The 55,590-nt window shown below is 41.7% G+C and carries 64 protein-coding genes, 2 tRNA genes and 1 riboswitch (1 of these 67 only partly in view); of the genes, 40 read left to right on the plus strand and 26 right to left on the minus strand.

Annotation, left to right across the window (positions count from 1 at the left end):
* Positions 1-51: 51 nt before the first annotated feature.
* Positions 52-972 (minus strand): triacylglycerol lipase, encoded by a 921-nt coding sequence (locus AN213_RS16375; protein WP_055199177.1) that lies wholly within the window; start codon positions 970-972, stop codon positions 52-54.
* A 423-nt stretch (positions 973-1,395) separates the two neighbouring features.
* Here AN213_RS16375 and AN213_RS16380 point away from each other — a divergent pair, with 423 nt between their 5' ends.
* Entirely contained in the window at positions 1,396-1,983 is a 588-nt protein-coding gene (locus AN213_RS16380) for a YceI family protein (protein ID WP_054561156.1), read from the plus strand.
* Positions 1,983-2,501, plus strand: coding sequence for a DUF1285 domain-containing protein (locus tag AN213_RS16385; RefSeq protein ID WP_054561155.1), 519 nt, complete (start codon positions 1,983-1,985; stop codon positions 2,499-2,501). Before AN213_RS16380 ends, AN213_RS16385 begins: the two co-directional genes overlap by 1 nt.
* 4 nt (positions 2,502-2,505) lie before the next feature.
* On the opposite strand, the gene yihA is transcribed toward AN213_RS16385, so the two are convergent.
* Positions 2,506-3,153 carry a ribosome biogenesis GTP-binding protein YihA/YsxC gene (gene yihA, locus AN213_RS16390; protein WP_055021879.1) on the minus strand — a complete coding sequence of 216 codons (648 nt, stop codon included), beginning with the start codon at positions 3,151-3,153 and terminating at the stop codon, positions 2,506-2,508.
* Positions 3,154-3,436: 283 nt separating this feature from the next.
* Here yihA and AN213_RS16395 point away from each other — a divergent pair, with 283 nt between their 5' ends.
* The 3 genes from AN213_RS16395 (at position 3,437) to AN213_RS16405 (ending at position 5,932) form a co-directional block, all read left to right on the plus strand.
* Positions 3,437-4,069 carry a cytochrome c gene (locus tag AN213_RS16395; protein ID WP_054561153.1) on the plus strand — a complete coding sequence of 211 codons (633 nt, stop codon included), beginning with the start codon at positions 3,437-3,439 and terminating at the stop codon, positions 4,067-4,069.
* Positions 4,070-4,820: 751 nt separating this feature from the next.
* The gene (gene yihI / locus AN213_RS16400; protein ID WP_054552854.1) at positions 4,821-5,420 is read left to right on the plus strand and encodes a Der GTPase-activating protein YihI; all 600 of its coding nucleotides are present in this window, start codon (positions 4,821-4,823) and stop codon (positions 5,418-5,420) included.
* Entirely contained in the window at positions 5,417-5,932 is a 516-nt protein-coding gene (locus AN213_RS16405; protein ID WP_054561152.1) for a DUF2489 domain-containing protein, read from the plus strand. Before yihI ends, AN213_RS16405 begins: the two co-directional genes overlap by 4 nt.
* Before the next feature lie 62 nt (positions 5,933-5,994).
* Here the strand turns inward: AN213_RS16405 and hemN are convergent, their stop codons facing one another.
* Entirely contained in the window at positions 5,995-7,368 is a 1,374-nt protein-coding gene (gene hemN, locus AN213_RS16410; RefSeq protein WP_054561151.1) for an oxygen-independent coproporphyrinogen III oxidase, read from the minus strand.
* Between the two features lie 274 nt (positions 7,369-7,642).
* On the opposite strand from hemN, the gene AN213_RS16415 reads away from it, so the two are divergent.
* The 4 genes from AN213_RS16415 to AN213_RS16430 all read left to right on the plus strand — a co-directional run bounded on the left by AN213_RS16415 (position 7,643) and on the right by AN213_RS16430 (position 9,783).
* Positions 7,643-7,719: transfer RNA gene (locus AN213_RS16415), tRNA-Ile, on the plus strand.
* 256 nt (positions 7,720-7,975) lie between these two features.
* Positions 7,976-8,683, plus strand: a complete 708-nt coding sequence (locus AN213_RS16420) for a hypothetical protein (protein ID WP_055022205.1) — start codon at positions 7,976-7,978, stop codon at positions 8,681-8,683.
* Between the two features lie 21 nt (positions 8,684-8,704).
* Entirely contained in the window at positions 8,705-9,208 is a 504-nt protein-coding gene (locus tag AN213_RS16425) for an RNA polymerase sigma factor (protein WP_055199178.1), read from the plus strand.
* Positions 9,209-9,213: 5 nt separating this feature from the next.
* Complete coding sequence (locus AN213_RS16430; RefSeq protein ID WP_055199179.1) at positions 9,214-9,783, plus strand: hypothetical protein; 570 nt, start codon at positions 9,214-9,216, stop codon at positions 9,781-9,783.
* A 241-nt stretch (positions 9,784-10,024) separates the two neighbouring features.
* On the opposite strand, the gene galE is transcribed toward AN213_RS16430, so the two are convergent.
* Entirely contained in the window at positions 10,025-11,038 is a 1,014-nt protein-coding gene (galE, locus tag AN213_RS16435) for a UDP-glucose 4-epimerase GalE (protein ID WP_054552825.1), read from the minus strand.
* Positions 11,039-11,268: 230 nt separating this feature from the next.
* Between galE and AN213_RS16440 the strand changes: the two genes are divergently transcribed.
* The gene (locus tag AN213_RS16440; protein ID WP_055199180.1) at positions 11,269-11,772 is read left to right on the plus strand and encodes a DUF3016 domain-containing protein; all 504 of its coding nucleotides are present in this window, start codon (positions 11,269-11,271) and stop codon (positions 11,770-11,772) included.
* A 293-nt stretch (positions 11,773-12,065) separates the two neighbouring features.
* Positions 12,066-12,581, plus strand: coding sequence for a DUF3016 domain-containing protein (locus AN213_RS16445; protein WP_055199181.1), 516 nt, complete (start codon positions 12,066-12,068; stop codon positions 12,579-12,581).
* A 161-nt stretch (positions 12,582-12,742) separates the two neighbouring features.
* On the opposite strand, the gene AN213_RS16450 is transcribed toward AN213_RS16445, so the two are convergent.
* Entirely contained in the window at positions 12,743-13,033 is a 291-nt protein-coding gene (locus AN213_RS16450; protein WP_054554123.1) for a hypothetical protein, read from the minus strand.
* A gap of 72 nt (positions 13,034-13,105) precedes the next feature.
* Here AN213_RS16450 and AN213_RS16455 point away from each other — a divergent pair, with 72 nt between their 5' ends.
* Positions 13,106-13,318 (plus strand): hypothetical protein, encoded by a 213-nt coding sequence (locus tag AN213_RS16455; protein ID WP_054554124.1) that lies wholly within the window; start codon positions 13,106-13,108, stop codon positions 13,316-13,318.
* Here AN213_RS16455 and epmB read toward each other — a convergent pair.
* Complete coding sequence (gene epmB / locus AN213_RS16460; RefSeq protein ID WP_055199182.1) at positions 13,315-14,328, minus strand: EF-P beta-lysylation protein EpmB; 1,014 nt, start codon at positions 14,326-14,328, stop codon at positions 13,315-13,317. The genes AN213_RS16455 and epmB overlap by 4 nt on opposite strands.
* A gap of 41 nt (positions 14,329-14,369) precedes the next feature.
* Here epmB and efp point away from each other — a divergent pair, with 41 nt between their 5' ends.
* Positions 14,370-14,936, plus strand: coding sequence for an elongation factor P (efp, locus tag AN213_RS16465; RefSeq protein ID WP_054554126.1), 567 nt, complete (start codon positions 14,370-14,372; stop codon positions 14,934-14,936).
* Positions 14,937-15,003: 67 nt separating this feature from the next.
* Positions 15,004-15,978 (plus strand): elongation factor P--(R)-beta-lysine ligase, encoded by a 975-nt coding sequence (gene epmA / locus AN213_RS16470; RefSeq protein WP_055199183.1) that lies wholly within the window; start codon positions 15,004-15,006, stop codon positions 15,976-15,978.
* 89 nt (positions 15,979-16,067) lie between these two features.
* On the opposite strand, the gene AN213_RS16475 is transcribed toward epmA, so the two are convergent.
* On the minus strand, positions 16,068-18,167 hold the full coding sequence (locus AN213_RS16475) for a TonB-dependent receptor (RefSeq protein WP_055022209.1): 2,100 nt from the start codon (positions 18,165-18,167) through the stop codon (positions 16,068-16,070).
* Between the two features lie 123 nt (positions 18,168-18,290).
* Here AN213_RS16475 and AN213_RS16480 point away from each other — a divergent pair, with 123 nt between their 5' ends.
* From AN213_RS16480 to AN213_RS16515, 8 genes are all read left to right on the plus strand, one after another.
* Positions 18,291-18,680, plus strand: a complete 390-nt coding sequence (locus AN213_RS16480) for a thioesterase family protein (RefSeq protein WP_054561129.1) — start codon at positions 18,291-18,293, stop codon at positions 18,678-18,680.
* A 166-nt stretch (positions 18,681-18,846) separates the two neighbouring features.
* Complete coding sequence (locus AN213_RS16485) at positions 18,847-19,206, plus strand: META domain-containing protein (protein WP_330218873.1); 360 nt, start codon at positions 18,847-18,849, stop codon at positions 19,204-19,206.
* A 64-nt stretch (positions 19,207-19,270) separates the two neighbouring features.
* Positions 19,271-19,372, plus strand: a riboswitch (TPP riboswitch).
* 145 nt (positions 19,373-19,517) lie between these two features.
* Positions 19,518-21,470, plus strand: a complete 1,953-nt coding sequence (gene thiC / locus AN213_RS16490) for a phosphomethylpyrimidine synthase ThiC (protein WP_054561127.1) — start codon at positions 19,518-19,520, stop codon at positions 21,468-21,470.
* 72 nt (positions 21,471-21,542) lie between these two features.
* Complete coding sequence (locus tag AN213_RS16495) at positions 21,543-22,553, plus strand: FAD-dependent oxidoreductase (protein ID WP_055199185.1); 1,011 nt, start codon at positions 21,543-21,545, stop codon at positions 22,551-22,553.
* A gap of 2 nt (positions 22,554-22,555) precedes the next feature.
* Positions 22,556-22,753: a sulfur carrier protein ThiS gene (gene thiS / locus AN213_RS16500; protein ID WP_055199186.1), complete on the plus strand. Its 198-nt coding sequence runs from the start codon at positions 22,556-22,558 to the stop codon at positions 22,751-22,753.
* A gap of 1 nt (position 22,754) precedes the next feature.
* Positions 22,755-23,537, plus strand: a complete 783-nt coding sequence (locus AN213_RS16505) for a thiazole synthase (protein ID WP_054561124.1) — start codon at positions 22,755-22,757, stop codon at positions 23,535-23,537.
* Positions 23,538-23,552: 15 nt separating this feature from the next.
* Positions 23,553-25,076, plus strand: coding sequence for a thiamine phosphate synthase (thiE, locus tag AN213_RS16510; RefSeq protein WP_055199187.1), 1,524 nt, complete (start codon positions 23,553-23,555; stop codon positions 25,074-25,076).
* 1 nt (position 25,077) lies between these two features.
* Entirely contained in the window at positions 25,078-25,833 is a 756-nt protein-coding gene (locus AN213_RS16515) for a HesA/MoeB/ThiF family protein (RefSeq protein WP_055199188.1), read from the plus strand.
* 64 nt (positions 25,834-25,897) lie between these two features.
* On the opposite strand, the gene asd is transcribed toward AN213_RS16515, so the two are convergent.
* Together asd and rsgA are read right to left on the minus strand one after the other, a co-directional pair.
* Positions 25,898-26,764 (minus strand): archaetidylserine decarboxylase, encoded by an 867-nt coding sequence (gene asd, locus AN213_RS16520; RefSeq protein WP_173637080.1) that lies wholly within the window; start codon positions 26,762-26,764, stop codon positions 25,898-25,900.
* Positions 26,765-26,782: 18 nt separating this feature from the next.
* Positions 26,783-27,841, minus strand: a complete 1,059-nt coding sequence (gene rsgA, locus AN213_RS16525) for a small ribosomal subunit biogenesis GTPase RsgA (RefSeq protein WP_054561121.1) — start codon at positions 27,839-27,841, stop codon at positions 26,783-26,785.
* Positions 27,842-27,963: 122 nt separating this feature from the next.
* Here rsgA and orn point away from each other — a divergent pair, with 122 nt between their 5' ends.
* Both orn and AN213_RS16540 read left to right on the plus strand, forming a co-directional pair.
* Entirely contained in the window at positions 27,964-28,509 is a 546-nt protein-coding gene (gene orn, locus AN213_RS16530) for an oligoribonuclease (RefSeq protein ID WP_054554138.1), read from the plus strand.
* Positions 28,510-28,907: 398 nt separating this feature from the next.
* Positions 28,908-28,993 (plus strand) — tRNA-OTHER (locus tag AN213_RS16540).
* Between the two features lie 105 nt (positions 28,994-29,098).
* On the opposite strand, the gene AN213_RS16545 is transcribed toward AN213_RS16540, so the two are convergent.
* The 3 genes from AN213_RS16545 to AN213_RS16555 form a co-directional block, all read right to left on the minus strand.
* Positions 29,099-29,524, minus strand: a complete 426-nt coding sequence (locus AN213_RS16545; RefSeq protein WP_054561120.1) for a secondary thiamine-phosphate synthase enzyme YjbQ — start codon at positions 29,522-29,524, stop codon at positions 29,099-29,101.
* Positions 29,521-29,988 (minus strand): chemotaxis protein CheX, encoded by a 468-nt coding sequence (locus AN213_RS16550; RefSeq protein ID WP_054554140.1) that lies wholly within the window; start codon positions 29,986-29,988, stop codon positions 29,521-29,523. The genes AN213_RS16545 and AN213_RS16550 overlap by 4 nt, the downstream gene beginning before the upstream one ends.
* Positions 29,989-30,061: 73 nt before the next feature.
* Complete coding sequence (locus AN213_RS16555) at positions 30,062-30,496, minus strand: transcriptional repressor (RefSeq protein ID WP_054554141.1); 435 nt, start codon at positions 30,494-30,496, stop codon at positions 30,062-30,064.
* A 94-nt stretch (positions 30,497-30,590) separates the two neighbouring features.
* Here AN213_RS16555 and AN213_RS16560 point away from each other — a divergent pair, with 94 nt between their 5' ends.
* The 9 genes from AN213_RS16560 to AN213_RS16600 all read left to right on the plus strand — a co-directional run bounded on the left by AN213_RS16560 (position 30,591) and on the right by AN213_RS16600 (position 36,821).
* Positions 30,591-31,211: a MarC family protein gene (locus AN213_RS16560; RefSeq protein ID WP_055020798.1), complete on the plus strand. Its 621-nt coding sequence runs from the start codon at positions 30,591-30,593 to the stop codon at positions 31,209-31,211.
* A gap of 155 nt (positions 31,212-31,366) precedes the next feature.
* Entirely contained in the window at positions 31,367-31,789 is a 423-nt protein-coding gene (locus tag AN213_RS16565; RefSeq protein ID WP_130166181.1) for a hypothetical protein, read from the plus strand.
* A gap of 236 nt (positions 31,790-32,025) precedes the next feature.
* Positions 32,026-33,003, plus strand: a complete 978-nt coding sequence (gene dusA, locus AN213_RS16570; protein ID WP_082422939.1) for a tRNA dihydrouridine(20/20a) synthase DusA — start codon at positions 32,026-32,028, stop codon at positions 33,001-33,003.
* A 236-nt stretch (positions 33,004-33,239) separates the two neighbouring features.
* Positions 33,240-33,914, plus strand: a complete 675-nt coding sequence (locus tag AN213_RS16575; protein WP_055199189.1) for a PspA/IM30 family protein — start codon at positions 33,240-33,242, stop codon at positions 33,912-33,914.
* A 10-nt stretch (positions 33,915-33,924) separates the two neighbouring features.
* Positions 33,925-34,131, plus strand: coding sequence for a PspC domain-containing protein (locus AN213_RS16580; protein WP_054554145.1), 207 nt, complete (start codon positions 33,925-33,927; stop codon positions 34,129-34,131).
* A gap of 9 nt (positions 34,132-34,140) precedes the next feature.
* A complete protein-coding gene (locus AN213_RS16585) occupies positions 34,141-34,467 on the plus strand; it encodes a hypothetical protein (RefSeq protein WP_054554146.1) in 327 nt (108 codons plus the stop codon).
* A gap of 80 nt (positions 34,468-34,547) precedes the next feature.
* Positions 34,548-35,054 (plus strand): copper chaperone PCu(A)C, encoded by a 507-nt coding sequence (locus AN213_RS16590; protein ID WP_054561116.1) that lies wholly within the window; start codon positions 34,548-34,550, stop codon positions 35,052-35,054.
* Positions 35,055-35,062: 8 nt separating this feature from the next.
* Positions 35,063-36,049, plus strand: coding sequence for a DUF2333 family protein (locus tag AN213_RS16595; RefSeq protein WP_054561115.1), 987 nt, complete (start codon positions 35,063-35,065; stop codon positions 36,047-36,049).
* A gap of 4 nt (positions 36,050-36,053) precedes the next feature.
* On the plus strand, positions 36,054-36,821 hold the full coding sequence (locus AN213_RS16600) for a TIGR04219 family outer membrane beta-barrel protein (protein ID WP_054561114.1): 768 nt from the start codon (positions 36,054-36,056) through the stop codon (positions 36,819-36,821).
* 33 nt (positions 36,822-36,854) lie between these two features.
* On the opposite strand, the gene AN213_RS16605 is transcribed toward AN213_RS16600, so the two are convergent.
* The gene (locus AN213_RS16605) at positions 36,855-37,742 is read right to left on the minus strand and encodes a TIGR03899 family protein (protein WP_054561113.1); all 888 of its coding nucleotides are present in this window, start codon (positions 37,740-37,742) and stop codon (positions 36,855-36,857) included.
* Positions 37,711-38,217, minus strand: coding sequence for an SRPBCC family protein (locus AN213_RS16610; RefSeq protein WP_235575457.1), 507 nt, complete (start codon positions 38,215-38,217; stop codon positions 37,711-37,713). Before AN213_RS16610 ends, AN213_RS16605 begins: the two co-directional genes overlap by 32 nt.
* A gap of 259 nt (positions 38,218-38,476) precedes the next feature.
* Between AN213_RS16610 and AN213_RS16615 the strand changes: the two genes are divergently transcribed.
* Positions 38,477-40,672, plus strand: coding sequence for an EAL domain-containing protein (locus tag AN213_RS16615; protein WP_054561111.1), 2,196 nt, complete (start codon positions 38,477-38,479; stop codon positions 40,670-40,672).
* A 121-nt stretch (positions 40,673-40,793) separates the two neighbouring features.
* Complete coding sequence (locus AN213_RS16620; protein WP_054561110.1) at positions 40,794-42,971, plus strand: YgiQ family radical SAM protein; 2,178 nt, start codon at positions 40,794-40,796, stop codon at positions 42,969-42,971.
* A gap of 78 nt (positions 42,972-43,049) precedes the next feature.
* Here AN213_RS16620 and mgtE read toward each other — a convergent pair whose 3' ends face one another.
* The 12 genes from mgtE to AN213_RS16680 all read right to left on the minus strand — a co-directional run bounded on the left by mgtE (position 43,050) and on the right by AN213_RS16680 (position 52,409).
* Positions 43,050-44,408, minus strand: a complete 1,359-nt coding sequence (mgtE, locus tag AN213_RS16625; protein WP_054561109.1) for a magnesium transporter — start codon at positions 44,406-44,408, stop codon at positions 43,050-43,052.
* A gap of 211 nt (positions 44,409-44,619) precedes the next feature.
* Positions 44,620-44,892, minus strand: coding sequence for an HPr family phosphocarrier protein (locus AN213_RS16630; protein ID WP_054561108.1), 273 nt, complete (start codon positions 44,890-44,892; stop codon positions 44,620-44,622).
* 13 nt (positions 44,893-44,905) lie between these two features.
* A complete protein-coding gene (gene rapZ / locus AN213_RS16635; RefSeq protein WP_054561107.1) occupies positions 44,906-45,751 on the minus strand; it encodes an RNase adapter RapZ in 846 nt (281 codons plus the stop codon).
* The gene (ptsN, locus tag AN213_RS16640; protein WP_054561106.1) at positions 45,752-46,204 is read right to left on the minus strand and encodes a PTS IIA-like nitrogen regulatory protein PtsN; all 453 of its coding nucleotides are present in this window, start codon (positions 46,202-46,204) and stop codon (positions 45,752-45,754) included.
* A 3-nt stretch (positions 46,205-46,207) separates the two neighbouring features.
* Positions 46,208-46,495: a ribosome hibernation promoting factor gene (hpf, locus tag AN213_RS16645; protein ID WP_036971325.1), complete on the minus strand. Its 288-nt coding sequence runs from the start codon at positions 46,493-46,495 to the stop codon at positions 46,208-46,210.
* A gap of 27 nt (positions 46,496-46,522) precedes the next feature.
* On the minus strand, positions 46,523-48,019 hold the full coding sequence (locus tag AN213_RS16650; RefSeq protein ID WP_054561104.1) for an RNA polymerase factor sigma-54: 1,497 nt from the start codon (positions 48,017-48,019) through the stop codon (positions 46,523-46,525).
* Between the two features lie 107 nt (positions 48,020-48,126).
* A complete protein-coding gene (gene lptB, locus AN213_RS16655; RefSeq protein ID WP_054561103.1) occupies positions 48,127-48,852 on the minus strand; it encodes an LPS export ABC transporter ATP-binding protein in 726 nt (241 codons plus the stop codon).
* Entirely contained in the window at positions 48,849-49,370 is a 522-nt protein-coding gene (lptA, locus tag AN213_RS16660; protein WP_054561102.1) for a lipopolysaccharide transport periplasmic protein LptA, read from the minus strand. Before lptA ends, lptB begins: the two co-directional genes overlap by 4 nt.
* A complete protein-coding gene (gene lptC, locus AN213_RS16665) occupies positions 49,360-49,914 on the minus strand; it encodes an LPS export ABC transporter periplasmic protein LptC (protein ID WP_054561101.1) in 555 nt (184 codons plus the stop codon). Before lptC ends, lptA begins: the two co-directional genes overlap by 11 nt.
* Positions 49,911-50,462: a 3-deoxy-manno-octulosonate-8-phosphatase KdsC gene (gene kdsC / locus AN213_RS16670; RefSeq protein WP_054561100.1), complete on the minus strand. Its 552-nt coding sequence runs from the start codon at positions 50,460-50,462 to the stop codon at positions 49,911-49,913. Before kdsC ends, lptC begins: the two co-directional genes overlap by 4 nt.
* A 3-nt stretch (positions 50,463-50,465) precedes the next feature.
* Entirely contained in the window at positions 50,466-51,437 is a 972-nt protein-coding gene (locus AN213_RS16675; RefSeq protein ID WP_055199190.1) for a KpsF/GutQ family sugar-phosphate isomerase, read from the minus strand.
* Between the two features lie 3 nt (positions 51,438-51,440).
* Positions 51,441-52,409: a calcium/sodium antiporter gene (locus AN213_RS16680; RefSeq protein WP_055199191.1), complete on the minus strand. Its 969-nt coding sequence runs from the start codon at positions 52,407-52,409 to the stop codon at positions 51,441-51,443.
* Positions 52,410-52,657: 248 nt separating this feature from the next.
* On the opposite strand from AN213_RS16680, the gene AN213_RS16685 reads away from it, so the two are divergent.
* The 5 genes in view from AN213_RS16685 to AN213_RS16705 are tightly spaced (at most 13 nt apart) and all read left to right on the plus strand, a layout consistent with a single transcriptional unit that may run on beyond the window.
* Positions 52,658-53,476 carry an ATP-binding cassette domain-containing protein gene (locus AN213_RS16685; protein ID WP_082401555.1) on the plus strand — a complete coding sequence of 273 codons (819 nt, stop codon included), beginning with the start codon at positions 52,658-52,660 and terminating at the stop codon, positions 53,474-53,476.
* Positions 53,469-54,248, plus strand: coding sequence for a lipid asymmetry maintenance ABC transporter permease subunit MlaE (gene mlaE / locus AN213_RS16690; RefSeq protein ID WP_054554167.1), 780 nt, complete (start codon positions 53,469-53,471; stop codon positions 54,246-54,248). The genes AN213_RS16685 and mlaE overlap by 8 nt, the downstream gene beginning before the upstream one ends.
* 13 nt (positions 54,249-54,261) lie before the next feature.
* Positions 54,262-54,810, plus strand: a complete 549-nt coding sequence (gene mlaD / locus AN213_RS16695) for an outer membrane lipid asymmetry maintenance protein MlaD (RefSeq protein WP_054561096.1) — start codon at positions 54,262-54,264, stop codon at positions 54,808-54,810.
* 2 nt (positions 54,811-54,812) lie between these two features.
* Positions 54,813-55,490 (plus strand): phospholipid-binding protein MlaC, encoded by a 678-nt coding sequence (locus AN213_RS16700; RefSeq protein WP_055199192.1) that lies wholly within the window; start codon positions 54,813-54,815, stop codon positions 55,488-55,490.
* On the plus strand, positions 55,483-55,590 hold the beginning of the coding sequence (locus AN213_RS16705; protein ID WP_054561094.1) for a lipid asymmetry maintenance protein MlaB. The gene runs 186 nt beyond the window's last position; the window shows 108 of its 294 coding nt (coding positions 1-108); it begins with the start codon at positions 55,483-55,485; its stop codon lies beyond the right edge, outside the window. The genes AN213_RS16700 and AN213_RS16705 overlap by 8 nt, the downstream gene beginning before the upstream one ends.

The following is a 55,590-nucleotide window of genomic DNA, read 5'->3' on the forward strand; positions in this document are numbered from 1 at the left end:
TGCTAACTTGCTAACTTGCTAACTTGCTAACTTGCTAACTTGCTAACTTGTTTATAACCCCAACTCCTGTAACCGCTTTACGTGTTCGCGATAAAGCTCAATAGGGTCAACTTCCCGAAAATTGTGCAAACCAATAAACTGATTAATCTCATCTAAGTGGTTCATTTCATAATCATCTTTGATGACATGTCCTAAATGGCTGCTACAGCGCGATACTAGGCCGTCATCTTTGCCTAAAATAAGTAACGAACCAAGCAGCATGGGCAAGTCGGTTAGATCCAGTATATTGGTGAGTGCTGCTGTACCACTCCACGAAAAATAGTACACCCCATTTTCGGCAACTAGCTGACCTTGCTCGCATTCATTTAACGGTAATCCTTCCGGGTATTTTTGATTAAATGTATGAGCACCCTGTGTACTTAAACTATTTAATGCACCCAGTGTGTTTTGTGGTAAATCACTGTTACCTGATAGTAGTGAAATAACACCACCAAATGCATCAAATACTAATTGAGCAGCATGTTCAGCTTGAGAGTTTGCAGGTAGTTTTTGACTAATTAGATCAATAATGCCACTGCCATAGTTTGCACCGCCAATACTAGTCACTGAAGCAATTAAATCTGGCCTGACTGAAGCAACATAGCGCACTGTTTGCGCACCTTGGCTATGGCCAATCAAGTTTACTTTTTTGGCGCCAGTTAGTGCTAAAATTGCTTTTACGCGAGTGAGTAACTGTTCGCCCCGTACTTCAGAGCTATTAATAGCCGAGACCGCTGGCGTGAACACCAAGGTACCCTCTTGATTGAGACTTGTAGCAACATTATAAAAATAATCGAGGCCGAGTAGGTTATCGAACCCCATTAGCCCATGAACTAAAATTACCGGATATTGTGTCGTTGTTTTTTTTGCATGGCAGTAGGGGGACATTAAAAAAAGTAAGGTAGCAAATAAAATTAAGGGGATTTTTTTCATACCTTTTACTCTTCTACTGCAATTTTTATCACTAACAAGCCTTAAAAAAGCCTTGTTTTTGCGTGTCGATAATTCACTTTACCCTAAATTACGGCTTGCTGTAATGTTAATTTCAAGTAAACAAGAAAAGATGGTTTTAGTGTTTCGTTATATGTTTATCAATTTGTGTTGTTTCTGCGGTTATGCAATTTATTTTTAATCTGGTATTTGCTAAAGTCCGCGCCGTCCTCATCCTGTAGGACATCCTGTTGATGATGCATCTGAAAGGATGCAACGTATTGATAGCTTCTCCCCAGTTTGCTATAACGGCTCACTCCTTGTTGAGTGAGTCGCTTTTTCTTTCCTTATCATACAATTCATTGCACAAATTAACGCAAGTGATACCATCAAAGTGATTCTTATTTACTTTCGAAGGAATGCGTTATGTTTAAATCTATGGCAATTGCTGCCTTTTCATTATCGAGTATTTTAGTTGCCCCTTTAGCCAGCGCAAACTGGCAAGTTAATAATGAACAAAGCAATGTAAGCTTTGTGTCTATCAAAAAGAATTCAGTTGCAGAAGCGCATCATTTCAAAAAGGTGTCGGGTACACTAAACGAACAAGGTCAATTTAAGTTGATGATCGACCTGACATCGGTTGAAACTCTGATCCCTATCCGTAATGAGCGCATGACTAAGTTGTTATTTGAAACAGCTAAATTCCCTAATGCAGTGTTAACTGCTGATTTAAGCAAAGCGCTGTTGACGCTAAAACCAGGTCAACATGTGCTTAAAGGTTTGAAAGCTGAATTAGACTTCCATGGCAACAAGAAAGAGCTAACGATTGATGTGCTTGCCAATATGTCACCGAAAGGCGATGTTACTGTTTCATCGTTTACGCCGGTGATTATTAATGCAAGTGATTTCAAAGTAACAGAAGGTATTAGTGAGTTACAAAAACTTGCGGGTTTACCATCAATTGCGACAGCTGTACCTGTAACATTTTCTTTGACGCTAGATAAAGAAAAGTAATGCAATCACTTGCTGACTTAGAAGCTGCTCTTCAGGCACCCGATAAACCTTTTGATCAATGGCAGCCACAAAACTGTGGGCAAGTGCCTATATTGATTGATGCGCAAGGGCGGTGGTTTTATGCCGGCAGTGAAATAAAGCGCGAGGCAATGGTTAAACTCTTTGCCTCTGTGCTTTGCAAAGAAGCAGATAATTATTTTTTAAAAACACCCGTCGAGAAAATGGCCATCACAGTCGAAGATGTGCCTTTTATTATTGTTGATTGGCGTTTCGAAGAGACAGAGCAAGGCCTTGCGCTTTGTTGTGTCGATAATTTACAGCGCGCTTGGTTGGTATCAGCAAAGCAACCACTATTACTGAGAGAATTTGAAGGTGTCAGTGTGCCTTATCTTCAATTAGCACATGGCTTGGCTGCGAGGGTATCGAGAAATGTTTATTATCAGTGGGCAGAAATAGCCTGCTCAGATGAGCAGGGCTACTATATAGAATCATTAGCCAAGCGTTATTACTTGGCCTAAGCGATTAAGCTTCTGGTTGTTCGCCAGACTCAGGTGCTTGCGCTTCAATGGGTCCTAAGAACCACTCATCGAGCTTTTTAGCAACTTCAGGTAAGCCTGTGCCTTTTAGTGAAGAGAAGGCATGTACTGTAATATCACCATCTAAACTACTTAACTCACGACGAACTTGTAAAACTTGAGCTTTACGCGCGCCTTGTTTTAGCTTGTCGGCTTTAGTTAATAGTGCCAGCACTGGAATTTCGCTGCCCACCGCCCAGTCGATTAAGTCACGGTCTAAATCTTTTAACGGGTGGCGAATATCCATCAAAACAACGATACCTTTTAAGCTTTGACGTTTTTGTAAGTATTCACCTAGCGATTTTTGCCATTTCTTCTTCATTTCGATAGGAACTTTAGCAAAACCATAGCCCGGTAAGTCGATAAGGCGTTTATCGGCATCAAGTTCAAAGGTATTGATCAGCTGAGTACGGCCGGGTGTTTTAGAAGTACGTGCTAACTTTTGATCTGTTAACGTGTTTAAAGCACTTGATTTACCCGCATTAGAGCGACCAGCAAACGCGACTTCAATCCCCGTATCAGCAGGTAAGCGTGAGATATCAGGTGCGCTGGTAACAAAGGACGCAGTATTGTATTTGATACGAGATTTGAGCACAGGCTCTCCTAGTCTTTTATAAAAAATAACAAACAGTGGCTAATTTCCACTTAAGGCACGTATTTTATACTATTAAAGCAGCATTCAAAAGCGTATTTAAGCGTGCTAAATTGGCTTTAAATTAGGAAAATTACTAGGTATAAACTTAATCTAAGTCAAATCCCTATAAATTATGAGCTTAATGTGGGCAGAAAACGTGCCAGAGAATTTATTATCGTGTAGAATATAGAAATCACAACATCCATATTGTAGATGATACAGGGTCGGAAACAGAGAATTCACCATGAAAAAAATAGCACTATCTTTAACTATATTGCTTGGTACGTTGTCAGCAAGCAACGCAACAGCATTTGATGGCGATGTAAACGCAGGTAAAGAGAAATCGGCAACGTGTGCGGCTTGTCACGGCCCAGACGGTAATGCACCGGTTAATATCTACCCTAAAATTGCAGGCCAACACGCAGATTATATCTATAAACAATTACAAGAGTTTAAATTAGGTATGACATCTGGCGGCAAAGAAGGTCGTATGGATCCAGTAATGAGTGGTATGGCTATGCCGCTTAGCGATCAAGACATGAAAGACCTAGCAGCTTACTTCTCTTCTTTAAATATGTCTGAAGGTACAACACCTAAAGATGTAGTAGAAGTAGGTCAGCAGCTTTATAAAGCCGGTGATGCAGAGCGTGGTATTCCAGCATGTGCTGCGTGTCACGGTCCTCGTGGTAACGGTACATCACTAGCTAAATTCCCGAAAGTTTCGTTCCAACATCCAGAATACATCAAGTCACAACTTGAAAAATTCCGTGATGGTACGCGTAATAACGACTTAAACGGTATGATGCAAGACATCGCTAAAAAGCTAACAGACAAAGACATCGAAGTACTTTCAAAATACTTAGGTGGCTTACACTAAAGTCTGATTGCGGGTAGAAATACTCCGCAGTAATATGTGATTAGTGTGAAAAAAGCAGCGCAAGCTGCTTTTTTTGTATTTAAAGCATGTCGAAATCTCCCACGCCTTTGTGAGACATTGTCCATATCGAGCTGTAAGCTAAATCTTATTTTTATTTCAATTTTATACATAACTCTTTGTTATTAAATAAGTTGATCTTGTTGCAATATCTTATCTGTAAGAAAAATTATATAAATCAGTTGTAACAAAATTATTAATGAGTAAATTAACCACTGTCGCTGAGACAGCAAAAACAACATGGACAATGTAATAAGGAAAGTGACTGCGGCAAGTCTTTAGGGGTTGACACTGGTTAGGTGTCCTAAAGGAAATAACAAAAAAGTGTCAGGATTGACCGAGAATAATAAAAGCTCATGGAAGTTTAATAATAAAAACAAAATGGAATGCTACACGGAAGGTTAAAACAATAACAAAATGGATAAACAATAATAATAAAAATAATAAAGACTAAAAAGTCGAAGGGAGAAGTGTCCAGATAATTGGCGCTCAGATTAGTAGGCGGTAGAGATGTTTTCTCTACCGCCTTTTTATTTGTCCTGTTACAATAGCCACCGTTTGTACTAAAAGTATGAAAAGTGCGCAGTTCGTCAAGTTGACCAACCACATCCGCACATCGAATTCTTCTGGTTATGCCAGCATTACAATGCCACAAAGGCGTTGTGCACAACCTCTTAAGTGAGATGATCAAGATATGAGTAGAAAGAAAAAGTCGCGTAAAATTCCATCGAATGGTCCTGTACGTCTGAGCAAAGAAAAGCTTAGAGAGATGCGCGCGTTAAAAGAGCAGCGAGTTAAAAAGACCAAAGGTGCTAAACCTGGGTCTCGAAATGCACCTGATGCACAAAATGCAGAAAACACTGCTGCAAACAATCAACCGAAAGATAAGCGTGTTGGTAGTAAAAAGCCGGTTTCTTTAGTTGCGCCTAAGGCTGAGCCGAAAGTTGAAATGAAACGCAACTTAAAACCTATGGTTGAGCTTAAGAAAGTGACTGAGCCTGAGTTAACGCCAGAGCAAGAGTTAGAAGCGCTAGAGAATGACGAGCGTCTACTTAAGCTGGTTGAGCGTCATGAGCGCGGTGAGTTATTAACAGGTAAAGACGCTAAGTACTTTAATAGCCGTATTGCTCGCCACCAAGCACTGTGTGAGTTATTAGGCATTGAAGATGAAGACGAGTACGAAGATGACTTTGAAGATGATTCATACGATGAAGGTGAATCTGACTTCGATAAGTACTTATCTGATGACTTAGCCAATGAATGGTTTGATGACGAAGATGAGGATGAGCGATGAGCACAACCTTGATTATTGCCATCGTAATTGGTGCGGCAATTATCGCAGGGCTTGCGTTTTATGCAGGACAACTTCTGTATAAACTAAAAGAGCAAAATAAGCTTATCGCCAAGAAGCAAGCTGAGCATGAGCAAAAGCTTGCGGCATCAAAAGCAAAGCGTAATGCAAAGTTAGCCGATAGCATTCATTTAATTGCCCGTGCAATGAATGAAGAGCAATGTGAGTTCTCAGAAGGCTGCTTACGTATTTGGGTGCTGATCTCTCAATACAGCTTTGCAGAAGAGTTTGAGCTAAGTGAGCGCTACCCAGGCATATTTAAAATGTACGAAGTCGTAAAAGATATGCCAACGCACGATGCCCGTAAGAAATACTCTAAAAAAGAGATTTTTAAAATGGACACCGCTCGCTGGCGTGCTGAAGAGCAGCATAGCGATGAAATCAAAGCAGATTGCGCACGTATAATTGAAGAGTTTAAAGCCGCTCCAGGCAGCGAAAACGTAGTATTCAATTAAGTTGACGTATCGTTGAATTAAACAAAATAAAAAGCAGAGCCTAGGCTCTGCTTTTTGTTGGGCTAGATAACTCGTGAGAAACGAGTTTGCTTTATTTGTTGTTGTAGGTGCGCATCAAAGCACATACAAATAATACGAATAAATAAATTACCGCGAGCTGTTACTGTGATCTTATCTTGGCTCACAGATACCAAGCCATCAGCTAGTAATGGGTCGAGTGCCTGTAGTGCCTCGCAGAAGTAACTGGCAAAATTGATATTAAACTGCTTTTCGATTGCTGGAATATCCAGCTCAAACTGGCAAATCAATTGTTTGATAACCGCTGCACGTAACGTATCGTCATCAGTTAAAGCAACACCTTTACAGATTGCACTGCCATAGCCTTCTTGCACAGCTTTGTAATAGTGCTTTAACTCTTTTTCGTTTTGTAAAATGGCATTGCCTATTTGCGAAATAGATGACACACCCAAACCTAATAAGTCACATTGGCCATGCGTTGTGTAACCTTGGAAATTACGGTGTAACTGACCTGCGTTTTGTGCAATTGCCAATTCATTGTCTTTGCGGGCAAAGTGGTCCATACCAATAAACTGATAACCCGCCGCTAACATCTGCTCAAGGGTATTTTTGAACATAGTGAGCTTATCGCCCGCAGATGGTAAGTCAGCGTCTTTAATTTTACGCTGAGCAGCGAATCTATCTGGTAAGTGAGCATAGTTAAATACCGACACGCGATCAGGATTTAACTCTATCAGCTGTGCAATCGTCTCTTTAAAGCTCTCTGGTGTTTGCAGTGGCAAACCGTAAATCATATCGGCATTAATAGATTTAAAGCCAAGTTCACGAGCCTCACTAATTAAACCTTTTACAGATTGCACGCTTTGCGGGCGGTTAACTGCCAGTTGCACATCATCATTGAAATCTTGAATACCAAACGAAACACGATTGAAGCCAAGCTTACGTAGGTGAACTAGCATGCCATCAGCTAAAGAACGAGGGTCAATCTCAATACCGCGCTCGGCATCATCAGCAAAATTAAAATGCTGCTCAACCAACGCCATTAAGCGGCTCATTTGCTCTGCCGATAAGAACGTTGGCGTACCACCCCCTAAATGCAGTTGCTCAACGTTATAATCGGCAAAAAGCGTTGCTTGCTCAGCAATTTCAAGCGCTAAATTATCTAGGTATAAATCGGCTTTAGATTGATGACGAGTGATCACCTTATTACAACCACAGTAATAACAAAGCTGACTGCAAAAAGGGATATGGATATACAAGGATAAAGAACGGCTTTTCGATGCCGCAATTGCATTAATCATATCTTGTTGGTTATAACCATCAGCTAAAGACAATGCTGTTGGGTAAGATGTATATCGAGGCCCAGAAATATTGTACTTGTTGATCAGAGATTGATCCCAGCTTGGTAAATTTATCACAGTCAGCACTCCGCAATTGATTGAGCGGCTATTTTAACGAGTTTAGTGATTTAGCTATTTGATCTAGAACAATGTCGGAGGCTAGAAACTAATCGGCATGCTTTAAGGTCGTTGTAAAAACAAAGAGTTTACTATTTGAGCAGTTGATTTAGTGATTGTTAAAATAAAGGGTTTTGCTAGTGACAAGGTTACAAAAACTTTTTATACTGCATCCCGCTTTAGTCAGTTAAACCTGCTAAACGCATCAAAAAAATTTAGCTTTCGCTAATACAATGGCCCCTTAGCTCAGTTGGTTAGAGCACACGACTCATAATCGTTAGGTCCCCAGTTCAAGTCTGGGAGGGGCCACCATTTTCTTTCTGTAAAAATCCTAAAACCCAAAAATCAAAGCTTAAATCTATCTTAAGCAGCTGCGTTCCACTATTGTTCCACCTCTTTTTTATCTTTAAAATTCAACGAAATAAAATTATTTTTAATTTTTTAAAAATATTTTGTCAGGTTTTCTGTGTTTGTCTCGTCTATAGCTGCAAATGACACGAAGTTGTTCCTATTAGGGTTAGCGATAGGCAGTGTCTTATGTATCTATTTTTACGAAAAGGACAAACTCATGACGACTACAACATCAACTGTGAATACGCTAAAACTTGATTCAACAAATGCACCATTTAGTGATGCTGCTGTTTGGTTAAAAGAAGGGTGGGGGCTATTTAAAAAAGCACCGTTTAAACTTTTTTTACTTATGACGCTGTTCGCTATTGTGCCTGGTTTAGTGCAGCTATTACCTGCACCTACAGGTTTAACAGTATCAAAATGGTTAGCGCCTATGTTAATGGCAACGGTGTGGCCATTGTTGTTTAACCTGAATAATCAGCAAGGCTTTTCATTTAAACACAATGCAACATGGGCGAAGTGGGGGCGAGTTGCCGTGTGGTCAGTTGTTGGTATTTTATTGGCGCTGGTGCAATTTGCTGTTGGGAGTACTTTGATTGGTAGTGAGCAGTTATCGGCTTTATTGTCAGGTCAGTTTGTTGATGTTGAGCGCTGGCGCGTAGGGGTCATGTTTGTATCAATTGTTCCTGTAAATATGTTGCTTATGTTTGTGGTACCTCTGTTACTTTTAAACAATGCTTCGCTTAGTGCAGCTGTTAAAGAAGGCATTACAAAGGCACTAAAGGTGATTAAACCATTAAGCATGCTTTGTTTGATTAATATGCTCGTTACCTTTACTGCCCCTTATAGTCTTTTACCTATGTTGTTGGTAGGGCCGGTATTAGCATGTACCTACTTTTGTGCCTATAATCGTTTGTTCAAATAATAATAAAAACATGGAAGTACAGTGAAAGCTGATGTTCAAATAAACACATTGCTGAATGAATACGCGCCGCTGTTGGCGCGTGTTGCTGCAACTTACGAGATCAATCAAGCGCTACAAGATGAGCTAATTCAAGAGATGTCGTTGGCTGTTTGGCGCGCTTTTGAAAGTAATGACTCATCACCCGATGTTGCCTTTCGTGGCGATGCCAGCATAAAAACCTATATTGCCCGAATAGCTCACAATAAAGCGGTTGATCATGTGATAAAAGAGCAAAACCGCAAAGAGGTGGCAAGCTCTGAAAGTATTGATTACACCCAAGCCTTAAGTACGCATAAATCACCAGACGACAGTTTAGATTTAATGGCTGCCCTTCGTAAATTAACGCTGAAATATCGGCAGGTGCTTGCTTTACAGCTTGAAGGGTTTAATCAAAGTGAGATAGCTCAAACACTGGGGCTGTCTGAAGATGCGGTTGCTAAGCGTGCAAGTAGAGCAAGACAGCAACTTGCGAGCCTAATGGAGTAAATAACGTGGATAAATTCGAAGCAGATGATCAATTAGCTAAGTGGCAGCAGGCATTCGTGCAGGCAACGCCGAAAGTGGATAGTGCAGCGTTAATAGCGCAAACGCAAAAGTCGCGAACTAAGTTAAAGCTAAAAGGGTTAATCGACTCATTTTTAGGTGTTGTGGTAACCGTATTTTGTATTTACGCCATGTTGTTTGAGGCACAAGATACTTATGAAACCATTATGTTTGCGCTATTAGTGCCTATTCCTTTAGGTTTTGGAATTTGGTCATACCGTTTAAGACGAAAGCTTTGGCGAGCAGAAACGTTAGACGTTAATGCAATGCTTAATTTTAAAGAAAGCCAGCTGAAGCATCAAATTCATTACTGGCATGTGAGTTTTATTGGCTGCGTTGTTCTTTGGTGCGCTTTGTTAATCGTTGCCTTGTTTAATATGGTTATGTTTAAAACATACAGCCTATGGCTTATCCAGCTTGGTGTTAATGGCATTATCGTGCTGGCTGTTTATGTACGCTATAAAAAACTAAAAGCACAGCTAGCTGTAGCGCTTGAGAGTATTCAAGCGATGCGCTGATGTGCGACTTGACGAGCTATTCCTAAAACTTATATAACTTACAATTCAAATAATAATAAAGGATATAGAGATGGAAGTTTTATACAGTATTTTGTTTTGGGGATCGCCTGTCGGCTTAGGGTTGTTCTTTTTCTTATCGTGCACGGGGGCAGGGATACTTTTCTGGGGTATTGCGCAGCTTAAGAAAGCCTCATCAAATTAAAAAGCCGATGTGTGAACATCGGCCTTATAATGACTTTGACTATTTGTAACCGTTCGGGTTATTGCTTTGCCAGCGCCATGTATCCTGCATCATCTCATCGATACCACGCTCAGCTTGCCAGCCAAGCTCTTTTAACGCTTTTTCTGGAGCTGCGTAGCAAGCTGCAATATCGCCAGCTCGGCGCGGCGAAATTTGGTATGGAACGGCTTGACCACTGGCTTTCTCAAAAGCGGTAACCATTTGCAGTACTGAATAACCATTACCTGTGCCTAGGTTAAATACGTGCGCACCTGTATCACTTGCAATTCGGTTCAGCGCTTTTAAGTGACCTAATGCTAAATCGACGACATGGATATAGTCACGAACACCTGTACCATCTACAGTATCGTAGTCATCCCCAAATACACCTAGCTTTTCTAGCTTACCCACAGCGACTTGCGAAATATAAGGTAATAAGTTGTTAGGAATACCATTTGGGTCTTCACCAATAAGACCAGATTCATGTGCGCCGACAGGGTTAAAGTAACGTAAGATAACAAAGGCAAAGCGTTCATCTGATTTCGCGATATCTTGCAGCATCATTTCAACCATAAGCTTTGATGTGCCATAAGGGTTAGTCGTGCCACCAACTGGGAAGTCTTCGCGAATTGGCAAGCTTGCTGGGTCACCGTATACCGTTGCTGATGAGCTAAATACTAACTTAAATACGCCAGCATCACGCATTGCATCAACCAGAGTCAGTGTACCCTGTACGTTGTTTTGATAATACTCGATAGGTTTTACAACCGATTCACCAACCGCTTTTAAACCTGCGAAGTGAATAACACTATCAATCGTGTGTTCACTGAAGATCTTGTCTAAACAGGCTCTATCTAAAATATCACCTTGATAAAACGTGACGTCTTTGCCAGTAATTTGTTTTACCCGAGCCAGTGACTCATTTGATGAATTGCTTAAGTTATCGAGTACAACAACGTCAGTACCTTGTTGTAATAACTCTAATACGGTGTGAGAACCGATGTATCCGGCTCCGCCGGTGACTAAAATGGTCATAAAATATCCATGAACTATACCTGGTTGAATTAGCCTTATTTCATCACATTTCGGCCTAAATTACATGAATTAATTGTGATTTACGGCGATAAAGCAAAAACATGAATCGCTTGTTTTTGATTACATTTTGCACCATATTGGTTACACCTAAGTGTTTAGATATTAAGCTATAGTTAATTGTCAGCAGCTAAAATTTAATTATTAGCTATACCTGTTAAGTGGAGAAACAGATGAATACAGTAAAAAAAATTGCCTTAGCAATGGTCATTGCACTACCCGCTTTTGCTCACGCAGGAGAAGCAAAAGTTAAATGGCATGACTTCAACGATTACCGCGATGTTCGCCCCGGAAACAACTCACCAAAAGGTTCATTTCATAAGAACGTGGCGAAGAGTTTTGAAAAACACTTTAACAAACTTGCTGAAAAGTTACCTGAAGGCTACACCTTCAATGTTGAAGTGACAGAGCTAGACCTAGCGGGTGATGTGCGTTTTGGTACCATGAATGAATTGCGCATTATTAAACCAATTTATTTTCCGCGTATCGACCTAAATTATTCAGTTACGGATAAAGACGGTAAAGTGATAAGTGAAGCAAACGATGTAAAGCTTAAAGACATGGGTTTCATGGATCGCATAAAAATGGGGCGCGACGAAGCCTATTATTATGACAAGCGCTTAATCACTGATTGGTTTGAAGATGAGTTACTGCCGTCGTTAAATTTGGGTGAGTAAATTTAGTAATTATGTTGCTGTAGCTGTAAGTATATTTTACAAAGTAAATACATATTTAATCGCTGCTACAACTTTTAAATTTTATCTGATTTGGAATCTCCATATATAAATTTTTCTTTTAGCTTATTCATTTAACGTTCAATACCTAAGACAAAAAAGGAACTCTTAGTCTTGAAATTGGTTACATTTTGAACCATATTGTTATTCTATTACATGATTTTTATTTAGTAATCACATGTTACATTTTATAAATATTGATTATGTAATTGTTTGATATCTAACGGAGAAATGGAATGATTAAAATCAATAAAGTGTTACTTGTAACAGGTTTACTTTTACCTGCTTTTGCCTATTCAGGAGAAGCCGAAGTAAAATGGCATAATTTTGATGAATACAGTGATGTGCGTCCAGGGAGCAATTGGAAAAAAGAAAATTACTATAACAGCGTTAAGCGTAACCACGAAAAAACGTTTAGAAAATTAGCAAGTAAATTGCCTGATGGTTATGTTTTTTCTGTTGAGGTAACAGATTTGGATTTAGCTGGTGAAGTTCTGTTAGGCAATGGTAATGGTAATGGCACCGAGCCTCGTGTAATGACTTCGACATACTCACCTAAAATTACTTTAAATTACACCGTTAAGAGTAATGACGGGAAAGTTGTTAGTAAAGATAGCAATTTGAAACTTAAAGATATGAGCTATCTAGATGGTATCGTAATGCGTTACAAAGATTCATACTATTACGATAATAAACTGATAGCCGAGTGGTTTGAGGATAAAGTACTTCCGTCAATTGACTCAGCTGAATAAATACGTTTTTATGGCAGCAACTTTATATCGAATGTTTTTGCTTTTGTGTGCATAATTAACAAGATATAAAAGCGCTGCCAAAATTAACTATATGAGTTTTAACACTAAATATACCTTGTTGAACTCAAAGCTAAAGAGCCACTATAAATTTATTCGTTAATTTATTTAAACGTCGCTAACAGTTGTAGTAACTGTTGCAGTTTAATAACGGTTTTTTTCAGTTTTTCTTCGTCCATACCGTCGTTGCTTAAGCTTTCTACATCAGCAGCAACATCGAGAACGTAAGGTTTAAAGCGTTTCGCTTCAAAATCAAAGCCAGCATCTTTTGCAAATAAGGCTTTGAATTTGCCATGGCCTTGCTGCTGTAAATCATCTAATTTTTTATCAGCATCAAGTGCCTGACGATAAACGATTTTTAGGTTAGCATTGAGTTGTTCAATAATTGAATCCATTTTTTTCCTAAAGCTTTAGACTGCAATGCCGATATAGTACGTGGATTGTCATAAAAAGTCAGGTAATGAACTATGAATATATCAGGATCAAGCTTACCAGCGATGAGTGGCGGTGGTGAAAGCGCAGAGGTTTACAGCGCATCGCTTGCTAAAAAACAGCAAAAGGCTGATGGTGCTGCGGCACTTGCACTTATCGAAGGCGCAGCAATGAACACCAGTGCTGCACAAACACCTGCTAAGTCGGTAACTGCGACACTAGGTAACAACGTAAACGTATACGTTTAACTTAGATTGAGATCGATTGGCGTTTTACTTTTTTCGCCGCCGATCTCGCGCACAAGCTTAGGAACTAAGAACCCCGGCAATGCTGCCAGCATAGCCGTCACGATTTCCCGTGCCTGACTCTCAGCGATATCAAAATGGCTAGCACCCTCAACTTTATCTAGTAGATGTAAGTAGTAAGGAAGTATATCTGCCTCAAATAGCGCTTCACTTAATGCAACTTGCGACTCGACAGAATCATTCACATCTTTTAGTAACACCGCCTGATTTAATAACGTCACTCCCGCAGCTTTTAACTTTTGCATGGCCGCTTTAAAGTCATCATCAATTTCGTTAGCGTGATTGATATGATTTATAAACACCACCTTTAAGGGCGATGCAACAAAGCGTGCACATAGCTCATCGGTAATTCTTGCTGGGATCACAACAGGTAAGCGGCTGTGAATACGCATGCGTTTAATTTGCGGAAGCTGCTCTAACTCATCCATAAACCAACTAACAGCATCGTCTTTGGCCATCAATGGATCGCCACCACTTAAAATGACCTCGTTGATATTGCTGTCTGCTTTTATGTAAGCCAGTGCGTCAATCAAGCTGCGTTTGTTTAATTGGTTTTCTTGATAAGGAAAATGGCGTCTAAAACAATAACGGCAATTTACAGCACAGCCGGTTTTAAACATCACTAAAACCCGAGAGCGATACTTGTGTAACAAACCAGGTTGGTTGTTATCTTGCTCTTTTAGAGGATCTTTGTCGTAACCTGTTTTTGCTAAAAACTCTTGGTGTCTTGGCATCACTTGCAGCAAAAGAGGGTCGTTTATGTCGCCATAACGCATTTTTTTGATAAAAGGCAGTGGCACGCGGACAGGAAAAAGACTGCGTGCTTTGAGGTCTTTTTCGTCTACTTTGCTTGATAATCCTAGCATTTCTAGCAAGCGTTCAGGACAAGTGACAACATTTGCCAATTCTTTTTGCCAGTTTTTATGCAAATTTACTTCATTTCTTTGTATCATTGACACGTAGATTACTCGAAATTATTTAGACAGAGGAAACGATGGCGAATTATAGCACCAATGAGTTCAAGGGCGGCCTAAAAATTATGTTAGATGGCGAACCTTGCAGCATCTTAGAAAATGAAATGGTAAAACCAGGTAAAGGCCAGGCGTTTAACCGTGTTCGTATTCGTAAACTTATCACAGGTAAAGTACTAGAAAAAACATTCAAGTCAGGTGAATCAGTTGAAGGTGCAGACGTAATGGATACAGATTTAGCGTATCTATACACTGACGGTGAGTTCTGGCACTTCATGAACAACGAAACATTTGAGCAAATCGCTGCTGACGAAAAAGCGCTTGGCGACAATGCAAAATGGTTAGTTGAAAATGACGTTTGTACAATCACGCTTTGGAACGGTAGCCCAATCGCTGTGACTCCACCAAACTTCGTTGAATTAGAAATTACTGAAACAGATCCAGGTCTAAAAGGTGATACAGCGGGTACTGGCGGTAAACCAGCAACATTAAGCACAGGTGCTGTTGTTCGTGTTCCTCTATTCGTACAAATCGGCGAAGTGATCAAAGTTGATACACGTAGCGGTGAATACGTGAGCCGTGTTAAGTAACAGGCTTTGTTAAGCAATTTATTATAAAATCCCAGCTTCTGCTGGGATTTTTTTTGGGAAACACTTTATGTCTAATGTCCTTTGGCAACCAAGCGCCGATATTGAAACTTTACGCCACCGTGCCGCTATCATCCGCCGTATTCGCGAGTTCTTTTATGATCGTGATGTTATGGAGGTTGAAACGCCAAGCTTAAGTGCGGCCAGTGTAACCGATGTGCATTTAGCGACATTTAGTACCGAGTTTGTTGGTCCTGGTCATGCTGGTGGCTTACCACTTTATTTGCAAACATCACCTGAGTTTGCCATGAAGCGTTTACTTGCTGCAGGCTCTGGGGCTATTTTCCAGCTATGCAAAGCCTTTCGTAATGAAGAGGCGGGTAGTCATCATAATCCTGAATTTACAATGCTTGAGTGGTATCGTCCGGGTTTTGATGAATTTGCGCTTATGGATGAAATGGATGAGCTTATGCAATTGGTGCTTGGCGTAGAAAGCGCAGAGCGACTCACTTATCAGCAAGCCTTTATGAACGCCTTAGGTGTAGATCCTTTAACTGCTGATATCAGCACATTGCAGCAACTAGCAACAGAGCAGGGCTTTGTCGATATTGCCGCGAATGAAACACATCGCGATACCTTGTTACAGCTATTATTTTGTATGAAGGTTGAGCCAACGATTGGCCAAGAAAAGCCTTGTTTCGTTTATCATTTTCCTGCATCGCAAGCCGCTCTTGCGCAAATTTGTCAGCACGATGAGCGAGTAGCAGGGCGCTTTGAGTTATATTTTAAAAATATGGAACTGGCAAACGGCTTTAATGAGCTGACCAATGGCAAAGAGCAAGCAGCTCGTTTTAGTGAAGATAATCAATACCGTGAAGCGAATGGATTAAAACAAGTGCCAATGGATGAGCGTTTAATAGCTGCACTAGAGCATGGCTTACCACAATGTGCGGGTGTCGCACTGGGTATTGATCGACTCATTATGCTGGCAACGAATAAACAAAAGATTAAAGACGTACTCGCCTTTGATGTTGAAAGGGCTTAACTTATTTGGCTCTTGGCTCTTGGCTCTTGGCTCTTGGCTCTTGGCTCTAGGTGTTTGGGTGCTAGGTAAAAAACCTAGCACCAAATTGCTTATAGCTCGTAAATAAATGTCACACCGGCAACCATAGGTTCGCCAAGTTGTGTGTATGTATGAGTGGTGTAACCGTCTAATGGATCGTTACCAAACTCAAAACCACGAGTCGGTACGTCTTCGTCAAATAAGTTACGTGCCCATGCATTAATACTCCAATTATCACTTTCATAACCAAATGAAGCATTCACTAAGTTGCTGCTAGGTGCTTTTGAGTTATGGCTATCAGAGAAGTAGTAATCGTCTTTGCCTTCTACACCAATTGATGCATAAAGTGCTGGCGTAAAGTTATAACGCGCAGTGAATGCATATTGGTATTTAGGAGCTTGTGCTTGATCTCGACCATCTTGATCTAGGCCTGATTGTGCAACAAAGTCATTGATTTCTGTATGTAGATAACCTGCACTACCCGTTAGTAGTAAATTGTCAGTAGCTTGGAAGCTGCCTTCAATTTCTAAACCATAGTTTTCGCCAGAGCTTGCGTTATCGATATAGCCTGTGAATTTTTGGCCTTCAACTTGCCACGATTTTAGCTGCATATCTTCACGGTACATGTAGAAAGCGGCAAGACGTAACACAAACTTATCGTCCAAAGAGCTGCCTTTCACACCAAACTCACCGCTCCATAGATATTCAGGGGCAAATGATGTGTGATTAGCAAAGAAATCAGCATCTAGGTTTAAGCCTTCGTCTTTTGCTTTTGCTAAAGCTTCAGAGTTAATACCGCCAGCTTTATAGCCACGAGTAATGCTGGTGTAAATCATGGTGCGATCAATAACTTGGTATTCAAGTGCAAGCTTACCGCCCACCATGACATCATCGGTTTCTTCAATAAAACCGTTATTGTCAATGTAGTCGCCTTGATACTGCTCAACACGCAAACCTGTAATTAAGGTTGTTTTTGGGCCAATAGGTGTTGCTAATTGACCGTATGCAGCAATATTGCTGGTTTCATAATTTGAGGTAAATGGTTGCGCAAGCCAAGTGTATTGACGTTCTAAGTCAACTTCGCGGCCTTGATAGTAAATGCCTGCGACCCACTCACCAGATTTACCACTAAATTGCAGCTCAGCCGCTTGATCTTGGCGATCGCGAAAGTAAGCATCTGTTGAGCTATAACCCCAATCATGCAAGCCAGCAGCACATAACTCAGGTTGGGCTTCATCATTACACACCCAGTCTTCGTCATAGCTGTATAACAGCTCGCTGTCGATACCAGATAGGTTTAAGCTAACATCAAAAAAGTCAAAGCCGGTGTATATGTTTGCTAGGCCAACCGCAATGCTTTCTTGGTTGTCTTGGCCTGGCTCATCAGCAACACTGTAACGGCTGTTATCTAGTGTGAATGCGTCATAGCCGTTATTTATATCGATGTAATGTACATTCAGTTCAGTACGCAAATGCTCGGTCAATTGGCTGTGTAACTTAAAGCGAGAAACAAGCTCATCTTGTTGCTGGGTATCTTCACCTAAATAACGGTTTTCTACATACCCATCAGACTCACGTTGATAAATGCTGGCGCGTACTGCTGTGTCGTCGGTAATACCCGTACCTGCGGCAATACCTGCTTCATAGCTGTTGTAGTTGCCCGCACCTAATTGTATTTTCACACTTGGGTCAAGAGTGGGTGTTGCAGATTCCATTTGAATCATGCCAGCTAAGGCATCAGCACCAAAGCGAGTCCCTTGTGGGCCGCGATAAATTTCAACTTGGTCGATATCAAATAACAGTGAACTGCCGCCTAAACCAGAGTAGTTAATACCGTCGATCACTAAGCCAACCGAAGGATTAATAGGGTCAACAAACTGTGAGCGTAAACCAACACCACGAATTTGCACGAAACGACCACGAGATGCACCAGAGGTAAAGTTTACATTCGCTGCACTAGCAAGCATCTCATCTAAAAACTTTGCACCGCGTTGATTGATTTCATGATCTGAAAACAAGCTTGCGCTAGCACTAAGGGTTTGAATGCTTTCTCTTTTGAAATCACCGGTAACTTCAATCGTTTCTAGATCACCGTCTTCAGCGTAAGCAATCGAAGATGCTGCAAATAAAGGCAGGATGGCAGCAGATAATAATGATAAACGTCGTTTCATGCGGATTCTTAACTCCATTTTCGGGACTGCTATTCTAGCAACCTAGCTAGCCAAATGGCTATAAAATCAATTTTTATGGTATAAACGCAGGCAATTATACGTAAATTGATTAGGAATACGACTATGACCTTTAAAGTAGACTTTAAAGTGCGTGATTATGAGTGTGATTTACAAGGCATTGTTAATAACAGTGTTTATTTTAATTACCTAGAGCATGCTCGCCATGAGTTTTTACATGCTCAAGGTATCGACTTTGCAAAGCTAGCAAGAGAAAAAGTAAACCTTGTCGTGCTGCGAAGCGAAATGGATTACAAGGCATCACTAGTGCCGGGCGATGAGTTTTACGTTGCAGTTGAGCCTGAGCGTATCAGCCGTTTAAAGTTTGCTTTTAGGCAAACGGTGTATCGTAAACATGATGATAAAGTGATGCTGCAAGCTTTGGTGATTGGCACGTCGGTAAATGAAAAAGGTCGTCCTTTTTTACCAGAAGAAGTCGATAACTTATTCAAATAGTCTGCGTTGTTATTTAAAAAGCTAACTTAGAACAATTTTTTACAGATAAAACATGTTTTTTTAACGATCAATTGCGTTAAATGTTGTTATTATTACTACATTGAAATTTGAATCGTAAAAAAATATGAAGTTAGTAGCCTTGCCCCTCCTTTTAGTATTATTTTGCATGGGCTGCTCATCGACAGGGACAGTCACTAGTGAGCAATTAAAATATACACAGTGGCAATTATCAAAAGTGAATGGTTTAGCCATTCCTGTATCCCAAACAGCCTCGCTGCGTTTTATCGAAGCGATGCAGGTTAACGGCTTTGCTGGCTGTAATAAATTTTTTGGTGAAGGTGCGCTCAGCGAAGATACGCTAACAGTAAATAAGTTAGGTATGACACGTAAATCTTGTGGTGAGCAAGTTGATGCGCTTGAGCAGCAATTACTGTCAACGCTAAAAGAAGGTGCGGCCATTACTTTAACTGGTGAGCAACTGACCTTGCAAGGTGAGCACCACTTTACCTTCATTGCAAAAAACTAAAGTAGCTGAGCTTGCAGCAAATTTTTAACTGACGTACACTCAGGGCGTTTTAAAAGAAACGAATTTATACTTGTCGGAGTGCCTTTAATAAGGCTGAGATCGCGAAAGCGGGATCCGTGAACCTGATCAGGCTAACACCTGCGTAGGGAACAAGCTGCCTCACTGGGCGCTTGTGCGCCAAATTTTTGGGGCATAAGCGGTACAGGCTGCACTAGTAAGCACTTAGCTTATTGACGATCCAATGGCGTTTGCCACTCTCTATTGCATTTGCAATATCTGACAAGACAACCCTTAAAGCAATGAGGTAAGTCATGTCAAACACAACAACTAAACCATCTCGCCGCGAAGTCCGCGCGGCTGCATCAGATTATATTTATAACTTAACAGGGCAACCGTTTCCTAATTCTCATAAAGTTTATGTAGAAGGTACACAAGACAATGTACGAGTAGGGATGCGTGAAATCACTCTCAGCGATACTTTTATCGGTGGCACTGAAGAGAACCCTGTATTTGAGCCTAACGCGCCAATTCGTGTTTACGATACATCAGGTCCATATACTGACCCAGATTTTCAACTTGATGTGCGCAAGGGCCTTGAGAAATACCGTGAAAAGTGGATTGAAAGCCGCGGCGACACTGAAATTTTAGACTCAGTGACTTCGCAGTTTTCTCAACAGCGAATGGCAGATGAAGGGTTAGATCATATCCGCTTTGAACATCTACCAAAGATCCGCCGTGCAAAAGCGGGTAAAAACGTGACCCAAATGCATTATGCGCGACAAGGCATTGTGACGCCTGAAATGGAATATGTCGCAATTCGTGAAAACATGGGACGCGCTAAAATTCGTGAAGAGTTACTAGCAGCCCAGCACAAAGGCGAATCGTTTGGCGCTAGCATTCCTGATTTTATTACCCCTGAATTTGTGCGTGATGAAATTGCCCGTGGCCGCGCCGTGCTTCCTAACAACATCAACCATCCTGAAACTGAGCCGATGATCATTGGCCGAAACTTCTTAGTTAAGGTGAACGCGAATATTGGTAATTCGTCGGTCACATCATCAATCGAAGAAGAAGTAGAAAAAATGGTGTGGTCGACTCGTTGGGGCGCCGACACGGTGATGGACTTATCAACGGGTCGCTATATTCACGAAACCCGTGAATGGGTGGTACGTAATTCGCCAGTGCCAATTGGTACAGTACCAATCTATCAAGCGCTTGAAAAAGTAAATGGTGTGGCTGAAGACCTAACGTGGGAGATTTTCCGCGATACCTTGATTGAACAAGCAGAGCAAGGTGTTGATTACTTTACTATTCATGCTGGGGTATTGCTGCGTTACGTGCCGATGACGGCAAAGCGTGTTACCGGTATTGTTTCGCGAGGTGGCTCAATCATGGCGAAATGGTGTTTAGCGCACCATAAAGAAAACTTCTTATACACGCACTTTGAAGAAATCTGTGAAATTTTAAAACAGTATGATGTGTGTTTTTCATTAGGTGATGGTCTGCGCCCGGGCTCTATTGCCGATGCTAATGACGAAGCCCAATTCAGCGAATTACGTACTTTAGGTGAGTTGACAAAACTTGCTTGGAAACATGATGTGCAAGTGTTCATCGAAGGCCCTGGCCATGTGCCAATGCATATGATCAAAGAGAACATGGAAGAGCAGCTAAAACACTGTGAAGAAGCACCGTTTTACACGCTTGGTCCATTAACCACGGATATTGCACCGGGGTACGATCATTTCACATCAGGTATTGGCGCTGCGCAAATTGCTTGGTACGGCTGTGCCATGCTTTGTTATGTAACCCCTAAAGAGCATTTAGGCTTACCTAACAAAGAAGACGTTAAAGAAGGTTTAATCACTTACAAAATTGCTGCTCATGCTGCCGATTTGGCAAAAGGCCACCCGGGTGCGCAAGAGCGTGACAACGCATTATCAAAAGCGCGCTTTGAGTTCCGTTGGCACGACCAATTTAACCTAGGTTTAGACCCTGAACGCGCCCGCGAATATCACGACGAAACATTGCCACAAGAATCAGGCAAGATTGCACATTTCTGCTCTATGTGTGGCCCTAAGTTCTGCTCGATGAAGATCACTCAAGAAGTTCGTGATTACGCCAAAGATCTTGAAGCAAGAGGCATAGATCCGAATAACGTAGGTGATGCTATCGAAATCAAAATGGTCGATGTTGAAGCCGAAATGAAAGCGAAATCAGACGAGTTCAAAAAAACAGGCTCTGAGATTTACCACAAAGCAGTTTAATTGATGGAGCTAGGCATCAGCGATAGGCTCTGGGCATTTACCTAGGGCCTAGAGCTTAGGCCTAGAAAGTTTATGTCATTAAAGATAGCGATATTGGGCTTTGGTTTAACTGGCCGTTTAACTGCATTAGCACTTGCTAAAGAGCATCAGTTAAGTGTGTTTGAACAAGATGATGAACATGCTAGCAACAGTGCCGGTAGCGTTGCTGCAGCGATGTTAGCCCCCCTTGCAGAATCAGTCCTGTGTGAACAGGATTTAGCCATACAAGGGCTTAATAGCATCATTCGTTGGCAGCAAATTTTACGTGAGCTCGATGAAGCGGTGTATTTTCAACAAACAGGCAGTTTAGTGGTTGCTCATCAGCAAGATAAGGGCGATTTACAAAGTTTTGTGAGCCGCTTAAAACCACTTGAAAGCTATCAGGCACAGGCATTGGTTGGCACTCAAATCACTGATCTTGAGCCAGATCTAGCTGGGCGTTTCCATCAAGGTGTGTATTTACCTTGTGAAGGGCAGCTCGATAATCAGGCATTTTATTGCGCTAGTTTTAAAAAGCTTACCTCGCAAGGAGTGCAATTTAACTTTGGCTGTAAAGTTGAATTGAACGCCCATCAAGTGAATGGGCAAAGCTATGATTATGTATTTGATTGTCGCGGCTTGGGTGCTAAACAGGCTGAACCCTTACTGCGTGGAGTAAGAGGGGAGGTGGCGCGTTTATATGCACCAGAGGTGAACCTAACCAGACCGATACGACTGATGCATCCGCGTTACCCAATTTATATTGCTCCAAAGCCAAATCATCAATTTGTGATTGGTGCGACTGAAATCGAATCGCAAGACCGCGGTAAAGTCACCGTGCGCTCGGCGCTGGAGTTATTGTCTGCTGCTTATACGGTGCATAGCGGCTTTGCTGAAGGGCGTATCGAGAGCTTGCAATCAGGGCTTCGTCCAGCGTTTGCAGACAACCGCCCGAAAGTCACAAAGCAAGGTCGAGTGATCAGTATTAATGGCTTGTACCGTCATGGCTATTTACTCGCGCCTCAGGTGGTTGATGACGCAGTGAGCTTAATTGCTAAAGGATAAAAATGAATATTTTAATTAATGGTCAGTCAGTTACAGTGAACGAAAATACATCGCTCACTCAGGCGTTGAGCCAGTTTGGCGCAAGACCGCCATTTGCCGTTGCCGTTAATGGTGACTTTGTACCGCGCAGTCAATGCGATGCTAAAACCCTCAACGAAGGCGACAGCATTGAGTTATTGTCGCCAATTCAAGGAGGCTAAGATGGATAGTTTTTCGGTTTATGGTGAGCAGTTTACGAGTCGGTTACTGATAGGCTCAGCATTGTATCCTTCACCTAGTGTTATGCAGGATTCGATAGTGGCCTCACAGGCTGAGATTGTCACGGTTTCATTAAGACGTCAGCAAAGCGTTGCTGCGGGTGATGATTTTTGGCAATTGATAAAAAACACCGGGTTAAAGGTGCTGCCTAATACGGCGGGTTGTCATAGTGTGAAAGAAGCGGTGACCTTGGCACAAATGTGCCGCGAAGTGTTTGCCACTGATTGGATCAAGTTAGAGTTGATTGGTGATGAATATAATTTACAGCCCGATCCAATCGCACTGCTCGAAGCCACTAAAATTTTATTGGCCGATGGCTTTAAAGTTTTACCTTATTGCACAGATGATTTAGTGCTGTGTCAGCGCCTCGCTGATTTAGGCTGCGAAGTACTTATGCCTTGGGGGGCACCGATTGGCACGGGTAAAGGCTTACTGAATCCTTACAACTTAAAAATGATCCGTGAGCGCTTGCCAAACCATACTTTAATTGTTGATGCGGGCTTAGGTTTACCATCTCATGCCTGTCAAGCGCTTGAATTAGGGTATGATGCCGTATTATTAAATTCGGCGATTGCAGGTGCAGGTTGCCCAGTAACGATGAGTAAAGCGTTTAAGAGTGCGGTTGAAGCGGGGCGATATAGCTATTTGGCTAAAGCGATGCCAGAAAAAGACGTAGCAAGCCCATCAACGCCGACGCTCGGAATGCCATTTTGGCATCAAGAATAAAATGTGAGGAATAACATGAATCAGGTTGTATGGACCATAGCTGGCTCAGATTCGGGCGGCGGTGCAGGAATTCAAGCCGACATCAAGTCAATGCAAAGTTTTAATGTACATGGCTGTACGGTTATTACTGCTTTAACGGCACAAAATAGTTTAGGTGTAGAAGCACTTAACCCGATTTCAACAGAAGTGATTGAGTCGCAACTATTAGCCTTAGCCAGTGATATGCCTGCCAGTGTGATTAAAATTGGCATGCTTGCCAATGTGCAGCAAATACAGCTTATTAGTGAGCATTTAAAACATTACAAAGCAACTTGGGCAGAGCCGCCTTTGGTTGTTTATGATCCGGTTGCCATTGCCTCAAGTGGTGATTTATTAACAGAAGAAGATACTGTTAGTGCCATTAAAGAGTGCTTATTGCCATTAGTCGATGTAGTAACACCGAACACCCACGAAACGCAGCTATTAACCGGTGTTTATTTGATTGGCCCAAGCGCAGTGAAAGAAGCCGCAGAAAAGTTAACTGACTTTGGTGCAAAAGCGGTGATTATCAAAGGGGGTCATTGGGATTACCCAAGTGGCTATTGCATTGATTACTGCGTGCAAGGTGAGCAGGAATATTGGCTTGGTAACGAAAAAATTCAAACTCCGCATAGTCACGGTACTGGATGCAGTATGGCTTCTGTTATTGCAGCGTGTTTATCTAAACAGTATCCACTCAAAGATGCCTTTATTTTAGCAAAAGCCTATATAAACCAAGGATTAAAAGCAGCCGTTCGATATGGTGAAGGGATTGGCCCCGTTGCGAACACTTGCTTTCCAACAAATCTAGCAGATTACCCACAAGTCATCGAGGCGGGAAGTTGGCTAGGTGATGAACTCGACTTTGATTGCCCGGTTGACTTTACCATGGCCGCAGGTTTTGCCGAGTGCGACTCTAAACAGCTTGGTCTATATGCCGTTGTAGATACAGTTGATTGGTTAGAGAAGTGTTTAGCCGAAGGGGTTAAAACAGTTCAATTAAGAATGAAAAATGCAGACGATGCAGCACTTGATGAGTCGATTGCAAGTGCGGTTATGCTGGGGCAGAAGTACGATGCGCAGGTGTATATCAATGATTATTGGCAATTGGCGATTAAGCACGGCGCTTATGGTGTGCATTTAGGGCAAGAAGACTTACAAACCGCTAATTTAATTGCCATAAAAGAGGCGGGGTTACGCTTAGGTGTGTCGACTCATGGCTTTTATGAGATGCTACGCGCGCATAATTACAGACCAAGTTATATGGCGTTTGGTGCTATTTATCCAACCACCACCAAAGACATGACTGGGCAAATTCAGGGCTTAGAAAAGCTAGAAAAATTTGTGCCGTTGATGGCCGATTATCGAACGGTTGCAATTGGCGGGATTGATTTATCACGTGCTGAGCAAGTTGCTAGCACGGGTGTTGGCAGTGTTGCCGTAGTGCGTGCGATTACTGAAGCCGAAGACTACCAAGCAGCCATTGCCAAGTTAAAACAGCTGGTCGAAGGTCAGTCATAATATGAGCGCGTTAAGCGACAAAGAGCAAATTCGTTATAGCCGCCACTTGCTATTAAAAGAGGTGGGGCATGCGGGGCAGCAAAAGTTAAAGGCTGCACATATTGTGGTTGTAGGAGCTGGTGGGCTTGGCTCACCGGCACTGTTTTATTTAGCGGCAGCAGGAATAGGAACGCTCACTTTGATTGACGACGATAAAGTTGAGCTTTCGAATCTACAGCGACAAATACTCTATAAAGTAAACCACATGGGGCAGGCAAAAACACAGGCGGCTGCCAAAATGTTAAGCAGTTTAAATAATCAAATTACGGTTAAGCCTCTATGCCAAAAGCTTGATGAAAGTAACTGTGCTGAGCTACTTGAAGGTGCTGACATCATTCTTGATTGCAGTGATAACTTTGCTACCCGCTATTTGGTTAATCGCTATTGTTTAGCTAAATCTATTCCGCTTGTTTCAGCTGCGGCTATTGCAACGCAGGGGCAGGTGATGAGTTTTGATTTTCGTGATGAACAAAGCCCTTGCTATGGCTGTATATTCCCGCAAACGGAGGAGCAAACAGCGCTTAATTGTGACAATGCTGGGGTATTGAGCCCGCTATTGGGTGTTATGGGAAGCATGCAAAGTTTATTGGCTATCAATATATTGCTTGGCCATAAAACGGGCAGCGAATTTATTCAATTTGACGGGCTAACACTAATGCAGCAGCGCTTTAATATTCAAAAAGATAGTGAATGCTCAGAGTGTAATCGTGGAGTGTAGGCGCGATTTATTGTGAATTTTAAGCAAACCACTTTTGCTCAAGTGGTTTGCTAAATTGAACTTATTAGTCGTTAATTTTCGCAAATGGTGTGCCCATGCGCGTCACTGTTTCTGGGTGTTGATCTGATAAGAACTCAGCTTGATTTGCACCCCAGGCTAAAATAACGGTCGAGCCTAACTTAAAGCGACCCATTTCTTCACCCTTCTTCAGAGTAATCGCGTTGTCACCTGTGGTTGGGTAATTCCAACTAAATACATCTTTACCTGCTGGTGGCGTGACTGTGCCTGCCCAAATAGTCTCGATGCTAGCAACAATTGTTGCACCAACAAGTACCATGGCTAGCGGGCCAATTTCAGTCTCAAAGATAGCCACAACACGCTCGTTACGAGCAAATAGGTTAGGTACATTTTGCGCTGTTAACGGATTTACCGAAAATAAATCACCCGGTACGTAGATCATTTTGCTCAGCGTACCATCAACAGGCATGTGAATACGGTGGTAATCTTTAGGCGCTAAATAAATAGTGGCAAATTTACCGCCTAAAAACGGCGCTGTGTCTTCTTCTTTGCCACCAAGGAGTGCTTGTAAGCTGTAGTCATGGCCTTTTGCTTGGATGATTTGACCGTCTACTACATCGCCTAATTGGCTAATTGCACCATCAACTGGGTGAGCAATAATGTCGCTTTCTTCAGCAAGTGGACGAATACCTTCTTTTAATGGGCGAGTGAAAAACTCATTAAAAGTTTTGTAATGAGCTGGATCTGGGTATTTAGCCTCACTCATATCAATTTTGTATTGTTTGATAAACAATTTAATTAAGGCCGTTGTTAAGCCACCCGCTTTTGCTGCTGCTAACTTGCCAACCATGTGCGAAATGAAATGTTTTGGCATGGCATATTGCATAGCAATTTTGAATTTATCTAAACTCACTTGTTATTTCCTAAATAGTTATACGCGAGGAGCGCGTGCACCAGCACGGCCGTCGGCCATAGTTTCTAAAATTCGGTGGTAACTGTCAAAACGAAGTTCTGAAATTTCACCATCATCAACAGCTTGGCGAATTATACAGCCAGGATCGTTTAAATGCTTACAATCGCGAAAACGACAGCCACCAATAAAATCACGGAACTCTTTAAAGCACCATGTAACGCGCTCAACATCTAAATGCCATAAGCCAAACTCACGAATTCCTGGTGAGTCGATTAGGTTACCACCACTTGGTAAATGGTGTAATCGCGATACGGTTGTTGTGTGTTGACCAAGGCCGCTGTTCTCAGAGACTTCTTGGGTTAGGATGTCTGCATCTGGCAGTACAGTGTTTACTAAGGTTGATTTACCCACACCACTTTGACCAACAAAAATGCTGTTTTTATCGACCAGTTTTTGTTTAAGCTCAGCAATGCCTTGACCGGTTTTATTACTGACTAATAGTACTTGATAACCAAGGTCGCGATAGATATCGAGAATTTCATCAATAAAAGCAAGGCCTTCATCGTCAATTAAATCTATTTTGTTAAGCACTAAAATAGGCTCAATCCCCATGTCTTCACAGGCAACTAAATAGCGGTCGATAATGTTTGGCGTAAACTCAGGCAGTACTGCAGAGACCATTAAAATTTGGTCGATATTGGCAGCGACGACTTTCACCCCGTCATAAAAATCAGGGCGCGTTAGTTGTGAGCGGCGCTCATGGGTTGCTTCAATAACGCCTGCTAAGTCGCCTTCGCTAACTTTTGCACGGCGAAAAATAACTTCATCACCACATACAAGGCTCGATACTGTTCTGCGTATATTACAGCGCAATACTTCGCCTGATTCGGTTTCGATATCGGCATGTTGGCCAAATCGACTGATCACAACCGCATTTTCGGCAGGGCCTAAATTGTCATTTTGCCATTGCACAGTTGCCCCTTTCTGTTGCTTTTTATCTGCATTAGAGAGGCGTTTTTGATGATTGGCCTTAATTCGACGCGATTGGCCTTTACTTAATTTCTTTTGTTTTGCCACTTTTGGCCTATAACTTGAGTAAATGTCGGGCTTTTTGAAAAAAAAGCTTTAGGTCGACTGATGATACTAATATGATATATCTAAATGCGTTGGATCTAAAGGAAAGCACCGCTAAGGTAACTATGTCTTTTCATAAATCAAATCTTATCTGGCTCGACCTGGAAATGACAGGCCTCGAACCGGCAACAGATAAAATACTCGAAATTGCCACTGTTGTCACCGACAGTGATTTAAACATCTTGGCTGAAGGCCCTGTTATTGCTATTCATCAAAGCGATGAACTGCTTGATGGCATGGACGAGTGGTGCACGACTCAGCACGGTCAATCTGGTTTAACAGCTCGTTGTAAAGCAAGCACATTCACTGAACAAGATGCTATTGATCAAACATTGGCATTTCTAAAGCAATGGGTACCTGCAGGTGCTTCACCTATGTGTGGTAATTCTATCGGCCAAGACCGCCGTTTTATGAATAAGTACATGCCTGAATTGGAAGACTACTTTCACTACCGTAACCTTGATGTGAGTACCGTTAAAGAACTTGCACGTCGTTGGAAACCTGACGTATTAGCGCAAGTGAACAAAAAAGGCTCACATCTAGCCCTCGACGATATCAAAGATTCGATCATGGAATTAAAGGTTTACCAAGAAAAATTCTTTAATTTGTAAAAAACATTTGCAAACACATCGGATTATTGTAGAATCCTGCCCCGCTTAAGACGTTAACCCCCGCGGGGTTGGTATGTCTCTAAGTAATTGAATGCGGCACTAGCTCAGTTGCCAGAACGTTTTACCGCAACCTTCAGGTTGTGCGCCAACGGACAAATTACTGACTACTTTTGAATGCGGCACTAGCTCAGTTGGTAGAGCGCAACCTTGCCAAGGTTGAGGTCCCGCTCCAATTTCTCACCAAAAGAAATTGGCTTAAGTTTCAAGGGGAAAGTAACTAACTTGAAGCTTGTAACTTAAAACTAGTAACTTATTGTGCGGCACTAGTTCAGTTGCCAGAACGTTTAACCGCAACCTTCAGGTTGTGCGCCAACGGACAAATTACTGACTACTTTAAAGCGGCACTAGCTCAGTTGGTAGAGCGCAACCTTGCCAAGGTTGAGCAAGGTTGAGGTCACGAGTTCGAGCCTCGTGTGCCGCTCCAATCTCTAAATAAACCCCAAAACACTTTCTTAAATATAAAGCCAAGTTTTGCTTACAGCTTATAGCTTACAGCTTACAGCTTACAGCTTACAGCTTATAGCTAGCTTTAGATCTGGCCTTGAACCGTCGCGATAATACGTCTAGCGCCACCATGATCTCGGTGTTCACCTAAATAGATACCTTGCCAAGTACCTAGCATTAAACGGCCTTGGTTAATTGGAATAGTGAGCTCAGCACCTAATGTACTGCTTTTTATGTGGGCTGGCATGTCGTCATCACCTTCATAATCATGGCGGTAATAACTTTGTCGTTCTGGCACAAAATGATTGAAGTGACTTTCCATATCCATTCTTACTGTAGGATCTGCATTTTCGTTAATAGTTAAGCTTGCAGAAGTGTGTTGAATGAATAGGTGTAATAAGCCGACTTTGTATTGTGCTATCTCTGGAAGTTGACGAAGTAGCTCGTCATCAATGATGTGAAAGCCTCGTGAGCGAGGCTTCAATTGAATGGTTTTTTGCTGCCAGCTCATAGTTTATCAAAGCTAACTTCAATATTGGCGTTACCATCAGCAGACGTGAATGGAATTAACACCTTGGCGCCTTCACATTTATGTGCAATTGTATGTCCCTTACCAGACACTACAACTGGCGTTGCCATATCAAACTCATAGCCTTTTTCGCCAAGTAAGTTTTTAGCGCCACCTGTCACCATGTTAGTAATTTCACCTACCATGTCGGTTACTTCTTCGTTCACCGTATCAGGGCGTTCACCTAGCATTCTTTCCATAATGGTCAGAGCTAGATTTTCATCAAAGGTGATTGAAAGTGAACCTTTCGTTTGTGGGCCAACCATACCAATCAAACCTGATACATCGCCACGGGCTAGTTCGTCTTTCTTTAAACTAGGTTTGCCCGGCTTTAATTCTGTTTGAGCCATAGTGCTCAAAACATTTAATAATGATGATAAAAAAGGGTTGATGAACTCCACATTCATTATTTATTTTCCCTTAGGTTTCGAAATGCCGTTAATCATACTTTAAGTGTAGTGGTTGTTTCAAACACCGCACTTATTCTTTGCATTTTTCGCATTTACCGTGCGCTTCAATTGTTTGTCCTGAGACAATAAATCCACTTTCTGCCGCTAAGTTATTAAGTTCATGAGAAATTACTGTTGAATGTAATTCTTTTACATAACCACAGCTGTCACAAATTAATAACTGTACAGGGTGAATGTGATCGAAATGATGGCACAACATAAATGAGTTGGTGCTTTCAATTTTATGAATAAAGCCAAGTTCCGATAAGAAATCGAGCGCTCGATAAATAGTGGCAGGTTTTGCGCCTGACTCAGTTAATTTGAGTTGTTCTAATAGGTCATAAGCACCCACACCACCTTGCGCACTAGCTAATAGGCGGAATACTTTTTCACGGATAGGTGTGAAACGTGCACCACGATTATCGCATACTTGTTTTGCTTTACTGACGAGTGATTCTATATTCATCTTCTCTTATCCTTACGCTACCGTGATATACTAACATACTGTATTGTAGTTGCAGTGTTTTTATTCGCTAACACGTTTTCAGGGAGTTTTCTTAATGAGTGAATTGCTAGCTGCATTCATTTTCTTTTTTGCCGTCATTGATCCTATCGGGACCGTGCCTGTTTTTATTGCTGTTACACGCTGGGATGACGCCAAATTTAAGCGCAAAGTTGCATTAAAAGCGGTTGGTGTTTCGGCATTAGTGCTATTATTTTTTGTTGTTGCGGGCGAGTTACTTTTAAACGCGATCAATATTCCACTTTCGGCATTTCAGATTGCCGGAGGTATCGTATTATTACTGTTTGCTCTGTCGATGATCTTCGGTGAAAGTAAACCTGAAACAGAAATCAAAAGTGTTCGAGATAGCACCGAAACCGCTATTTTTCCGTTGGCGATTCCTTCTATTGCCAGCCCCGGTGCTATGCTTGGTGCAGTACTGATGACTCGAAATACCGAATACACTTGGTATGAGCAACTTATAACCTCATCAATTATGCTTTCTGTACTAGTAATCGTATTGGTTTTATTACTGCTTGCCACGCATGTTCATAAGTTAATTGGTGATAGTGGCGCGAGCATTATCAGTCGGGTGATGGGCTTAATTTTATCGTCAGTAGCGGTTACCAATATCTTAGGCGGTATCGCTCACTACTTCGGTTTGAGTGTTGTCGGCTAGTTTTAATTTAAAGTGCATTTTCAGTGATTTAAACTTTGAATAATTGCCTTCTTTTATCTAACTTTAAAGAAGGCAATATAAAATTTAAGGAACAAAGAATGCTAATCAAAAATGTCGTCTTATCTGTTTTTCTGATTTTTAGTTTAGGTGCTTGCATGGAGCCGACCTATGATAGTGGTAAGCTAAAAGTTATCGAAGTAACAGATCATGATTTTAAAATTAATGGTGAAAGCGCAGTAACCGTAATTGTTGGTCATGCCAATGTGGCGGAATACAGCTTCTCACTTCGTAAAAGTGATTTAAAGAAAGGCACGCTCCTGCAGTCTGTGTCTGACAGTAATCCAAATGTACGTGCAGATGGTACCTTCTTTAGTGAATATTATGTGCAATCAAAAGATCATGATACGCGTGCATCAATTGAAATTGTCGAAATGGACCCCGTTGAGAAAGTAGCACGAATTGCAGTAGGCGCTAAATTAGTTAACCTCAAGAACGAGGACTACAAAGAGCTTGAAATTACGATTTTGGAACTTACGGGCCAAAACCTTGAACACCTTCTTAGTAAAGTAAAAATGTAGTCTTAGTATTTTACCTTATTCATCAAAGAAGTGAGATTGCAGTACACTTCTTCGCCTCTTTTCACCATCTGATCTTCGATTAAGCCATGCCGCGAGCTAGCTTCGGTGGTATAATGGTCACAATTTTTCATTTCGGTGCATACCTAAAGGGTATGTGTCATCGCTATATTAAGCGTTAATCGTATTAGGTAATTTAAGTTGCAAGTAAATGCATTGATCTTTAAAGGGGCCATGTTATGAGCACAACGACATTAAACCGCCGTTTTTCCGTGGCACCCATGTTAGATTGGACTGATCGTCACTGTCGAACCTTTCACCGTAAAATGACTAAGCATGCTGTGCTTTACACTGAGATGGTGACAACCGGCGCTATTTTATTTGGTAAAGGCGATTACCTACACTTTAATGAGCATGAAGGGCCAGTGGCATTGCAACTTGGTGGCTCAGATCCTGAAGCGTTGGCTAAGTGTGCAAAGTTAGCGGCGGAGCGCGGCTATCATGAAGTAAACTTAAATGTCGGCTGTCCGTCTGATCGCGTGCAAAATGGTCGTTTTGGTGCTTGTTTAATGGCTGAGCCTAAACTGGTTGCTGACTGCGTTGCTGCAATGAAGGCCGAAGTGACTATTCCTGTTACTGTTAAAACGCGCATTGGTATTGATGAGCAAGATTCGTATGAGTTTTTATGTGCTTTAATTGAAGCGAGTCATGATGTTGGTTGTGATGACTTTATTATTCATGCGCGTAAAGCTTGGTTAAATGGCTTAAGCCCAAAAGAAAATCGTGAGATACCACCTCTTGATTACCCGCGCGTTTATCAGTTGAAAAAAGATTATCCGCAATTGCATTTAAGCTTAAATGGTGGCGTGAAAACAATTGCTGATAGCGTAGCTCACCTTGAGTATGTTGATGGCATTATGATTGGTCGTGAAGCGTATAGTAATCCGTTTATTTTGTCTGAGGTCGACGAAAACATATATGGTGATGAAGCCTTTACGCTGAGTCGTCATCAGGTTGTGCGCTCGATGTATGACTATATTGAAGATGAAATGAGCAAAGGCGCTAACTTTTGGCATATTGCTCGCCATATGTTGGGAATTTTCCAAGGCCAACCTGGTGCGCGTGGTTTTAGACGCCATCTTTCAGAAAAAGGCCATGGTAAAGCGGCCGATTTATCTGTTATGGATAAAGCCTTAAGTTTTGTCCCAGAAGCCTAATCATTTACCCTATTAAAAAAGCCACATTTTGTGGCTTTTTTTGATCCTAAAATTTAGTGAAAAAGTTAATTTTTTAGTCAAATTAGTTATTTTTCATTCAGTCACTAGTCAGCCTAAATCTAAATTTAATTGACTCAACTTATTGTATATAAATGATAATTTTAATTTATTCGTTAGTTGGCACAAGAATTGGAATCTCCTAGCTGTATTAACCCAATAATCAACAGGAGAGTCACATGGGTGTATTAAATCGCGTAAATGACATTATTCAGGCAAACCTTTCTGCAGCATTAGACAAAGCTGAAGATCCTGAAAAGTTACTTAATCTACTCGTGCAAGAAATGCAGGATGCACTGACCGAATGCCGTGCAACTGCTGCGACATTTTTAACGCAAGAAAAGCAAATGAAGCGTGAAATTGCAGCGAAACAAGCGAAAGTAGCTGACTGGCAAGCGAAAGCAGAAAAAGCGTTGAGTAAAGATCGTGATGATCTTGCCAAAGCAGCATTAGTTGAAAAGCAGCGTTTAACGACAGAAATCGAAGCGCAACAAGCTGAAATGGATAAAGTGGCAGAGTCACTCGCTAAATTGACAGAAGATTGTCAGCGTTTACAAAACAAGCTTGCAGATGCAAAAGCCAAACAGCTGACTTACATGCAAAAAGAACGCGTTGTTACAGCACGCTTAAAAGTAAAAGAGCAGCTGCATAGCAGTAAAGTTGAAGATGCATTAGCGCGTTTTGACTATTTAGAGCAACGCGTTGAAAACATTGAGTCGCAAGTTGAAGCGTATGAACTTACACAAAGTGATGCTGCAAATTCAACAGCAGCACAATTCGCTGCCCTTGAGAAATATGAAGCAATCGATAAAGAGCTTGCTGACTTGAAAGCAACGATGAAGCAGTCGGCTTAGGAGGTTAATAATGAATACTTATCACACATCGACACGTTGGTACCGTGATCTGAGTAATAAAAAGATCTCGGGTGTGTGTAGCGGACTCGCTGCGCGCTTGGGCTTCCCTGTATGGTCAACACGTTTGGTCATGATCATATTACTTATTCAAATGCCGCTGTTAATAGGCGTGGGTTATTTAGTGGCTCATTGCACTTTACCAGTGAAAGGTTACTAGGAGTAGGACATGAAAACGTTAGCTATCATCATTTTGGCAATGTTATTACTATGCACTGATGCGGTTTCATTTGTATCGTTTGACTCATGGCAATTACCTTTATCAATTGCTGATATGAGTTGGGCTGGGCTTGAGGTCATCGGTGCAATAGTGGCAGTCATTGCCGTCGTTGCAGGTGTTGCGCTATTCACTATTGGGCTGCTAGGCGCAGGTGTTGTTGCTTTGATTGGTGTTGTGCTTGCGTTTTTATTTGGCTCAGTAATGATTGCATGGCCACTTTTACTAATCGCAGCATTATGCTGGTTGATTGCCGATAACAAAAAATCGCCAGCTTAAGGTACTAATAAACTGCCTTAATACATAAAATATGCTAAATTTAGCGGGTAAGTTAATGTCTTAACAAGGATTAAAACATAATGAAACTGTGGCCCGCACTCTCTTTTCTTACCGCAAGTTTATTCTTTAGTACTTTTTCATCTGCCCATAGTGGCCATGACCATAGCGATGTTGCCGAGGTAACTGTAAGCAACGCGCAGGTACGTGAATTTTTACCAGCCAGTAAAGCCAGCGTGGCTTATTTAACTATTACTAACCCAAGTGAGCATGCAACGGTATTAACTAAAGCTGAGCTTGATGGTTTAGGACGTGTTGAAATTCATCAGCATACTCATGTTGATGGCATGATGAAAATGGAACAGGTTTTATCATTAAAGATTGATGGTCACAGCAGTGTTGAGTTTAAACCGGGTGGTTATCACTTAATGGTGTTTGAACCTGAAGATCAACTAAAAGCAGGGCAAGAACGAAAACTCACGCTATATTTTAATGATGGCAATCGAGTTTTTACTCAAGCCAAGGTTGTGTCTTTACAAGAAATGTCTGAGCAGGCATCAAAAAAAAGTAAAGAGCACTCACATCACTAGGAGGTATTATGTCTGAGCATAAAGGAAAAATAGCCAGTGCATTACTTATTATACTAATTATTTTTTACGCGATTGCTGTTTACTGGAGTAGTGAACCAGCTCGTATGGATGTTGTTAGCAAGGCAAAACAGGAAGCGCAAATGCGCGGTGAAAAGTTTGTCACCGGCTACACAACAACAACTACGTTGATCAATGTGGCAAGTACATTATTAAATAAGCCTGGCGGCTACTTATCTAACGATATGATGCCACCAAGTGTAATGATGGATAACATGCCGGCGTGGGAATATGGCGCGCTTGAGATGACCCGAGATTTAGTGTTGTCGATGCGTAAAGACTTCAGCCGTTCACAGTCTCAATCAACTGAGCACGAAGCTCTTAAAAAAGCACAGCCGCAATTTAATATAAGCTCGGTAGCATGGGCATGGCCTAGCGCAGAAACTGAATATCAAAAGGGTATTGATTTACTGGTTGTGTATCGCACTCAAATTGCGGATCAGAACGATCGAGATAGCCAGTTTTATGCCCGGGCCGATAACTTACGTGGCTGGTTAAAAGAAGCTGAAAAGCGCTTAGGTAGTTTAAGTCAGCGTCTAAGCGCAAGTGTTGGCCAAGATCGTTTGAACACTGATTTAGCTGGCGATACTGCAGCTCATCAAGCAACATACACCCCTTTGCAAAGCCAAGTAAAAACATCTTGGTGGCAAATTGATGATGTATTTTATGAATCGCGTGGTGCAACGTGGGCATTACTGCACTTTTTACAAGCGGTTGAATATGATTTTGCTGATGTCTTAGAAAAGAAAAATGCTCGTGTTAGTCTGCAACAAATTATTCGTGAATTAGAGGCCACGCAAGAAACTGTGTGGAGCCCAATGATCTTAAATGGCAGTGGTTTTGGTTTTGTTGCTAACCACTCACTGGTCATGGCGAATTATATTTCTCGAGCCAATGCGGCTCTAATTGAACTTAGCGAACTTTTAGCGCAAGGATAAAATGATGAAAAAGTACTGTTTAGCAGCTGCCCTTTCAATGGCCTGTTTAGCTCCAACAGCTCAAGCTGATACATTATTAGGTTTATACCTAGGTGTTGATGGCTGGCAATCAGATAACAGCGGTAGTTTTGCTCAAGACGGAAATCTACAAAGCTTTAAATTTGATGATGAAACGTTTACGAGCTACTACGCAGCACTTGAGCACCCAGTGCCGTTAGTACCAAACATTAAACTAAAATACACTGAACTTGAGTTAAATGGTGATACAACACTTGATGAAACATTTAGTTTTGGTGGTTCTGATTATGTGGTAGGCACACAAGTAGGCACAGTAAGTGATTTATCACATGTTGACTACATCCTATATTACGAAATCTTTGATAATGATTTGGTTTCAATTGATTTAGGTGTAAACGCTAAACAATTTGACGGTGAAATTACGGTAACGGGTACATCGCAAGATGGTGGCCAAAACACGACTGAGCGCGTTGATTTTTCTGGTTTCGTACCTTTAGTGTATGGTCGTGCTGAAGTTGGTTTGCCGTTAACAGGTTTAAGCGTATTCTTTGAAGGTAGCTTACTGGCTATCGACGATAGCAAAATTCAAGACTACCAAGCGGGTGTTGCATACGCTTTACTTGATAACTTAGCAATTGATATGGACATTAAAGCGGGTTACCGCTCAATGACTTTAGAGCTTGATGATATTGATGATATCTACACAGATTTAGATGCATCAGGCCCATTTGCGGGTATTCAAATCCACTTCTAATCGAGTTTTTCGGTTTATATTTAGCTGGCAGCTTTATTTTAAAGTTTGCCAGCTAACTTCAAATTCATCTTCTAATGATGTTGAAAGTATCTGCTTATAAGCCTTATTTATTGGCGATGCGATTAGCTTTCTTAACTCGTCGCCTGTTTGTGTAAATTTATAATAACTGAGTACTAAGTCATTACTTTTTGCTTTTAAAACCAAGCGTTGATTCATAAAGCTCAGTACTAGTTCTTGGCCTGCTTTTAAAACCGCTGATTCGATTTCTTTTCGATACAGTAAGTTAATATCCATCAGAGTAAGAATATCAGGAAAGCTAACAGGGGTTTTCCCTAAATTAAATGACACCTTGTTACCTTTTCTAAGTAAATCAAACAGCGAAGGCTTCTTGTAAAAGCCGAGTAAAATTAAGTGGCTGTTATCTTTTTCATTGAAGCCACACAGTGATGTACAGCGCTGAAGGGCATCTGCTTCGCGCTGAGTCATGTGTTTAAGTGTTTGTAAGCTTTTAATCGAAAAGGTGCCCGGTGACACGGTTTCACCTGCGAGTATTTTTGCCCACAGTTTTTGCATTGAAGAATTAGCTGTGTCTTCACATAAACTAATAAAGCGCTCTATCCAATCAAAATCTGGCTGTTGTTGGCCTGTGACATCGGGGCAAAACGCCATAGCCATAGCCATAATAGTTTCGATATTTTCTTGGCGTTTAATGAATTGAATTTCTTGGCGAGTTTGAGCGCGCTCTAAAAGGCTTGCTTGCGCTTTAATTTGATAAGCTAACTGCTGTTGACCTTGTGCTGAATAGCTGTCATCACCAGCATGGTTGATCCTAGCCGATGATGCCTTATGAATAGGGTAGCCAAGCTGGTTTTCTATGATATTAGCAAGATTAACTCTCGCCTGAGCTGCTTTCACTGTCATCGGTCACACTGTCCTTGCCTGTTGTTGCTAACTGCGCATGAGTTTTGATGTTATTAAGCGCCAGTTTTACTGTGTTATTGAGAATATATTGGCTTAGTAAAGCAAGGTAGCCACCAATAATAGGGGTGTTGACCTCACCTTTTAATGAACACTCAATGTTAACGTTATCGCCTTCAGGTAAATAGCGAATTGTGCCTTGGGCAATGTGTTCTTTATTAAATAAGATATTAAATGAAAGCTGGCTGTTGTCGAGTTGGGTGATGGTCATTTCACCTTCGCCAAAGCGACTTTGCCAAAATTGATGTGCACCTACACCTTGGCTAGGTTCTGCAATGGTAAATTTAATACTCGGGTCGACAGCCTGCCATGGTTGCCATTTAGGCCATTGATTAAAGTCGCCTATAAGGCTTGCAATCTCAGCACTACTCGCATTCACTTTAATTGATTTGTGAACAGTATATTGCGGTGAAAGCATGAGCCCAATCACAAGTGAGATCAGAATGCTGATAAAAATCGCTTTTAGGGTAAAAATGAGTATTTTAATAATCTCACCTCAGGCAATTGTTTTATAACTTTCATAACATTATACGTAACATAGACTATAATCTGTTTGATACTATATAAGCTATCACTAATGTATCATAGTTAAATAAGTGATAGAATTTTGAGCATCGCTGTAAAATGGAGTGGCGCCATAGTTACAGTATTACGGGGATCACTCTAAGGAATTATTAATGGCATCAGAGAGTAACGACTTTTTGTTTAGTGACCAAGATGACGAACAGTTAGTGGATGAAACTGTCTCTGATTTTTGGGACGTATTAATTGTCGATGATGATCCAGAAATACATTCAGTTACTAAGCTTGCCCTCTCAGGCGTAGAGTTTTGGGATAAAGGGCTGCGATTCCATCATGCCTACTCAGGTGCAGAAGCGCTCGAATTACTTAAAAATGACCATACGATTTCGGTAATACTCCTTGATGTGGTTATGGAGTCAGATGATGCTGGCTTGCAAGTTGTAAAGCAGGTTAGAGAGTGCCTCAATAATCACAATGTGCGCATTATTTTACGCACCGGACAACCAGGCTATGCACCTGAAGAAAAAGTGATCCGCGAATACGATATTAACGACTACAAAACAAAAACAGAACTAACACGTAGTAAACTTATCACCGCCCTTGTAACGGCTATTCGATCTTATGAGCAAGTATGTCAGCTCGAATTTCAAAGCCGCGCGTTAAATAATATTTTGTATGCATCTAAGGCTATTCTTGGTTTTACTGATATCAAAGCCTTTTCAATGGCAGTGATTAAGCAGCTCTCAATTATTTTAGATTGCGAACCGCAAGGTTTACTGTGTGGCTCTATCGAAGATGATAACCAGGTTTATGTTTTAGGTGGTTGTGCTGAATATAATGAGTTTATTGGCCAGGGTATTGAGCAGCTTGATGATGGCCGTATTATCATGCAAGTTAATAACTGCCTAGCCCAAGGTGAGCATCAGCACACCGATGTAGACAGTACGTATTTATTAAAAAGCAAAAACCGCCAAGCAGCTATTTACTTAGAAACCGAGCACACACCAAGTCCTTCACAACTACAATTTGCAGAGATATTTTTAACCAATGTCAGTGTTGGTCTTGATAATGTTAGGTTGTTCAACCGTTTACGTGATGCAGCTTATAAAGATGTTTTAACTGGCTTATCGAATCGTAATGATTTCATGAATAAAGTGGAGCGTTACTACCAGCCGGGTAAAAGTGACTATGTCTTTTTATTAATTGATGTTGCGCAATTCTCAGATATTAATAATGGCTTAGGCCAAGAGATTGGTAACTTATTACTAAATGCCATTGTTGATAGGCTACATCAAGAATACCCAAATGCAAAGCTGCTATCGCGCATTGGTGCAGATGTGTTTGGCTTACTGTTACCCGTTGGTGAATGTGATGTTGAGCTACTACGCGAGCATTTAAGTTTGCCGTTTAATGCCGGTGAACACATTTTACCAATCAACTTTAATATTGGCCTATGTTATCAAGGTGATTTCTTACAAGCAGGGATCGAGACCTTAAAGCTGGGCTACATTGCGCTTAACCAAGCTAAAAAACAATCTTCTGAAATGGTGGTGACGTATACCCCAGACATGGAAGAGAAAATGGCTTGGCGTTTAGGGATCATCAGACAGCTTCGTCAAGATTTTGAGCAGCGTAAATTAGAGGTTTGGTTTCAGCCACAACTTGATTTAAATACACTTGAAATCATTGGCTGTGAAGCGCTACTGCGTTGGCCGTCAGGTAATGGCCAGTATATTTCGCCGGCGATTTTCGTTCCAATGGCTGAAGATGCCGGTTTAATTGTTGATATAGGGCAATGGGTGCTAGAGCAAGCATGTATGCAGCAAAAGCGCCTCGAAGCAATGGGCTTTGCAATTAGCATTGCTGTGAATGTTTCAGTGCCGCAGTTTAAAGTTAAAGGCTATGCGCAGCAGGTTAAAGACACTTTAATTAAGTACGATGTAAAGCCGCAATTTATTGAACTCGAAGTGACCGAAAGCGTGGTAATGGATGAGCTAGCTAATGTGATCACCACATTAAAAGAGCTTAAAGAGTTTGGTATCGAGATTGCGATTGACGACTTTGGTACAGGGTTCTCATCGTTAAGTTACTTGCAAAAACTTCCGCTAGACAGACTTAAAATAGATCGCGCCTTTATTAAAGATTTACCAGGTCAAGATTGTCAAGCGATTGCTGCGTTAATTATTTCTCTTGGTGCAAGGTTAGGCTTAAAAACCATAGCAGAAGGGGTCGAGACACAAGCGCAAGCAGATTATTTAGCCCAGCTTGGCTGTGATGAAGTGCAAGGCTTCATGTATGCTAAGCCTATGCCAGAAAAAGAGTTAATTACCTACCTGCAAGCTAAACAATAGAAAGTTTCAACAAAAGCATATTAATTAAACAGCGCCCTCCCATGTGAAGGGCGTTTTGTTTTCTATAATAATCTATAAGACTGAGGTATAATTCGCCCCTTTTGTTAGCAGAGTACACTTTATGAGCGCATTAAAAGCCGAGCGAGGCCTGTTTTCTTACCCTAAGTATTGGGCTGAATGCTATGGCACGGCGCCATTTTTACCAACCACTCGTGCAGAAATGGACGCGTTAGGCTGGGATAGCTGTGACGTGATCATTGTCAGTGGTGATGCGTATGTAGATCACCCAAGTTTCGGTATGGCTGTGATAGGGCGTATGCTTGAGTCACAGGGTTTTCGTGTGGGTATAATTGCACAGCCTGATTGGAACTCAAAAGATGCCTTTATGGCGTTAGGTAAGCCTAACTTATTCTTTGGTGTTACAGCGGGTAATATGGACTCGATGATCAACCGTTATACTGCTGAAAAGCGTATGCGTCATGATGATGCTTATACGCCGGGTAACATAGGCGGTAAACGTCCTGACCGTGCGGTAGTTGTATACAGCCAACGCTGTCGCGAAGCTTATAAAGATGTGCCGCTGATCATTGGTGGTATTGAGGCGAGTTTACGCCGTATTGCTCATTATGATTATTGGCAAGAAAAAGTACGCCGTAGCGTATTGTTTGATGCCAAAGCTGACATTCTAATTTACGGTAATGCTGAGCGCCCACTTGTTGAAGTTGCCCACCGTATTGCCGCGGGTGAGTCGGTAGAGACAATTCAAGATATTCGTGGTACTGCGGTTATTCGTAAAGAACCATTACCGGGTTGGCGTGGTAGTGACTCAACTGCAATAGATAAAATAGGTAAGATTGATCCAATTCCAAACCCGTATGGCGCAGATGATGTGGGTTGTAGTAAATCTGAATTTAAAAAAGCAGGTATTGATTTAAGTGCCGAGGCGGCTAAGCCAATCACTATTCAGCCAGCTCGTCCTAAGCCTTGGGAAAAGACCTACGTTAAGCTGCCAGCGTATGAGCAAGTAAGCGTAAATAAACCGCTTTATGCCCATGCCTCGCGTATTTTGCACCAAGAAACAAACCCAGGTTGCGCCCGTGCGTTATTTCAACGCCATGGCGATCGTTCTATTTGGGTTAACCCGCCTGCATTTCCGCTTGAAACTGAAGAAATGGATGGCGTATTTGGTTTGCCATATCAGCGTATTCCACACCCAAGCTACGGCGATGAAAAAATCCCAGCCTATGAAATGATTAAAACCTCGGTGAACATCATGCGTGGTTGCTTTGGTGGCTGTTCTTTCTGTTCGATTACAGAGCACGAAGGACGTATTATTCAAAGCCGTTCTGAGCAATCAATTATTGATGAAATTGAGCAAATTCGTGACAGAGTACCGGGCTTCACTGGGGTTATCTCTGACTTAGGTGGACCGACAGCGAATATGTACAAGTTGCGCTGTAAGAGTAAAAAAGCAGAGAGTACATGCCGACGTTTATCATGTGTTTATCCTGATATCTGTAAGCACATGGACACGGATCACACCCCAACTATTGAGCTTTATAAAAAAGCCCGTGATGTAAAAGGTGTAAAGAAAATTTTGATTGCGTCTGGCGTACGTTATGACTTAGCTGTAGAAGACCCTCGCTATGTAAAAGAGTTGGTTACCCATCACGTAGGCGGGTACTTAAAAATTGCCCCTGAGCATACTGAAGATGGTCCATTGTCTAAGATGATGAAGCCGGGCATGGGAGCTTACGATAAGTTTAAAGAGCTATTTGATAAATACTCAAAAGAAGCGGGTAAAAAGCAGTATTTGATCCCGTATTTTATTTCTGCTCACCCAGGAACGAAAGACGAAGACATGGTGAACATGGCGTTGTGGTTAAAGTCTAATGACTTTAAGCTTGATCAAGTGCAAAACTTTTATCCATCGCCGATGGCCAATGCAACCACGATTTATCACACTGAGATGAACTCGCTGCGTAATATTAAGAACAATACTGAGCAAGTGCCTGTTCCAAAAGGCGCACGCCAGCGTCGCTTACACAAAGCGATTTTACGTTACCACGATCCTGCTGGTTGGCCGATGATCCGTGAAGCACTAAGAAAAATGGGCAAAGCGAATCTAATCGGTAAAGGACCGAACTGTTTGGTACCTGAAGAAGGTCGTAACGAGAAAGCTGCTAGAGGAAAGGGCGGTAAAGGCCGTGCGGCACTGACTCGTCACACCGGTTTTAGCCAGTTTAAAAAGGCCAATACCAAACCTCGAGTAGGTAAAAATAAGCAGCGCGCAAAGTAAATAGATATAAATACGGCCCTTTAAGGGCCGTTTTTATTTATACCAATTCGCTTAACTAAGTATTATTGCGAATTGGTATTAGATCAATAACCAAGTCGCGGTGCCTAAAAAGGCAAAGATACCAACAATATCAGTGACGGTTGTCAGCACTACGCTCCCTGCAAGGGCTGGGTCAATTTTCATTTTCTTAAGAATTAATGGAATGCTCGCACCCGCAATACCAGCGGCAACAAGATTCATAAACATTGCAAAGGCCAGCACTGCGCCGAGTTTAAAGTCCCACTGCCATAGGGCAACCACACCAGCAATTAATATCGACCAAATAATGCCATTCAGTGCGCCAATCGCTAACTCCTTAAGTAATAAGAAGCGTTGGTTGGTTTGGTTGATATGACCAACCGCTATACCACGAATAACCAGAGTTAGGGTTTGGCTACCCGCAACACCCCCCATTGAAGGGACGATACCATTGAGTACCGCTAAAATAGGCAAGATTGCTAAGGTGTTTTCGAAAAAGCTTGCCACAATGGCTGCTAACAATGCGGTTAATAAGTTAACCCCAAGCCAAATAGAGCGACGCTGCGAACTTTTTAGCACTGGCGCAAAGGTATCTTCTTCGTCGTCAAGACCAGCGAGGCTTAGCATGCTGTGCTCTGCATCTTCACGGATTACGTCAACGATATCATCAATGGTAATACGACCAAGCAAGTGAGCGTTATCATCCACAACAGGCGCTGAAATCCAGTTGTGACGCTCGAACAGTTGCGCTACATCACTTTCATCCATAGAGATTAGGATTGACTCACAGTCTTCATCCATTAAATCACGAACAATTTTATCTGAAGGACTGGTCAGCAATGTAGTTAATGAAAGCGCGCCTAAAAAGCAGTTATGCTTATCAACTACATATAAGTCATCGGTACCCTCTGGTAGCTCACCTCGTAAGCGTAAATAGCGCAGTACAACATCGAGAGTAACGTCAGGACGAATGGTGACCGTATCGCTGTTCATCAAGGCACCGGCTGAGCGCTCTTGATAAGAAAGTGCTTGAGTTGCTCTCTCTCTATCTTGCGAATCCATGGCACTGACAACGTCTTGATATACGGTATCAGGAAGACTACGTAAAACCTCACCTAAGTCATCGTCGTCCATATCTTCAGTGGCAGCAGCAATGTGCTCAGGCTCCATCTGGGCAATAATGCCAAGACGTACATCTTCAGAGAGTTCTTCTAGAACATCACCACGGACATCTGGATCAACCAGCTGCCAAAGCATACGACGAATTTTATGGGGAGAAGATTCAAGTAAAAGGGCTGTATCACAAGGTGCCGTTTTGGCTAACATACCGCGCACTTGAACAAATTGACCACTATTGAGTGACTTGGTCACTTGTTTGAGTTGTTGTAGTGGGTAATCTTGTTCAAAGGCTTCTGGCATTGGCGTCCTTACAACTGAAAAAAGTTTAAATAGGCTAAGCAAATACAGCATAGTTGCTTTGTAGTGTATTTGCAGAGATATCGTCGCACTGCGATAAATTTATTAAGAGTTTTGTAATTTAGAAAAGCGAGCGATATAAAAGTAGGATATTTAAAGGGAATTTTAAATATCCGAATTAAGTTTACCGTAAACCTTGAAGTCTTAGCAAATGCTATTCTTGCTCGTGGAAGCGTTGTGCAATTAATTCGCCGATTGCCGTTAATGCAGCATCGGCGTCAGGGCCTTCACACACAACGCGAACTTCTTTACCCTGACTACTTTCAAGTAGCATTAATGCTAACACGCTGTCGCCTTCAGCTTCTTTATCATCTTGATAAAGCGTAATTTTGGCATCAAATTGCAGTGCTAATTGCGCTAAAACAGTAGCAGCACGAGCATGTAAGCCAAGTTTGTTTTGAATTAAAAAGGTATCTTCAGCGTGCATTGTTGGTGCCTAATTAAATGTCTTGTTCGCGGTGGCGGATTTTTACATTAGCATGGCTTTTGGCAAAGCTCTCACCAATTGTTTGCGCTAAGTAAACAGAGCGATGCTGGCCGCCGGTGCAACCAATAGCAATGGTCAGGTAACTGCGGTTATTACGCTCTAAATGTGGCAACCAAGTTTGCACAAAGGTTTGTATTTGCCAAGTGAACTTTTGCACTATGCTGTGGCTAGCTAGGTAATCTTTTACTGGTTGATCAAGGCCAGTTAGTGGCTTTAAATCAGGTTCCCAGTGTGGGTTAGGTAAAAAGCGTGCATCAAAAACGTAGTCAGCTTCTTTTGGAATACCATGCTTAAAGCCAAACGACATAAAAGTAATAATTAGCTTTTTATCTTTTTTACCTAAAATCTTTTCGCGAATTGATTCTGCTAACTGATGAACACTCAGATCAGTGGTATCAATCATAAAGTCAGCGCGAGTGATCAACACATCAAGCAGGATTTTTTCTTGTTTAATGGCCAGATCAAGCGGCAAAGAATCAATAGATAGTGGATGCAAGCGGCGTGTTTCTGAAAAGCGCTTGATCAGAGTTTGGTCATCACTGTCTAAATAGAATAGTGTTGGGTTTGCGAAACCTGGCAGGTACTCAAGAATATCATTAAATTCTTGCTGCTCTTTCGGTAAGTTACGTACGTCGATACTGACCGCTATTTTATCGTAGTTATCAGACACACTACGTACGAGCGAAGGCAGTAAATTAACCGGAATATTATCAACGCAATAATAGCCTAAGTCTTCAAGTACTCGTAAAGCGACCGATTTACCTGAGCCTGAGCGACCGCTGATAATTATTAATTCCATTTATGCCTCTGCTGATATGACCTGAAACAGTTGCTGATCGGTAGTAGCACTACGCAGCTGTTTACAAAATTCTTTATCTTTAAGTCTATCAGCAATTGTTGATAAGGTCTTTAGGTGAAGCTGACAGTCACCATCTGGTACGATGAGTGCCACAAAAATATCAACTGGACGATTATCAATTGCATCAAAATTAATAGGGGATTCACTCACTATCACAAATGCATGAGGCTCATCTGCGCCGCTCATTCGGCCATGTGGAATAGCAATACCTCGGCCAATGCCGGTGCTACCTAGTTTTTCTCGGTTGAGTAAAGCATCTAGGATATCTTGTTGCGATAAATGAGGAAGCTGCTGGTGGGCCAGTTCGCTGATATATTCAAGAATTCTTTTTTTGCTATTAAAAAGGACCGCAGCTTTGCTGCAGTCCTGGTTAGTAAGTGAACTTAGTTTCATAATTTAATGTCGAGCTAATTTCTCTTTGTGTTTAATGACTTGGCGATCAAGTTTATCGATCAGTGAGTCAATGGCTGCGTACATATCTTGATGTTCTGTAGAAGCGAATAATTCGCCTCCGTTTACATGTAAAGTTGCTTCTGCTTTTTGGCTTAATTTTTCTACATCTAGAATGACATGAACATTATTAATATGGTCAAAATGCCTTTCTAGTTTCGCAAACTTGGTGTTTACATAGTCTCTTAATGAATCTGTGATTTCTACATGACGACCAGTTAAATTTAGTTGCATAAGCATTTTTCCTTCTATGTAAAACGTCTAAATCAGACTCTTACGCTGATTAGACGGAGGTATTGCTAGAGACTCACGATATTTTGCAATTGTACGTCTAGCTACTTTAATTCCTTGCTCAGCCAATATATCTGCAATTTTGCTATCACTCAATGGTTTAGCTGAGTTTTCTGCAGCGACTAACTTCTTGATTAAAGCGCGTATTGCTGTAGAAGAACACTCACCACCATTTTCGGTGCTGACATGGCTTGAGAAGAAATATTTCAACTCAAAAATACCCCGTGGGGTATGCATATATTTTTGCGTTGTTACCCGTGAAATCGTCGATTCATGCATTTCGACCATTTCAGCAACATCATTTAGCACCATCGGCTTCATTGCTTCAGGGCCATGTTCAAAGAAAGCTTGTTGTTGTTGAACGATACAGTTGGTCACCTTTAATAGCGTATCGTTACGGCTTTCTAAGCTCTTAATAAACCACTTTGCTTCTTGTAAGTGAGAACGAATAAATTGGCTGTCGCTACTTGATTTAACTGAGCGAGACATAGCTGCATATTGGCTGTTCACTCTAATCTTTGGCATACAATCTGGGTTTAACTCGACTACCCAGCGACCTTTTACTTTTTTCACTGATACATCAGGTATGACGTACTCAGACTCTTCGCGTACTATGCTATCCGCAGGCTTAGGGTTTAAGCTGTGGATGAGCGTCATAACTTCTTTAAGCTCGTTTTCTTTAAGCTTAGTCTTTTTCATCAAAGTTCGATAGTCGCGACTCGCTAATAATTCGATATGCTCAGATAAAACCATTTTAGTTTCAGCTAAATATGGCGTATCGGCATCGAATTGGCGTAGCTGAATGCACAGACATTCTTGTAAACTGCGCGCGCCAATACCCACAGGATCAAATAACTGAATTCTTTTTAAGACCGCTTCGACTTCATCAAGTTCGATTTCTTCTTCATCGTTATTTTGATTAAAGCTTTCGACTATATCTTCACAGCTTACCGTTAAAATACCTGAATCATCGATAGCTTCTACAATTGCCACAGCAATCGCTTCATCAGTAGGGCTAAATGGCGTGAGCTGTAATTGCCACATTAGGTATTCGTGAAGGGTTTCGGTTGATGCACCTTGATAGATAGATTCATCTTCAGGCATTGGCCCTGACGATGTTGAAGGGGCGGCACTCATGTACTCATCCCAAGTAACATCCATGGCTAAGTCATCGCTTACGGTGTCTTTATTGAGAGCATCACTACTTTCTTGCTCGTACTCGCTAGGTGCTTCTTCGGCAGACGCGCTGACTTGCACATCGTCAGACTCCGCTTTTTGCTCATTCTTGCCGGTGCTTTCTTCATTGTAATCCGCTTCTTCCACTTCAAGTAGGGGATTACTATCAAGCGCTTCTTGAATTTCTTGCTGGAGATCCAATGTACTGAGCTGCAACAAACGAATCGCTTGTTGCAGTTGTGGAGTCATTGTAAGTTGCTGGCCCATGCGCAGCTGTAATGATTGCCTCATGTATCCCTAACAATCCTTTTAAAGTTATCGATAACTGTAAAAACACAGTTATCGATTTATTGTCATTGTTATAAGTCTAGCAGATGCTCTAGTCGCTGGCGTAATGGTTACAGCCTGAATTGCTCGCCTAGATATACATCGCGTACAGTTTGGTCTGCTAATACGTGCTCAGGTGTGCCTGATGCAATTAGCTCCCCATGAGAAACAATGTAGGCTTTTTCACAAACATCAAGGGTTTCTCGAACATTATGGTCAGTAATTAGTACACCGATACCACGATTTTTTAGGTGCTCAATAATTTTCTTTATATCTAACACTGAAATTGGATCAACACCAGCAAAAGGCTCATCTAAAAGGATAAATTTAGGATTAGCGGCTAATGCGCGAGCAATTTCTACACGGCGTCGCTCACCACCTGACAGCGCCATACCTTGGCTGTCACGAATGTGTTGAATACTAAATTCATCGAGTAAGCTATTAAGTGTTTCTTCGCGACCTGCTTTGTTTAGATCTTTACGGGTTTCTAAAATAGCCATCAAGTTTTGGTAAACCGTTAACTTTCGAAAAATTGACGATTCTTGTGGCAGATAGCCGATACCTAAGCGGGCACGATTGTGCATTGGCAAAAGGGTAATATCGTTATCATCAATGCTGATTTTACCTTTGTCGCTTGGGACTAGGCCTACAATCATATAGAAGGTGGTGGTTTTACCTGCACCATTTGGGCCAAGCAAGCCAACAATGCTGCCCGCTTCAACTTCAAGGCCGACATTTTTAACCACTTGGCGGCCTTTGTAGCTTTTAGCTAAAAGCTCTGCTTTTAATGTGCTCATGGTTGGCCTTTATTATCTTTTTTATTTTCAACAGGCACTAAAATAGTGTGTACACGATCTGTTGAGTTTTCGTCTTTTTCAGCACTGATCAGCTGCTGTGCCATATCATAGGTAATGCTTTTTGCTGTTACTTTTTGACCTGCTTGAGTAACTTCAGCTTCACCATTTAAGGTTAAGAAGCGTTTTGCAACATCATAACGAACTTCTTCGGCGCTGGCGCTCATCACGGTGCCATCAGTTTGCTTTTCTTCGAAGTAAGCAGGCTTACCTGTGGCAATAATTAACTCTACTGTACCCTCGGTGTCACCGCCGTGTGCTTCAAGGCGTTCAGCGGTAATACGACGATTACCATGCACGATCTCTACGTTACCTTCAAATATGCCAACGCCATCTTTTAGTTTACCTACTTGGCGATCTGAGCTAATGCTAATTTGAGCGCCTGTTTGCTCGGCAGCTGCGCCCGAAAAGGCAATCAATAAGCTTGGGATCAGGAGTAATTTCTTCAGTTTATTGGTCATAGTATATGGTTCGTGTATGGTTAGTTAACTCAACAATTTCGGTTTTTAAATCGGCTTTTAAGCCTTTACCGGTAATCTTTAAATTCGGTCCTGTTAGTGTCACAGGTTGCTTAGAAAACATGGTCATTTTATCAATATCGACATTAATGTTTTCTGCTTTTATATCTTCAATCATGCCGTTGTGGGTTAAGTTTTTAGCAACTACATCCCCTTCAAAAATCAGCTGATCGTTTTCATACAATGTGGCTTCTTTGGCTTTTACTTGCCAAACATGCTGGTCGCCATAAATAGTAAAAATAGGTTGCTCAAAAAAGGTAAACCCTAATTGTTGATACAACTCCATTTTAGCAGCAGCCACTTTATGACTAATTTTGCCTTGCTCATCATACGCTGTTTGCTTTAACGCCACAGCAGTGTAATCAGGTGTTGCGATGATCTCGTCTTCACTAGTTATTGTGTCTGTTGATTGGTTAAAGTACGGGTACCATAACCACACCATGCAACAAACAAAAACAATACTCAGTAAAATACGGGCTATATTCATGCGCTGGTTCCATCGCTAGTTAACGGCTTACCGTTTTCTAACATCAGTAAATCAGTTAATTCACGCACAGCTCCAAAGCCACCTGGTAATAATGTGGTGTAATGAGCCAGCTTTTTAATCAGTGGGTGTGCGTCGTTTACAGCAACAGCAAACCCTACTTTTTCCATTACTGGTAAGTCTGGACCATCATCACCAATATAGGCAATTTGTTCATCAGTCAGCCCCAGTTTATCTTTTAACTCTTGATAAGCAATCAGCTTATCTTCTTGTCCCTGATAAATGTGCTGAACTGTTAGGCTAGTCATTCGCTGCTGAACTATTTGTGAATGGCGGCCAGTAATCACAGCCACTTCAAAGCCACTATTAATGAGCGCTTTAATACCAAAGCCATCTTTAGTATTAAATGCTTTAAGCTCTTCGCCATCATTACCTAAATAAATTCGGCCATCAGAAAAAACACCATCTATATCACAGATTAGCAATTTTACTTTTTGTGCGCGCTGACTCACATCAGGGCTAAGAGGCTGGTATAGCTCGGCGAATGTCATTGCTTAGAGAACTCCTGCTTTTAATAGGTCTTGCATATTAAGGGCACCAATTGGCGTATTACTTTGATCTACCACAATTAAACCATTGATACGTTTGCGTTCCATAATGTTTAAAGCTTCGGCTGCAAGCATGTCAGGGCGAGCAGTTGTACATGAACGGGTCATCACTTGGCTAATTGTAGTGCTATGGATATCGATGCGCTGTTCTAAAATACGGCGTAAGTCACCATCAGTGAATAACCCGGCTAACTTTTTGTCTGCTCCGATTACAGCGGTCATACCAAGGCCTTTGGCTGACATTTCGATTAGTGCGTCTTTAATGCTTTGGGTTTCGCTAACGATTGGTGTGGCGTCGCCTGCGTGCATCACATCATCTAATGTAAGCAATAAACGTTTACCTAAGCTGCCACCCGGGTGTGAAAGCGCAAAGTCATCGGCTGTGAAACCACGGGTTTCAAGTAATGCAACCGCCATTGCATCGCCCATAACCAAGGTTGCAGTAGTACTTGCAGTTGGCGCAAGGCCTAACGGACATGCCTCTTGGCTTACTTTAATGCACACATGAACATCAGACAGTTTTGCCATGGTTGAGTCTGGGTTGCCTGTTAGTGAAATCATCTTTGCGCCAATGCGCTTAATAACAGGGATAATGCTGAGTACTTCGCTGGTCTCACCTGAGTTCGAAATACACATCACCACATCATCACGGGTGATCATGCCTAAATCACCGTGGCTTGCTTCGCCAGGGTGAACAAAAAATGCAGGTGTGCCAGTACTTGCAAGGGTCGCCGCAATTTTATTACCAACGTGGCCTGACTTGCCCATACCAATCACAATAATACGACCTGTACATTGGAACATTAACTGGCAAGCGCTATCGAAATCTTGATTTATATATTGCTCAATTTCTTGTAAAGCTTGTGCTTCAATTTCGAGTACGCGCTTACCCTGCGCGATAAAGCTAGGTTGTGTCATTAATTATCCTACTTGGCTGAAAATATAGCCCTGATATGCAATAAATGCGACTAACAAGAAGCCACCTTCTACTCTATTGATACGACGAGCACCTTTAAAGTTCAATGACATGGCAATCAACACAATCGTTGCTGCAATCATGATAAGTGCATCGCGGTTTGCCGCAGAAGGGTCAATAATTGACGGATTGATAATACCTGCAAGTGGTAATACGGCGAGTAAATTGAAAATGTTTGAGCCAACGATATTCCCGAGCGCTAAATCGTCTTCGTTCTTTAATACCCCAGCAATACAGGCTGCCAGCTCTGGTAGGCTGGTACCAATAGCAATTATGGTTAAACCTATTACAAGGTCTGATAGACCAAAATATTTCGCAATATCAACGGCTGATTCAACTAAAAAGTGTGAACTAATTGGTAATAAAATCATGCCGATGACTAACCAAAATACGGCAGATTTGGTACTGACATCATTCGGAACATCTTCACATGCTTCGCTGACAAATGGGTCATCTTGGTTTTTAGCACGCAGAGAAACAATAACTAAACCACCAATAAACACAGCAAAAGCAATTATCAAGGCAATGCCTTCAGCGAACGAAAAATAGTTATCTGAGAACACATACCAAGCGGCTACTGAGATTAACAGTACCAGCGGCATTTCGCGTTTAAGTGTCATTGAAGATACTGAAAGAGGGCGTAGTAAAGCTGTGACACCAAGTACAAGTAAGATGTTAGTAATGTTAGAGCCGACCGCATTACCTACTGCAGTATCTGTTTTATCAGCAAGTGCTGCCGATGCAGATACCATCATTTCAGGGGCTGATGAGCCCATAGCAACAACGGTTAAACCAATGATTAGGGTGGGGATCCCCATATTTTTTGCGAGTGCAGCCGCCCCATAAACAAACCGATCGGCACTCCAAACGAGTGCAGCAAAACCAATAATTAAAATGACAAAAGAAGTCACCATTGTGATACGCCAACATTACTTATACAGATGACTGCAAATAGTAACAAAAGCGAACCTGAAAGTATAAGTAAAAGAATGGGCTGGCGAGCATAAAGCGTGCTTAGTAAGGAAACTAAATTTCAGGTGTCGTTAAGCTCTTTGCAGCTAGCTTTAGAATTTATTGATAGAAAATATTACAAAATTTTACGATTTGTTTTTTCCATCTTGACTAAAAAACCCTTAAAATGGCAAAACTAGTGAAAAACGTTATGGAGAGCGACTTGTCGCAATCAATAGTAGAAATCAAGGATGTAACCTTTTCACGGGGCGATAGAATCATATATAAAAATATGAGTTTTAACATTCCGAAAGGCAAGATTACCGCTATCATGGGACCAAGCGGCATTGGTAAAACCACCATGTTGCGCTTAATTGGCGGTCAGCTTAAACCTGATTCTGGTGACATTTTATTTGAAGGCAACAGCATTCCTGGCATGACTCGCAAGGAACTTTATGCTGCCCGCACGAAAATGAGTATGCTGTTTCAAAGTGGCGCTTTATTTACCGATATGTCAGTGTTTGACAATATCGCCTTTCCTTTGCGTGAGCATACTCAACTCAGTGAAGATTTAATTCGTCTTGTCGTTTTAATGAAATTACAAGCTGTCGGCTTACGTGGTGCACAAGACTTAATGCCGTCTGAGCTTTCTGGTGGTATGGCTCGCCGTGCTGCTTTAGCGCGTTCAATTGCTCTTGATCCAGAGCTTATCATGTACGATGAGCCATTTGCTGGCCAAGATCCTATCTCTATGGGTGTGTTAGTTAAGCTAATTAAATCACTGAATGAGGTGCTAGGTTTATCATCACTTATCGTGACCCATGATGTAACAGAGGTTATGAGCATTGCTGATCACGTGATCATCATTGCTGATCAAGGGGTGATAGGCGAAGGTTCACCAGAGCAAATGCAAAACCATGAATCTGAGCTTGTGCAACAGTTCTTAAATGGTTTATCGGATGGTCCTGTACCATTCCATTTCCCAGCTCCTGCGTATGATGATGAATTACTAGGAGTGCATAATGCTTGATCTATTCCAGAAGTTAGGTCACAAAACATTAGGGCGCTTTGCCGCGCTTGGCCGTTCAACTCAGATGCTGTTTGGTGCACTCGTTAATGTGCCGAACTTCAAAAAAGGCACGCCTTTACTTGTTCGCCAATTATATATGGTGGGCTCGCAATCTCTTTTAATCATTATGGTGTCAGGCTTATTCATCGGTATGGTGCTCGCCCTGCAGGGTTACACCGTATTAGTAGGCTATGGTGCTGAAGATAGCTTAGGGCCTTTAGTGGCATTGAGCTTATTACGGGAGTTAGGCCCTGTAGTAACTGCGTTACTGTTTGCAGGCCGCGCGGGCAGTGCACTTACTGCTGAAATTGGTTTAATGAAAGCAACCGAGCAATTATCAAGCTTAGAAATGATGGCGATTGATCCACTTAAACGCATTATTGCACCGCGTTTTTGGGCTGGTTTTATCAGTATGCCATTACTTGCATTAATATTTTCTGCGGTTGCTATTATCGGCGCTCATTTAGTGGGTGTTGATTGGCTTGGTGTTGACTCAGGAAGCTTCTGGTCAATCATGCAAGCGCAAGTGTCGTTCCAACAAGATATTGTGAACGGCATGATTAAGAGTTTTGTATTCGCCATGATTGTGACTTGGATTGCACTTTATAAAGGCTATGACTGTGTTCCTACATCTGAGGGGATCAGTAAAGCGACAACAGAAACCGTTGTGCACTCGTCATTGGCAGTATTAGGTTTTGACTTTATTTTAACAGCGGTAATGTTTACCAGCTAATTAGGGTATAAAGATGAATTCACGGAAATTAGAAATATTAGTTGGCTTTTTTGTAGCCCTTGGTATTGCTGCATTTGCATTATTAGCATTTAAAGTTGCGAATGCCGGCATTAGTGGTAGTGGTGAGACTTACCAACTGAACGCAAAGTTTGAAAACATTGGTTCTTTAAAAGCACGTGCGCCGATTAAAGTAGGTGGTGTAGTTGTTGGCCGAGTTGAATCAATCTTTATTCACCCAAAAGAGTTTGTGCCTGTGGTAAATATGGCGATTGATGCAAATTACTTATGTAAGTTTTCAGACACAACATCAATCTCTATTTTGACATCAGGTATTTTAGGTGAGCAGTACTTAGGCATTAACCCTGTTATTGCCCCTGAATCTGCTGAGCAACGCTGTATGGGTGAAGATGTAACAGCAAGTGAGCATGATACAGATCTAGATGATCTATTTGGTGTTGAAAGCAAAGCGCTTGCAGATGGTGACTACATTACTGATACAAAATCAGCGCTTGTTTTAGAAGAGTTAATCGGTCAGTTCTTATTCAACCAGGGTGGTGAATAATTATGTTTAAGAAGTTTTTATTATGTATTGCTGTGCTGTTTAGCCTAAACGCACAAGCCGCTGAACCTAAGGTTGATTTAAAAGACCCGTACAAAATGGTTCGTACAGTGTCAGATAATACTTTTGCACGTATTACCAAAGACCAACCTCTTATCGCGAAAGACAAAGAGCATCTTCGCGTTATTGTAGAAGAAGAGCTAATGCCTTACATTGACTACAAGTATGCTGCACTGCGCGTACTAGGTAATCACGTGTCAAAGGTGCGTGCTATCGAAGATAAAGAGGAAAAAGCGAAAGCGATTAAAGAGTTACAACGCTTCATTGAGGTTTTTCAAAAGTATTTAATTGCTACTTACGCAGGTGTGTTTACTCAATACACCAACCAAAGCGTTGAGTTTGCTCCGCCTCAGCCTTTCAAAGGCCAAGATGTGGTGGTTGTTAAAACTAAGATTGTTGAAGCCGGTAAACCTGATATCAGAATCGACTTTAAAGTACGTGAAGACCGCAGTGGTGACTGGGGCGCGTACGATATGATCGCAGAAGGTATTAGTTTGCTTGATGCTAAACAAAGTGAATTACAAGGTATTTTACGCCAACATGGTCTAGATTATGTAAGTGACTTACTAGAGCAGAAGAGCCAACTGCCAGTGCAATTTAGAGGTGATGGTGGCGATGAGTAAAGTCGAGATTACTCAACTTGAAGATAACCAGTTTCGAGTCAGTGGCGAACTGACTCGAAATTCAATTGGCCGTGAACGCCTTCTGAACGCCAAGCCAGAT

Source organism: Pseudoalteromonas sp. P1-8 (assembly GCF_001399985.1).
Lineage (GTDB): Bacteria > Pseudomonadota > Gammaproteobacteria > Enterobacterales > Alteromonadaceae > Pseudoalteromonas.

What these genes read in the sequence shown, in the direction of transcription:
- AN213_RS16375 (WP_055199177.1), bottom strand. Translation starts at nt 972, where the DNA reads ATGAAAAAAATCCCCTTAATTTTATTTGCTACCTTACTTTTTTTAATG.
- AN213_RS16380 (WP_054561156.1), top strand. Translation starts at nt 1,396, where the DNA reads ATGTTTAAATCTATGGCAATTGCTGCCTTTTCATTATCGAGTATTTTA.
- AN213_RS16385 (WP_054561155.1), top strand. Translation starts at nt 1,983, where the DNA reads ATGCAATCACTTGCTGACTTAGAAGCTGCTCTTCAGGCACCCGATAAA.
- AN213_RS16395 (WP_054561153.1), top strand. Translation starts at nt 3,437, where the DNA reads ATGAAAAAAATAGCACTATCTTTAACTATATTGCTTGGTACGTTGTCA.
- yihI (WP_054552854.1), top strand. Translation starts at nt 4,821, where the DNA reads ATGAGTAGAAAGAAAAAGTCGCGTAAAATTCCATCGAATGGTCCTGTA.
- AN213_RS16405 (WP_054561152.1), top strand. Translation starts at nt 5,417, where the DNA reads ATGAGCACAACCTTGATTATTGCCATCGTAATTGGTGCGGCAATTATC.
- AN213_RS16420 (WP_055022205.1), top strand. Translation starts at nt 7,976, where the DNA reads ATGACGACTACAACATCAACTGTGAATACGCTAAAACTTGATTCAACA.
- galE (WP_054552825.1), bottom strand. Translation starts at nt 11,038, where the DNA reads ATGACCATTTTAGTCACCGGCGGAGCCGGATACATCGGTTCTCACACC.
- AN213_RS16440 (WP_055199180.1), top strand. Translation starts at nt 11,269, where the DNA reads ATGAATACAGTAAAAAAAATTGCCTTAGCAATGGTCATTGCACTACCC.
- AN213_RS16445 (WP_055199181.1), top strand. Translation starts at nt 12,066, where the DNA reads ATGATTAAAATCAATAAAGTGTTACTTGTAACAGGTTTACTTTTACCT.
- AN213_RS16450 (WP_054554123.1), bottom strand. Translation starts at nt 13,033, where the DNA reads ATGGATTCAATTATTGAACAACTCAATGCTAACCTAAAAATCGTTTAT.
- AN213_RS16455 (WP_054554124.1), top strand. Translation starts at nt 13,106, where the DNA reads ATGAATATATCAGGATCAAGCTTACCAGCGATGAGTGGCGGTGGTGAA.
- epmB (WP_055199182.1), bottom strand. Translation starts at nt 14,328, where the DNA reads ATGATACAAAGAAATGAAGTAAATTTGCATAAAAACTGGCAAAAAGAA.
- efp (WP_054554126.1), top strand. Translation starts at nt 14,370, where the DNA reads ATGGCGAATTATAGCACCAATGAGTTCAAGGGCGGCCTAAAAATTATG.
- epmA (WP_055199183.1), top strand. Translation starts at nt 15,004, where the DNA reads ATGTCTAATGTCCTTTGGCAACCAAGCGCCGATATTGAAACTTTACGC.
- AN213_RS16475 (WP_055022209.1), bottom strand. Translation starts at nt 18,167, where the DNA reads ATGAAACGACGTTTATCATTATTATCTGCTGCCATCCTGCCTTTATTT.
- AN213_RS16480 (WP_054561129.1), top strand. Translation starts at nt 18,291, where the DNA reads ATGACCTTTAAAGTAGACTTTAAAGTGCGTGATTATGAGTGTGATTTA.
- AN213_RS16485 (WP_330218873.1), top strand. Translation starts at nt 18,847, where the DNA reads ATGGGCTGCTCATCGACAGGGACAGTCACTAGTGAGCAATTAAAATAT.
- thiC (WP_054561127.1), top strand. Translation starts at nt 19,518, where the DNA reads ATGTCAAACACAACAACTAAACCATCTCGCCGCGAAGTCCGCGCGGCT.
- AN213_RS16495 (WP_055199185.1), top strand. Translation starts at nt 21,543, where the DNA reads ATGTCATTAAAGATAGCGATATTGGGCTTTGGTTTAACTGGCCGTTTA.
- thiS (WP_055199186.1), top strand. Translation starts at nt 22,556, where the DNA reads ATGAATATTTTAATTAATGGTCAGTCAGTTACAGTGAACGAAAATACA.
- AN213_RS16505 (WP_054561124.1), top strand. Translation starts at nt 22,755, where the DNA reads ATGGATAGTTTTTCGGTTTATGGTGAGCAGTTTACGAGTCGGTTACTG.
- thiE (WP_055199187.1), top strand. Translation starts at nt 23,553, where the DNA reads ATGAATCAGGTTGTATGGACCATAGCTGGCTCAGATTCGGGCGGCGGT.
- AN213_RS16515 (WP_055199188.1), top strand. Translation starts at nt 25,078, where the DNA reads ATGAGCGCGTTAAGCGACAAAGAGCAAATTCGTTATAGCCGCCACTTG.
- orn (WP_054554138.1), top strand. Translation starts at nt 27,964, where the DNA reads ATGTCTTTTCATAAATCAAATCTTATCTGGCTCGACCTGGAAATGACA.
- AN213_RS16545 (WP_054561120.1), bottom strand. Translation starts at nt 29,524, where the DNA reads ATGAGCTGGCAGCAAAAAACCATTCAATTGAAGCCTCGCTCACGAGGC.
- AN213_RS16550 (WP_054554140.1), bottom strand. Translation starts at nt 29,988, where the DNA reads ATGAATGTGGAGTTCATCAACCCTTTTTTATCATCATTATTAAATGTT.
- AN213_RS16555 (WP_054554141.1), bottom strand. Translation starts at nt 30,496, where the DNA reads ATGAATATAGAATCACTCGTCAGTAAAGCAAAACAAGTATGCGATAAT.
- AN213_RS16560 (WP_055020798.1), top strand. Translation starts at nt 30,591, where the DNA reads ATGAGTGAATTGCTAGCTGCATTCATTTTCTTTTTTGCCGTCATTGAT.
- AN213_RS16565 (WP_130166181.1), top strand. Translation starts at nt 31,367, where the DNA reads ATGGAGCCGACCTATGATAGTGGTAAGCTAAAAGTTATCGAAGTAACA.
- dusA (WP_082422939.1), top strand. Translation starts at nt 32,026, where the DNA reads ATGAGCACAACGACATTAAACCGCCGTTTTTCCGTGGCACCCATGTTA.
- AN213_RS16575 (WP_055199189.1), top strand. Translation starts at nt 33,240, where the DNA reads ATGGGTGTATTAAATCGCGTAAATGACATTATTCAGGCAAACCTTTCT.
- AN213_RS16580 (WP_054554145.1), top strand. Translation starts at nt 33,925, where the DNA reads ATGAATACTTATCACACATCGACACGTTGGTACCGTGATCTGAGTAAT.
- AN213_RS16585 (WP_054554146.1), top strand. Translation starts at nt 34,141, where the DNA reads ATGAAAACGTTAGCTATCATCATTTTGGCAATGTTATTACTATGCACT.
- AN213_RS16590 (WP_054561116.1), top strand. Translation starts at nt 34,548, where the DNA reads ATGAAACTGTGGCCCGCACTCTCTTTTCTTACCGCAAGTTTATTCTTT.
- AN213_RS16595 (WP_054561115.1), top strand. Translation starts at nt 35,063, where the DNA reads ATGTCTGAGCATAAAGGAAAAATAGCCAGTGCATTACTTATTATACTA.
- AN213_RS16600 (WP_054561114.1), top strand. Translation starts at nt 36,054, where the DNA reads ATGAAAAAGTACTGTTTAGCAGCTGCCCTTTCAATGGCCTGTTTAGCT.
- AN213_RS16605 (WP_054561113.1), bottom strand. Translation starts at nt 37,742, where the DNA reads ATGACAGTGAAAGCAGCTCAGGCGAGAGTTAATCTTGCTAATATCATA.
- AN213_RS16610 (WP_235575457.1), bottom strand. Translation starts at nt 38,217, where the DNA reads ATGCTTTCACCGCAATATACTGTTCACAAATCAATTAAAGTGAATGCG.
- AN213_RS16615 (WP_054561111.1), top strand. Translation starts at nt 38,477, where the DNA reads ATGGCATCAGAGAGTAACGACTTTTTGTTTAGTGACCAAGATGACGAA.
- AN213_RS16620 (WP_054561110.1), top strand. Translation starts at nt 40,794, where the DNA reads ATGAGCGCATTAAAAGCCGAGCGAGGCCTGTTTTCTTACCCTAAGTAT.
- mgtE (WP_054561109.1), bottom strand. Translation starts at nt 44,408, where the DNA reads ATGCCAGAAGCCTTTGAACAAGATTACCCACTACAACAACTCAAACAA.
- AN213_RS16630 (WP_054561108.1), bottom strand. Translation starts at nt 44,892, where the DNA reads ATGCACGCTGAAGATACCTTTTTAATTCAAAACAAACTTGGCTTACAT.
- rapZ (WP_054561107.1), bottom strand. Translation starts at nt 45,751, where the DNA reads ATGGAATTAATAATTATCAGCGGTCGCTCAGGCTCAGGTAAATCGGTC.
- ptsN (WP_054561106.1), bottom strand. Translation starts at nt 46,204, where the DNA reads ATGAAACTAAGTTCACTTACTAACCAGGACTGCAGCAAAGCTGCGGTC.
- hpf (WP_036971325.1), bottom strand. Translation starts at nt 46,495, where the DNA reads ATGCAACTAAATTTAACTGGTCGTCATGTAGAAATCACAGATTCATTA.
- AN213_RS16650 (WP_054561104.1), bottom strand. Translation starts at nt 48,019, where the DNA reads ATGAGGCAATCATTACAGCTGCGCATGGGCCAGCAACTTACAATGACT.
- lptB (WP_054561103.1), bottom strand. Translation starts at nt 48,852, where the DNA reads ATGAGCACATTAAAAGCAGAGCTTTTAGCTAAAAGCTACAAAGGCCGC.
- lptA (WP_054561102.1), bottom strand. Translation starts at nt 49,370, where the DNA reads ATGACCAATAAACTGAAGAAATTACTCCTGATCCCAAGCTTATTGATT.
- lptC (WP_054561101.1), bottom strand. Translation starts at nt 49,914, where the DNA reads ATGAATATAGCCCGTATTTTACTGAGTATTGTTTTTGTTTGTTGCATG.
- kdsC (WP_054561100.1), bottom strand. Translation starts at nt 50,462, where the DNA reads ATGACATTCGCCGAGCTATACCAGCCTCTTAGCCCTGATGTGAGTCAG.
- AN213_RS16675 (WP_055199190.1), bottom strand. Translation starts at nt 51,437, where the DNA reads ATGACACAACCTAGCTTTATCGCGCAGGGTAAGCGCGTACTCGAAATT.
- AN213_RS16680 (WP_055199191.1), bottom strand. Translation starts at nt 52,409, where the DNA reads ATGGTGACTTCTTTTGTCATTTTAATTATTGGTTTTGCTGCACTCGTT.
- AN213_RS16685 (WP_082401555.1), top strand. Translation starts at nt 52,658, where the DNA reads ATGGAGAGCGACTTGTCGCAATCAATAGTAGAAATCAAGGATGTAACC.
- mlaE (WP_054554167.1), top strand. Translation starts at nt 53,469, where the DNA reads ATGCTTGATCTATTCCAGAAGTTAGGTCACAAAACATTAGGGCGCTTT.
- mlaD (WP_054561096.1), top strand. Translation starts at nt 54,262, where the DNA reads ATGAATTCACGGAAATTAGAAATATTAGTTGGCTTTTTTGTAGCCCTT.
- AN213_RS16700 (WP_055199192.1), top strand. Translation starts at nt 54,813, where the DNA reads ATGTTTAAGAAGTTTTTATTATGTATTGCTGTGCTGTTTAGCCTAAAC.